The organism is Leisingera sp. JC11, from assembly GCF_040704725.1.
GTDB lineage: Bacteria > Pseudomonadota > Alphaproteobacteria > Rhodobacterales > Rhodobacteraceae > Leisingera.
This window is the reverse complement of sequence record NZ_JBFCVS010000018.1, coordinates 1-54,705: the sequence shown is the minus strand read 5'-3', so window position 1 is coordinate 54,705 and position 54,705 is coordinate 1. Positions and strand designations below refer to the sequence as shown.

Genomic DNA, 54,705 nt, shown 5'->3' with positions numbered 1-54,705 from the left:
ATGGGGCTGGCAGAGGTGCTGCCCAAGTACCGCCACCTGAAGCGCCGCATCCGGGAAACGGCGGACGCGGTGCTGGAAACCAGGCCGGACGTGCTGATCACTATCGACAGCCCCGACTTCTCCCTTCGCGTGGCGCGGCTGGTCAAGGCGCAAAGCAATATCCGCACCGTGCATTACGTGGCGCCTTCGGTCTGGGCGTGGCGGCCTAAGCGGGCGGGCAGGATGGCGGAGGTCATCGATCACGTGCTGGCGCTCTTGCCGTTCGAGCCCCCCTATATGGAAGCTGCGGGGATGGACTGCGACTTCGTCGGCCACCCGGTGGTAGCGGAGCCGCAGGCGTCGGAGGCGGAGGTCGCCGCTTTTCGCAGTGAGTTCGGCTTGGGTGATGCGCCATTTGTACTGGCGCTGCCCGGCTCGCGCCGGTCTGAAGTGTCGCGGCTGGCCCCGGATTTCGGCGGCGCGCTGCACCGATTCACGGCCGGGAACCCGGCCTACCGGATTGTCGTGCCTGCCGCCGCCCCGGTGGCCGGTCTGGTGCAAGACGCCTTGCTGAGCTGGCCCGAGGAGACGGTGCTGGTCGATCCGACCAAATTCGACGCCGCTACGGCCAAGGCGCACAAGCGCGCCGCCTTTGCCTCGGCCAGCCTGGCGCTGGCCGCCTCCGGTACCGTGTCTTTGGAACTGGCCGCAGCCCGCACCCCGATGGTGATAGCCTACAAGTTCCAGTGGCTGACCTGGCAGATTATGAAGCGCATGGCATTGATCGACACGGTGACGCTGGTCAATCTGGTCAGCGATACCCGCGTTGTGCCGGAGTGCTTGGGGCCGGACTGCACGGCGGAAAACATTGCCGCCCGCCTGGAGGCGCTGGCAGCGAATCCAAGTGCTCAGCTGGAAGCGATGGAACTGACCATGCAGCGCTTGGGGCAGGGCGGGGAAGCGCCCGGACTGAGGGCCGCTCGCGCGGTCCTGGACCGCTTGCATGCAGGCTGAGGAGGAAGCGCATCGGATGCAGAGCATCCGCCGCGCGGCTTCTGGTGGCGCGGGCGCTGCGCGCCCGCGCGGTGCGTGCCGCCCCGCAGTCGCAGAACGCGGGGGGCTGGCAATAGCACAAATGCCGTTTTTTTTGCTGAGAAGCGCCTAAGGGCTGGTCTGCCCTCTGGCGCGCAGTCCATTTTGAAAGATATGCCGCGTCAAGGGCAAGCCGCGCGTGCCGCGCGGAGGCTGCGCCTCCCTTGACCCGGCGGGAGGGGATCAGTAGCCGCGCCAGATCCAGCCGCCGCCGAAGATGCGGCTGCCTTCGTTGGCGTAGAACACGCAGGCCTGGCCGGGGGAGACGCCCTCTTCCGGGGTCAGCAGTTCCACTTCCGCGGTGGTGTCGCTGAGCGGCCGGATGATCGCCTCGCGCGGGGGGCGGGTGGAGCGGACCTTGACCTTCAAATGCCATTCGTCCCGGCTGGTGAAAGGCTCATCGCCCAGCCAGTTGATCTCGCGCACCGGGATTGTGCGGGTCGCCAGCAGTTCCTTGGGGCCGACGACGACCTGCTTCTTGTCGACGTCGAGTTTCACCACGTAAAGCGGCTCCGAGAGACCGCCGATGCCCAGGCCGCGGCGCTGTCCGATGGTGTAGTGAATCACCCCTTCGTGGCTGCCCAGCACCCGGCCGTCGGAATGCACGATCTCGCCCGGCTCAGCGGCGCCGGGGCGCAGTTTCTCGATCACGCTGGCATAGTTGCCGTCCGGAACAAAGCAGATGTCCTGGCTGTCGGGCTTGTCCGCCACCGCGAGCCCGTACTGGGCCGCCATCTCTCGCGTTGCGTCCTTGGACGGCAGATGCCCCAGCGGGAAACGCAGGTAATCCAGCTGCTCCGGCGTGGTGGAAAACAGGAAATAGCTCTGATCGCGGTTTGCATCCTCGGCGGAGTGCAGCTCCGGACCGTGCTCACCAATCTTGCGCTGGATGTAGTGGCCGGTGGCCATGCAGTCGGCCTCCAGGTCCTTGGCGGTTTCCAGGAGGTCCTTGAACTTCACCCGCTCGTTGCAGCGGATGCAGGGCACCGGGGTTGCGCCCGCCAGATAGCTGTCGGCGAACTCGTCAATCACCGCATCCTTAAAAATGTTCTCATAATCCAGAACGTAATGCGGGAAGCCGCGCTCCTCTGCAACGCGGCGCGCATCGTGAATATCGATGCCCGCACAGCAGGCGCCTTTTTTCGCCAGCGCCGCGCCGTGATCGTAAAGCTGCAGGGTGACGCCGACCACGTCATAGCCCTGATCGGCCAAATATGCAGCAACTACAGAGCTGTCGACGCCGCCGGACATGGCCACAACCACCCGGGTTTCCGAGGGCGGTTTGGCAAAGCCGAGCGAGTTCAGTTCCAGATCTTGGTCCAGCGCCATGGGGCAGCTCCTAAAGGCAAGGGGGGCAGGCGCCGCAGAATATATGAAAATCCTAAGGACTCTCAAGGGGCGTGGTTCATGCGGCGTTAAGCCTGTTCGGAAATTCTGGTGCCAGACCCAACGAACAAGATCTTCAGAGGGAAGAAAGATGTTTCTAAAGAAAGTCGACGGGCCGCGGGCAGTCACCCTGCCGGACGGGACAATTATGACACGGGCGGATTTGCCGCCGGAAACCACCAAGCGCTGGGTGGCCTCGCGCAAGGCTGCGGTTGTGCGCGGCGTGCTCTACGGGCTGCTGCCGCAGAAGGAGGCGATGCGCCGCTACGGCCTCAGCGAGGAGGAGTTCCGCAGCTGGGTTGCGGCAGTTGCCGACCATGGCGAAGAGGCCCTGAAAACCACACGCCTTAAGAAATACCGTGATCAGGACGCAAAATAGATCAGACCGCCCTTGAGTTGAAATTGCAAATTAACCATCATGGTAACGAGGCATTAACTTTTTTCCACCAAGGTTAACGCGACCTGAGGGAAACAGTGTACAGGCGGAGAAAATAATATGCGCATTCTGCTGGTTGAGGATGATCCGACCACGGCAAAAAGCATCGAGCTGATGCTGACCCATGCCAACCTGAACGTTTACACGACGGATTTGGGGGAAGAAGGGATCGATCTGGCCAAACTTTACGACTATGATCTGATCCTGCTGGATCTGGGGCTGCCGGACATGAACGGCCATGAGGTGCTGCGCCAGCTGCGTATGTCCCGCATTGAAACCCCCATTCTGATCCTGTCCGGTGCCGACGATACCGACAACAAGATCAAGGGCTTCGGCTTTGGCGCGGACGACTACCTGACCAAGCCTTTCCACCGTGAGGAACTGGTGGCGCGGATCCATGCGATCATCCGCCGTTCCAAGGGGCACTCGCAGTCGATCATCAAGACCGGCAAGATCGCGGTCAATCTGGATGCCAAGACGGTGGAGGCCGGCGGCAAGGCCGTGCATCTGACCGGCAAGGAATACCAGATGCTGGAGCTTCTGTCCCTGCGCAAGGGCACCACGCTGACCAAGGAGATGTTCCTGAACCATCTCTATGGCGGCATGGATGAGCCGGAACTCAAAATCATCGATGTTTTCATCTGTAAGTTGCGTAAGAAACTCAGCAACGCGACGGACGGCGAAAACTATATCGAAACCGTCTGGGGCCGAGGCTATGTGCTGCGCGACCCGCAGGAGGATCACATGTCAGGTGGTCACCGTATGGCTGTCGGCGCCTGAAAGGAAGACCACCCGGGCGGCGCATGAATATGTGCCGCCGGTTGCAAGGACCTGCCTTTCGGCGGGTCTTTTTGTTTTTGTCACCCGGCACACGCGGGCTGTCAGATGCGCTGGACGCGGCGCGCAGGGCGCCTTATCACCGAAGGTGAGAACGAAGAGGGACCGCGCGTGGCAGGAATGACAGAAAAAGACGTGGCCAGCCTGACGGCAGAAGAGGCAAGAGCAGAGTTTCTGAGGCTGGAAGAACTGCTGCGGGCTGCGGACCTGGCTTATCACCAGGACGATGCGCCGGAAATCAGCGATGCGGATTATGATTCGCTGAAACGCCGCTACCGGGCGTTGGCGGAGGCATTTCCGGAACTTGCTGAAGCGGCCACGCAGCTGGACGCAGTCGGCGCGCCTGCGGTCTCCGGTTTTGGAAAGATCGCTCATTCTGTGCGGATGCTGTCGCTGGGCAATGCTTTCGAGGATGAAGACGTCGCTGATTTCGACCGCAGCATCCGCAAATACCTGGGCCTTGGTCCAACGGAGGCGCTGCCGTATACCGCGGAACCCAAGATCGACGGGCTGTCGCTGTCCCTGCGCTATGAAAACGGCACGCTGATCCAGGCGGCCACCCGCGGCGACGGAAGTGTCGGGGAAAACGTGACCGCCAACGCGCGGACCATTGCTGATATCCCGCAGCAGCTGAAGGGCGCTCCGGAAGTGCTGGAAGTGCGCGGCGAGGTCTATATGAGCCATGCGGACTTCAAGGCGCTGAATGCCCGGCACGAAGAACGCGGCGGCAAGACCTTCGCCAACCCCCGCAATGCGGCCGCGGGTTCCTTGCGGCAGCTGGATGCGGAAATCACCCGTGCGCGGCCATTGCGTTTCTTTGCTTACAGCTGGGGGGAACTGAGCGCGCCGCTGGCGGAAACGCAGATGGACGCAATTGCGCGGCTGGAAGCCCTGGGCTTTCAGACCAACCCGCTAACCCGGCTGTGCGCCGCGACCGAAGACATGATCGCCCATTATCGCAGCATCGAAGAACAGCGCGCGACGCTGGGCTATGACATCGACGGCGTGGTCTACAAGGTTAACGATCTGGCGCTGCAGGCGCGGCTGGGCTTCCGTTCCACGACCCCTCGCTGGGCAATTGCGCATAAGTTCCCGGCGGAGCTCGCCTGGACCCGGCTGGAGGCGATCGACATTCAGGTCGGCCGTACTGGCGCACTGAGCCCGGTGGCGCGGCTCACCCCGGTGACCGTTGGCGGGGTGGTGGTGTCGAACGCCACGCTGCACAACGAGGATTACATCCAGGGGCGCGACTCCAAGGGCGAGGAAATCCGCGGCGGCAAGGACATCCGTATCGGCGACTGGGTGCAGATCTACCGTGCAGGCGATGTGATCCCCAAGGTGGCCGATGTGGACCTGTCCAAACGTCCCGTTGAGGCCGAGCCATTTCAGTTTCCGCACATCTGCCCGGAGTGCGGCAGTCCGGCGGAACGGGAGGAAGGCGACGCGGTGCGCCGCTGTTCCGGCGGCATGATCTGTCCGGCCCAGGCGGTGGAGAAGCTAAAGCATTTAGTCTCCCGCGCGGCCTTCGACATCGAGGGGCTGGGCGCCAAGCAGGTCGAGCAGTTCCACAGCGATGGATGGATCAGGGAGCCCGCAGATATCTTTGATCTGCAAGCGAATTACGGCTCCGGCTTGCAGCAGCTGAAGAACCGGGAAGGGTGGGGTGAAAAATCTGCTGACAACTTGTTCGCGGCGATTGAGGAAAAGCGCACCATCCCTCTGGCCAAGCTGATCTTTGCCCTGGGTATCCGCCACGCGGGCGAGGTTGCAGGCCGCGATCTGGCACTGCATTACCGGGACTGGCAGGCGATGGCGGATGCGATCGACGCAGCCCGCCCGGCCGCCTTAGCGCACCGGGCCGCGGATGAAGCCGAAGAGGCGGAGCGCCATGCGGCAGCTGACGAGGGTCGGCGCGCGAAGATTTCCGAAACCCGTGCGGCAGCCGTGGCGTCTTGCGATGTCCCGGCGGAAGCTGCTGCCGCTTGGTCAGACCTCATCGGTGTGGATGGGATCGGCGCCGTTCTGGGCCTGTCCCTGTCCGACGCCTTTGCCAACCCGGAGGAGCGCGCGGCGTTTGACCGGCTGGTTGGCAAGCTGACCATTGTGCCGCCCGATGCCCCCGCCGCGGACAGCCCGGTGGCCGGCAAGACTGTGGTCTTTACCGGCACGCTGGAGAAGATGACCCGGGCCGAAGCCAAGGCGCGGGCAGAGGCACTGGGGGCCAAGGTCTCCGGTTCGGTATCCAAGAAAACCGACATTCTGGTGGCGGGACCAGGTGCAGGCTCCAAGGCAAAAAAGGCTGCAGAGCTGGGCATCCGGACTCTGGACGAAGACGGCTGGCTGGAGCTGATCGCAGAGGCATGAGCGGGCGTCCTGAGATCCTGTTTCCGTTGTTCGCCGGCGCTGAGACCCTGCAGGGTGTCGGCCCCAAGACCGCGCAGAACCTCAGCCAGATCGATATAGAAACACCGCGCGACCTGCTGTTTTCGCTGCCTTATTCTGTGGTGGACCGGCGGCGGCGCAATACCATCCGCGGGGTGGAGCTGCCCGCCACTGTGACCGTGGAGGTGACCATTGGCCGCCACCGCCCAGCGCGCAACCGCGGCGGCGCCTACCGCATTCATGTGGAGGATGCGGAGACCGAATTTCAGCTGGTCTTCTTCCACGGCCGCAGCCGCTATCTGGAGGCGCAGCTGCCCGAGGGGGCCCGGCGGGTGGTCTCAGGCAAGCTGGAACTGTTCGATGGCCTGGCGCAGATGGTGCATCCCGATCACATGCTGCCGGTGGAAGAGGCGCATGAGATCCCGGAGTATGAGCCGGTCTACAGCCTGACCCACGGGGTCACGCAAAAGACTATGTACAAGGCAGCGCAAAGCGCCCTGTCGCTGATGCCGGAATTGGCAGAGTGGATCGACCCGGCGCAGATGCTGCGGGAGAACTGGCCTGCCTGGCACGAGGCATTGCAGTCTGCCCATGCGCCGCAAGGCCCCGACGACCTCAGCCCGCAGACGCCGGTACGGGCGCGGCTGGCCTATGATGAGCTGTTTGCCCACCAGTTGACCCTGGCGCTGGCCCGGCAGCGGGAGCGCAAGGCCCGCGGCATTCAAAGCGCTGCTACAGGCCGCCTGCAATCCCGTGTCCTGAAGGCGCTGCCTTACCGTCCGACCAACGCGCAGGCCCGCGCGATTGAGGAAATCTCTGCCGATATGGCTGCAGACAAGCGCATGAACCGCCTGCTGCAAGGCGATGTGGGCGCGGGAAAAACGTTGGTTGCTTTTATGGCCTTGCTGGTTGCTGTTGAAGCAGGCGGGCAGGGGGTGATGATGGCCCCGACCGGCATTCTGGCGCAGCAGCATATGGAAGGCCTCGCACCGCTGGCCGAAGACGCAGGCGTGGTGATCGAGATCCTCACAGGCCGTGACAAAGGTTCTGAGCGCAAGGCCAAGCTGGAGGCGCTGCAGCGCGGCGATATACACATCCTGGTCGGCACCCATGCGGTGTTCCAGCAGGATGTGGTGTTCCGCGACCTGCGGCTCGCGATTGTCGATGAACAGCACCGCTTCGGCGTGCGCCAGCGGATGGAGCTGGCGGAAAAGGGCAAGGGCGCGGATGTGCTGGTGATGACTGCGACACCGATCCCGCGGTCGCTTGCACTGGCGCAGTATGGCGATATGGATGTTTCGGTGCTGGATGAGAAACCGCCGGGGCGCAAGCCGGTCAAAACCGCCGTCATCAGCACAGAGCGGATGCAGGAGGTGGTGGACCACTTGCGCAAAGCGATTGCCGAGGGGCGGCAGTGCTACTGGGTCTGCCCGCTGGTGGACGAATCCGAACTGAGCGATCTGACAGCGGCGGAAGAACGCTTCAAGCACCTGCGCGCCATCCTTGGCGAAGGCACGGTAGGGCTGGTGCATGGCCAGATGCCGCCGGCCGAAAAGGACGCGGCGATGGCGGCGTTTGTTGAAGGAAAAACCAAGGTTCTGGTGGCCACCACGGTGATCGAAGTGGGGGTCAACGTGCCCAATGCTTCGATCATGGTGATCGAACGGGCGGAGATCTTCGGCCTGGCGCAGCTGCACCAGCTGCGCGGAAGGGTCGGGCGCGGCAGTGCCGATTCGACCTGCCTGCTGATGTATCAGCCGCCGCTGACCGAAGGCGGCCGCAAGCGGCTGGAGGTGCTGCGGGAAACTGAGGACGGCTTCCGGATCTCGGAAACCGACCTGCAGATGCGCGGGGCGGGAGATATGATCGGCACCGCGCAATCCGGCCTCCCGCGATTCCGGATTGCGGACCTGGAACGACAGGCCGGGCTGATGGCGGTGGTGCAAAGCGATGCGCGGGCACTTCTGGCCGCCGACCCCAAGCTGGAAGGCGACCGCGGCAAGGCGGCGCGCGTTCTCCTGTGGCTGATGAAACAGGATCAGGCGATCCGTTTGATTTCAGTGGGTTAGGCTATATCTCCGCGGCTGTTCCGCCTGGGTGTTCTCCTGTGTTCGCAAATGTTCTCAAAAAGTTCTTTACAGGTGTTCCGAAAAATGAGAACAAAGAGGCAACAAAGATTGCCCGAGAGCAGCGACACAGACTGGAGGAGGCCCGAGCCATGATTGCACAGATCAAGACCACCATTCAAAACGCCCATTCAACCTTGCTGCAGGACGCCATCGGCGCGGCCTCGCTGATGGTGATGCTGGTGGCGGCGCTGCATCTGCCGGGCCTGTTCTGATCCCCGCACCGTTTTCCTGAATGCCTCTGCTGTGCCGGGTCGGCCCTTTCCTGTCCCGGACTGATCAAGGGATCAACCGCCTGTCCCGATCCCCCGCGGCCCGATCTTCGACTGAATTGCCTCAAGATCCTGCCTGGCCCGCCCGGGTCCCGCACCGCAGAGCATGACTGCCGCCGCCATCTGCCCGGATGTGCGGCGGTTTTTTTCATTTGAGATGGGGGAGGCAAGCGTGTGTTTCCCGTTCCGGCACGGAACAGCGCATTGCAACTTTTGCAGCGGCGACGGGGGCAGGCCTTAGGCGCACTGCTCCTTGGCGGCAGTCTGCATGGCTTCCAGCGTCGCCTCCAGCGCCAGCATGATCGAGGCATGGCGGTTCTTGAACTCACGCGCGGGCTGCAGCACTTCCAGACCGTCAAACGGCGCATCCGGCACCGGGCCGTCCTGGGTCAGCATGGCCTTCAGCTGGTTGCGGGCAGTTTCCACTTCCTGCAGCGATCGTCCGATCACATTGCCGCCCACCACCGCGGCAGAGGCCTGCCCCAGCGCGCAGGCCTTAACGTCCTGTCCGAAATCCGCGATCCGGCCGTCTTCAACCTTGATGTCGACAGTCACGGCGGAGCCGCACAGCGGCGAGCGTTTCTTGACTGTGGCGTCCGGTGCCTGCAGCCGGTCCAGATGCGGGATGTCGGCTGCCAGCGCCAGAATGCGCGAGGAATACAGCTTGATCAGATCACTATCGCCAGACATTGCTTTCCCGGTCTTTCCCATTTTGCAGGTTCCCCATACATAGGGAGCCGAACAGCAGATGCAAAAGGTTTTTAGCCATGTCCTTTGATCCCGCCAGCCTGACCTACAATGACGCCGGGCTGATCCCCTGTATTGCGCAGGACGAAGCCTCGGGCGAGGTGCTGATGATGGCCTGGATGAATGCCGATGCGGTGGCGCGCACCCTGGAAACCGGCCGGGTCACCTATTGGTCGCGCTCGCGGCAGTCGTTCTGGATCAAGGGCGAGACCTCCGGCCATGTGCAGGAACTGGTGGACCTGCGGATCGACTGCGACCGCGACTGCCTGCTGGCGCTGGTGCGCCAGACAGGTGCGGCCTGCCACACCAACCGGCGGACCTGTTTCTATACCGCGGTGCGGGATGGCGCAGAAACCGAGCTGATGAAGCCGATGGAATAATCGGCGCCTCGGGCAACCGCCCTTGCGGGCCGAGCTTCCGGCAGAGGATACTTCAGCTGGACAGAAGCGGCAGCCTCACCATTTTGCGGATGTCCTGAGCGGTTGCGCCTTCGGCCCGGTACTTGGCAATGGCGCGGGCGTCGTCGCGTTTGGCAAGGCGCTTGCCGTTCTCGTCTCGGATCAGGTGATGGTGGAGGTAGATGGGCGTGGGCAGGTCCAGCAGGCTTTGCAGCAGCACATGAATCTGGGTGGCCTCGAAAAGATCGGCACCGCGCACTGCGTGGGTGATGCCCTGGTCCGCATCATCCGCGACCACAGACAGGTGGTAGGAGCTGCCCATGTTGCGGCGCACCAGAATGATGTCGCCAACGGCTGAGATCAGCGCATCTGGGTCCAAGGCGTGCGTGCCCTGGGATTCCGGGCCTGTCTCCGTGAAACTGCGCAGATCCGCGGCGCGGACGGCTTTCTCCATGTTCAGCCGGATCACGTCCTGGCCCGTGGCCTCGGATGGCAAGCGGCTGCGGCAAGTGCCGGGATAGATGCGCCCGTCCGGGCCGAATTGCGGAACGCCTTCCTGAGGGGCGCCGGCAGCAGCCTCGATATCTGCGCGGTTGCAGCGGCAGGGATAGGTGAGGCCCATTGCGGTCAGCCGGTCCAATGCAGCCCTGTAGCGGGGCAGCCGGTCTGACTGGCGCATCACCGGCGTGGGCCAGCTGAGTCCCAGCCAGGACAGATCCTCATAAATCTGCGCTTCCCATTCGGGGCGAGCGCGGGACTGGTCGATGTCTTCGATGCGCAGCAGAAAGGTGCCGCCCTTTGCGGCAGCCATATCATGCGCCAGCATGGCGGAGTAGGCATGGCCCAAGTGCAGCGGTCCAGTTGGCGACGGCGCGAAACGTGTGGTGAATGTCACGCTTTCTCAATTACATAAACGGTGGACTTCAGGTTGATGCCGGGGAGGTGATCCCCATGCTCCCGGAATAGCAGCCGCGCTGCTGAACAGTCCAGCCATTCATTGAGCTTGCCGGTATAGGCATGGTCGGCCAGTGCATGATCATTATAGGAAAAGGCGAACAATCCGCCACGCGGCAGGGCATGCATGATCGTGTCGAAGATTGCTGGCGGGGCTGCGCCTGTGCCCAGAACGCCGCAGCCGGTGATCAGGCGGTAGGCGCCGTGCGGGATCGGCTGTTTCTCTGCCGCATCAATCCGCGTCAGCCTGCGGTAAACGTCCTTGCTGCGCGCTTGGGTGAGCATTTCCTCCGACGGTTCCATGCCGTCCACCGTTTCAAACCCTTGCAGCCGCAGCGCGAGGCCCGCCAAACCGGTTCCGCAGCCGAAATCCAGAACAGGCTCGCTCATGTCGGTTTGGTATTTTGCCAAAGCCTGGGCAATCCGCCCCGGTGTCGCGTAGCCGTTTTCGGCAATCTCAGCGTCGTAGGAAGCGGCCCACTGGTTGTAGTGCTCCAGGGTCGCTTCCGGTGTTTCAAGGTCGTATGCCTTGTCCAGAAACTTTTCGCACATGCCATAAGCTTAGGCGCTATGGCCGCATTCCGTCTAGGAAAAGTTGCTGAGCCACTCCTGCCAGACCTCTTTGGCGCGGTCGGTATAAGCCTTGTAACGGTCCTTGCGGCCGCGGCGGCCGCCCTTGAGGCCGTCCACCGGGCGGAACAGGCCGAAGTTCACGTTCATCGGCTGGAACGTCTTGGCCTCGGCGCCGCCGGTGATGTGGTGGATCAGCGCGCCCATGGCGCTGTCCTGCGGTACTTCCGGCAGGTCCTGGCCCAGGATCTCTGCTGCCGCCAGGCGGCCCGCCAGAAGGCCCATTGCGGCGCTTTCCACATAGCCCTCGACCCCGGTGATCTGGCCGGCAAAGCGGATGTTGGGTTTCGACTTCAGCCGCATCTGCGCATCCAGCAGGGTGGGCGAGTTAATGAAGGTGTTGCGGTGGATGCCGCCAAGCCGGGCAAAGCTGGCGTTCTCCAGCCCGGGGATCATTTTGAAGACCTCGGTCTGGGCGCCGTATTTCATCTTGGTCTGGAAACCGACGATGTTGAACAGCGTTCCCAGGGCGTTGTCGCGGCGCAGTTGCACAACAGCATGGGCTTTGACCTCCGGCTGGTGCGGGTTGGTCAGGCCCACCGGCTTCATCGGACCGTGGCGCAGGGTTTCGCGGCCGCGTTCGGCCATCACCTCGATCGGCAGGCAGCCGTCGAAGTAGCCCGCGGTTTCGCCTTCGTGGAATTCGGTCTTGTCGGCGGCCAGCAGCGCGTCGATGAAGGCCTCGTACTGGTCCTTGTCCATCGGACAGTTCAGGTAGGCGGTGCGCTCTTCTTCAGTCTCGCCCTTGTCATAGCGCGACTGCATCCAGGCCTTCGACATGTCGATGCTTTCCGCATAGACAATCGGCGCGATGGCATCGAAGAATGCCAGCGCTTCCGCTCCGGTTTCTGCCTGGATTGCCTTGCCCAGTCCCGGCGAGGTCAGCGGGCCGGTGGCAAAGATCCAGTGGCCTTCGGTGGGCAGTTCAGTGATTTCTTCATAAGAAACAGTAACATTCGGGTGTGCTTTCAGCTTGGAGGTCACCGTTTCGGCAAAAGGGTCGCGGTCCACGGCCAGGGCGCCGCCGGCTGGCAGGCGGTGCTCATCCGCAGTGGTCATGATCAGTCCGTTTGCGGCACGCATTTCCCAGTGCAAGAGGCCCACTGCGTTCTGCTCGTCATCATCCGAGCGGAAGGAATTGGAGCAGACCATTTCGCCCAGGTTTCCGGTCTGGTGGGCAAAGGTTTCCACCTTGGGGCGCATTTCGTGGATCACCACTTGTACGCCCATGTTTGCCGCCTGCCAGGCCGCTTCCGAGCCGGCCATGCCGCCGCCCACGATATGCAGTGTTTGTGCCGAATGATCTGTCATGCCCGCCACATAGGGCAGGGGGCGGGCGCGTGCAACAGGCTTGGGTGTTGCGCAGGCGGATGGCCTGCTGCGGCCTGTCTGTACCGGTTGGGGAAATTTGGGGCCGCCGCTGCGGGTATGGATCACCGGGGTGAGAGAACCGGTTGGAGGGACCCTTCCGCAGCAGCAGCCCAAATTGTGCGGGCCGGTGATTGCTCAGCGGCCGTGCCCAATCTTTGCCATCTTTCCGCCAGAATTGAAAGGCGGTCATTTGGCCTATTACGGAAACATTACGTTCCCAATGGTAAACAAAGACTAAAGCTTTCCGTAAATTTTCGGAAAATTTCACTCCTGCCAATCGGGCGGGCGTTTCTCGATAAATGCGGCCATGCCTTCGATTGTGTCGCGGTACATCAGGTTCTCGACGATCACCCCGCTGGTATAGGCATAGGCCTGGTCCAGCGGCATCTGCAGCTGCTCGTAAAAAGCCTGCTTGCCGATCTTCACCGCCGCGCCGAGCTTGGCGGCAATGGTTTCGGCCAGCCTGGTGGTTTCCGTCTCCAGCTCCTCCAGCGGCACAGCGCGGTTGGCCAGGCCCAGTTCGACGGCGCGGGCGGCGTCGATGAATTCGCCGGTGGTCAGCAGCTCAAACGCTTGCTTGCGCGGGATATTGCGCGACAGGGCCACCATCGGGGTGGAGCAGAACAGGCCGATGTTCACGCCGTTGACGCCGAATTTGGTGGCCTCTGCCGCAACGGCCAGATCGCAGGAGGCAACCAGCTGGCAGCCCGCCGCGGTGGCTATGCCGTGGACCTGGGCGATCACTGGCTGCGGCAGGGACTGCAGCCCCGTCATCACGCTGGTGCAGCGTGCGAACAGGTCCTGGAAATACGCCTTGCCGCCGTCCTCTGACGCGCGGCCAGCGGTCATCTGCTTGATGTCATGGCCGGCGCAGAACCCTTTGCCGGTGCCGGACAGAATCACTACCTTGATGCGGCTGTCTTCGCGCAGGGCGTCGATCTGATCCTGAAGTGCTGCCAGCATCTCGTCCGACAGCGCGTTCAGCTTTTCCGGCGTGTTCATGGTGAGCCGGGCAATTGCGCCCGTGTCGTGACGTTCCAGAATTGCCATCTTGCCCTCCTCGCAAATCCGGGGGCAACTCTAGGCGGGGCGAACGGAAAGGGAAAGCATGGCACTGGCATTTGATGTCGCAGGTCTGACGGAATACCTGCATGAAATTTTCCCGCAGGTGCGGGATGACTTTGCCATCGAAACGATGGAGGAAAACCATCTCAGGATGCGGCTGCTGACGGCCGAGAAGCACCTGCGGCCCGGCGGCACGGTGTCCGGCCCGTCGATGTTCGCGCTGGCGGATTGCGCGGTCTATGCGCTGATTCTGGCGCATCTGGGACAGGAGGCACTGGCGGTCACAACCAATTGCTCGCTCGATTTCATGCGCAAGCCCGCGGCCGGCGCGGACCTGATCGGCGAGGCACGGCTTCTGAAGCTGGGCCGGGTTCTGGCGGTGGCGGATGTGTTGATCTATTCCGAGGGCGTGGCGGAGCCGGTGGCCCGCGCCTCGATGACCTATTCAATCCCGCCCAAGCGCTAGGGAACAGGTTTCACAGGGCGGTGGCGAGCGGCTGGCCGACCTTGACCAGCGTTTCCCGCCCCTTAGCGCTGTTGGCAACCAGATCGTCCGAGAAGCGGATCTTGCCCGGCTCGAACACCACCACCACGGTGGAGCCGCCGAACTTGAAATAGCCTTTCTCGTCCATCTTCTGCACCGCACCCGACGTGCGGGTGTTGACGATGGAACCGACACCAAAGGCGCCAACCTCGACAAAGCAGTAGCTGCCCAGCGTCGCGGTTTCGATTAGCGTCCAGGTCCGCTTGTTCTCGCCGAAAACATCGGGACCGGCCCCCAGTGCAATCGGATTCACCGAATGCAGCGCGCCGGGGATGTCCTGCGCCGCAGTGATGCGCCCTGCGGCGGGGAAATGGTAGCGGTGGTAGTCCGCCGGGCACAGCCGCACGATCGCCAGTGCGCCGCCGATGAAGCGCTCCGCGATTCCGGGCAGCATGGTGCGCACCGACATCGGGTAGCCTTTGACCGGGACAAACACGTCCTCAGCCAGTTCCGGGAACACCAGCACCCGGCCGTCTGCGGGGGAGACGACGTCCTGAGGGTCCGCGCTGTATGGGCGGGCCTCGGGCCTCAGGTTGCGGACGAAGAAGTCGTTGAAGCAGCCATAGCTGTCTGCCGGGGCGGTGGCCTCGCTCATGTCAATCGACAGCTCATCGATCACTGCTGTGATCTTGCTCTTGGAAAACCGCGAGTCGAACCATGCACCCATCAGCCGGCTGACCAGGGAAGAGCGGAACAGCAGCTTTTCCACCGGCCTGGCGCTGGCGTTCTGATAGGCCCAGCGGATCCATTTTTCGCCCAGCACCGCTTCTTCAAAGGTCTCACCGGTCTCGCGGTCAACAACAAGAATGGGGTCGCGCTGCATCAAATCTGCCAAATCTGGTTTCGTCCCGCTGCGCCTAGCAAGAAGCAGGGGGCGGGCCAAGAGCGGATTTCCCGCACCGCGGTTGCGCGGCTTCAGATCCTTCAGGCGGCGGCGAAACAAAAAAGGCCGGGGCATGCCCCGGCCGTCAGGTTGTTCTATTGCCCAGGGGATCACGGGCGCCAGAACGGAAGAGTGGCTTCATAATGGGCGTCCTCACGGGTCAGCCCGATGTCCTTCAGCTGCGTCTCGCTCAGGTGTTTCAAATGGGTTCGGGTGCGATGGCGCAGGCTCCACTTGGTCACCAGCACGGCAAAGGAGACGGCCCATTGCGCCAGCACCGGCAGGGCCGGGCGGCTGTTCAGAAAGGACATGTTCGATTGTGCCATTTGCGTGTGCTGTGCCATGGGAGGCTTCCTTCGTATTGTGTTGATACAATCCTGTTGATTTGTCGTGGCGTTTTGATACAAAGGGGGTGCATCATTGTCCAAGGATGGATTGTAATGGGTACAATTTGGCCGCAGACCCTGGGTGAGACAAAAGGTCCCAAGTATAAAAAGGTCGCAGATACAATCCGCTCAGCTGTTGAGGCGGGAAGCCTGAAAATTGGTACAAAGCTGCCGCCGGTCCGCGATCTTGCGTATCAGCTGAGCATAACCCCCGGCACCGTGGCCCGGGCCTACAGCATTCTGACCGATGAGGGGGTGCTGGAGGCCGAGGTCGGGCGCGGTACCTTTGTAGCCGAAAAGAAAAAGCCGGTGCCCGATGACGTATGGTCGCGGGAGCTGCATCTGCTGGAGGCGCGCGATCCCGGCCATGTCAGCCTGTTCAGCCCGCGGATTGCCGACATGGGGCAGGTGGCCGCGGTGCGCGAGGCGCTGCACAAGGTGGCAGAAGGCGAAGCGCGGAACTTCCTGAACTACCCGACCCGCGATGCCTATCGTCCGGTCCGCCAGGCAGCGGCTGAGTGGATTGCGCAGGCACCGGTCGGCCCGGTCAGCGAAAGGGATGTGGTGCTGACCCACGGCGGCCAGAACGGCCTGCTGGTGGTGCTGCAGGCGATCCTGACGGGTTCGCAGCCGGTGATACTGGTCGAGGATCTGACCTATGCCGGCTTCCGTCGCGCGGCGGAACTGCTGCGGGCGCAGGTGGTTGAGGTGGCCATGGACGAGCACGGTATCCGTCCGGACGCAATGGAGCTGGCGATCCGCAAATCCGGTGCCTCGGTTATCTGCACCAGCCCCGAAGTGCACAATCCCACCGGGCTTTTCACACCGCTGGAGCGCCGCAAGGAGATTGTCCGCATCGCCCGCCGCCATGGCGTGCAAATCGTCGAGGATGACTGCTACCGCCTGGGGGAATCGCGGGCGCCCAGCTACCGTGCGCTCGCACCGGAACTGGCCTGGCATGTCTCTTCGATCTCCAAGATCCTGACCCCGGCCCTGCGCGTCGGCTTCGCCCTGGCGCCGGAGGGGCGGGCGGCGGACCTGCGGCGGGTGGCGGAATACGGCTATTTCGGCCTGGCGCAGCCGCTGGCGGAACTGGTGCGGATTCTGCTCACCGATCCGCGGCTGCCGGGGCTGGTTCAGAGCGTGCGAAACGAAATGGCCCGATACGTGCGGGTGGCGGTCAATGCGCTTGGCGGCTTCGACCTGACCTGGAACCCGGAGGTTCCGTTCCTCTGGCTGAAGCTGCCGTCCGGCTGGCGTGCCGCCGCCTTTACCCGCGCGGCAGAGGCCAACGGGGTGCAGATCCGATCAGCGGATGAGTTTGCGCTGCGCGACGGCCGCGCGCCCCACGCGGTGCGCATTGCCATCAACGCGCATGTGCCGCTCAAGCAGTTCGAGGAGGCGATGCTGCGCTTGCGTTCCCTCCTGGACAACCCGCCGGAGCAGATCAGCGTGTGATTTTTTGGGGTATTATTGTACCTATTTTTTAACCTATTGATTTTAATGAGTTTAATCTTGTTTGACGGTGTTGACTGGGGCTGGGGATGCCCGTAAACCCCGTCCATCGAATTCAGGCTGATGACCTATGGGATTCTGCCTTCACGACAAACAGGATTGACCTGCCATGAAAACCTTCTCTGCTACTCCGGCAGACATCGAGAAGAAGTGGATCCTGATCGACGCCGAGGGCGTTGTTCTGGGCCGTCTTGCCTCGATCGTTGCCATGCGCCTGCGTGGCAAGCACAAAGCCTCGTTCACTCCGCATATGGACATGGGCGACAACGTCATCATCATCAACGCCGACAAGGTGCAGATGACCGGCAAGAAGCGCGACGAGCACTTCTACTGGCACACTGGCCACCCGGGCGGCATCAAGTCGCGCACCAAGCAGGAAATCCTGGAAGGTGCACACCCGGAGCGCGTCGTGTTCCAGGCTGTCAAGCGCATGCTGCCGGGCAACCGCCTGTCGCGCCAGCAGATGACCAACCTGCGTATCTATGCCGGTGCCGAGCACCCGCATGAAGCCCAGGCACCTGAAGTTCTGGACGTCAAATCCATGAACAAGAAAAACACCCGGAGCTGATACCGATGGCTGATCAGATCAACACTCTTGAAGAGCTCGCAGCTGCAACCGGTGTGGAAGCAGTGGCTGAAGAAACCATCGTGCGTGAGCCGGTTCGTGACGAACTGGGCCGCTCCTACGCCACCGGCAAGCGTAAAGACGCTGTGGCCCGCGTCTGGATCAAGCCGGGCTCCGGCAAGGTCGAGGTGAACGGCAAAGAGCTGAACAAGTACTTCGCCCGTCCGGTGCTGCAGATGATCCTGCGCCAGCCGTTCCAGGTTGCCGGCGTTGAAGACCAGTTCGACGTTTACGCCACCGTCAAGGGCGGCGGCCTGTCCGGTCAGGCCGGTGCGGTCAAGCACGGCATTTCCAAAGCCCTGCAGCTGTACGATCCGTCGCTGCGCGGCGCGCTGAAAGCTGCCGGCTTCCTGACCCGCGACAGCCGCGTTGTGGAACGTAAGAAATACGGTAAGGCCAAAGCCCGCCGTTCGTTCCAGTTCTCCAAGCGTTAAGCTGGGACCATATGGTTTTGGAAGGGCCCGCCGCTGGCGGGCCCTTTTCTGTTTTTTGCCTTCGCGGCTTTCGGGAAATTTTTCAGGCTTCTTTTAGAAAGTTTTTTTAGGCTGGCCCGGAATTTCTGGAATGGGCAACGGAAGGCAGAAAAAACAATGGCATCACCGGAACTCTTCAAGACTGCCCCGATCGGCAACGGCAAGCTGGACATCGGCCGGTTTACCCATGGCTATGAAGACATGGAAATTGAGGGGCAGGGCGGCGGTGCCAATGTGGCGATTGGCTCCTTCTGCTCAATCAGCCGGGGCGTGCGGGTGATGCTGGATCAGTCCCCGGCGCTGGACCGGATCACGGCCTTCCCCTTTGGCGAAGCTTTCACGGAGCATCTGGGCGGTGCCGAAACACATGCGCCGCGGCAAGGCGGGCAGGATGTGGTGATCGGCAACGATGTCTGGATCGGCGCCAACACAACACTGCTCGGCGGGGTGACAATCGGTGACGGCGCCATCATCAGCCCCAACGCCACCGTGACCGGTGATGTGGGCGCCTATGAAATCTGGGCGGGCAACCCGGCGCAGCTAGTGCGCAAACGCTTTGATGATGAGGTTTGCAAGAAACTGCTGGAATTGCGCTGGTGGGATCTGCCGCTGCCGCTGATCCAGGAAATGGCGCCGCTGCTGTCAACGCAGCCCACCGTGGACCTGATCGAGGGGTTGCAGTGCATTGTCAGCGATCTGGTGACCTTTTCTAATGAAAGCGCAGCCTGACCGCGGAAGGCCGTGAAGCACCCAGGTTTGCAGGCTGATTTCCGACCCGGGCTGCCCTGTCGCCCCCCGGGCGTTAACTTTTTTAAAAAATTGGCGTAACATGGGCAGACCGCTTCCTGTTGGGGGACAGCTGTCATGCCGCAAACCATCTACGAGAAATACGGCGGGTTCAGCGCCATCAGCCGGGTCGTGATGACCTTTTACGAGATGGCACTGGATTCCGATCAGATCGGCGATTACTTCGCCGATGTGGACATGGCGCGGCTCATTGACCACCAGACCAAGTTCATTTCCTCGCTTCTGGGCGGGCCGGCCTCCTTCAGCGACGAGCGCCTGGAAGCGGTGCACAAGGCCTTGGGCATCACCCATGAAGATTTCGACGAAATGGGTGCGCTGCTGAAAGAAGCGCTGGAACAGCATGGTCTGTCAGAGCCGGACATCCGCACCACCCTTAACGCCATCGAGAGCAAACGCAGTATTATCGTCACCCGGGAAGCGGCATGAGCATCGCTGCCATCAATGAACAGCTGTTGCGTGCCATCGGCGTCGGGGTGGCTGTCGTGCGGGCCTCAGACCTCGGGTTTGTCTTTCACAATCAGCCGTTTGCGGAATGGTTCGGAACCCCGGGCGACGGCGCGGCGCTGACCGACGCCATCGACGGGCTAAGCTCGGAGGACCTGGGCACGCTGTGCGACGAGGGGCTGCGCTATTCCGCGGAGCTGAAGATCAAGCGCAAACGCCGCACCTTGGTTTTTGCCATCAACATCTCCCAGGCCAGCCACCGGAATGAGGCGCTGCTGGTGGTGGAATGCCAGAACATCACCCGCATCCGCGAACTGGAGAGCATGATCGACAGCTATTCCACCATGGTGGAGCGCAACACCCGCGAGCTGGAGCGCGAGAAGGAGCGGGTGGAGCGGCTGCTGCTCAACCTGATGCCGCGTTCGGTCTACGAGGAGTTCAAGACCTTCGGCGTGGTCACCCCGCAGCTCTATCCAAAGGTGTCGGTGGTGATGCTGGACTTCGTGAACTTCACCGATTTCGCCTCCCGAACCGACCCGACCGTCACCCTGGGGGAGTTGAACGACATCTTCACCGCCTTCGACCGCATCGTCGAGCAATACGGCTGCGAGCGGATCAAGACCATTGGCGACGCCTACCTCGCTGTTTCCGGGATGCCGGAACCGGCGCCGGATCACGCCACTGCGGTGGCCCATTGCGCCACCCGATTCCTGCGCTATCTGGACCGGCGCAACCAGAGCCACCAGCACAAATGGGAGGCGCGGATCGGCCTTGGCACCGGCTCTGCCGTCGGGTCCGTGGTTGGCATCCAGAAATACGTCTACGACGTCTTCGGTCCGGCGGTGAATCTCGCGTCCCGCCTGCAAGTCTTTGCCAATCCGATGAAAATCGTGGCGCCGGAGGAAATGAAAGACGCCCTGTCAGAGGAATTCCATGTCACCGACATCGGTCCGGAGGACATCAAGGGCATCGGCGAGGTGAACCTGGTCAACGTCGGTGATGAGCTGAGCGCACCGCAGCCCAGCAGCCGGTTCTAGCTGTCCGGCGCAATCAGACCCAAACCGCGCAGGTAGATACCGATACCGCTTTCCAGCAGATCCTCCGGCGGAAAGGGCGAGGCCGCACCGGGGGAATTGCGCGCATACAGTTCCACCACCCCGTGGCTCATCGCCAGCACATGCGCCGAGAACATCGAGGCCGGCGGGCGCTTCTCTGCCGGAATATGCTGGCTGAGATCCGCAGCGGCGCGTTCCAGGATACCCCGGGCGCGGGCAGCGGCATCCGCCAGTTCCGGCGTGCGGTTCACCGAAATCCCGCTTTCGAACATGGCGATGTAATGGCCGGGATGCTTGCGGGCAAAGGCCAGATAGGCCCGTCCCGTCGCCTCAAACGCCGCCAGCGCCGACGGCTGGTACTTGTCATAGGCGTGCTGCATCAGGTCGGCAAACATCACATAGCCCTGGCGCGAGGCCTCCGCGATCAGATCCTCGCGGCCTTCGAAATGGCGGTAGACCGCTGCCGGGGTGACACCCGCCTGCTTGGCGGCTTCCGACAGGGTAAAGCCGGTCGGCCCCTTCGCCTCGATCAGCTGCAGGGCGGCCTCGACCAGGGCCTGGCGCAGATTGCCGTGATGATAACCGCGTTTAGGCATCCCAGATATCCGGGCCTCCGCAAATCGAATTGTCTATCTTGCCCAAGTCCATAGCGTTTTTTTCAGCGTATTCAATGCCCTGCAGAACAGAGCGCACTGCCTGCAGCCGTGCGCGCTTCTTGTCATCAGAGCGCACCACAGTCCAGGGGGCGTCCTCGCTGTGGCTGCGTTCGAAAGTCTCCGAAATTGCCGCGGTGTACTCATGCCATTTCGCCAGGCCCTGCACATCAATCGAGCTCAGCTTCCAGTGTTTCAGCGGATCGGATTCCCGCGCAATGAAGCGGCGCAGCTGCTCTGCCCGGCCAACGTTGAGCCAGAGCTTGAACAGCCTGATGCCGTCATCCACCAGCGCCTGTTCAAACCCGTTGACCTGCTGAAAGAACCGCTCCCGCTGTTCGTCCGTGCAAAAGCCGAAAACCTTTTCGACAACCCCGCGGTTGTACCAGCTGCGGTCAAAGAAAACGATTTCCCCGCCCGCAGGCAGGTGTTCGATGTAGCGCTGGAAATACCATTGGCTCTGCTCGGCAGCGGTGGGTTTGGACAGCGCAACCACCCGGGCGCCGCGCGGGTTCAGGTTCTCGCGGAACCGCTTGATGGTGCCGCCCTTGCCGGCTGCATCGCGGCCTTCGAACACAATGGCGATCCGCTGCCCCGAGGCCTTGACCCAGGCTTGCAGCTTGACCAGTTCGATCTGTAGCGCCTTGATCTCTTTCTCATAGTCTTTGCGGCCCATCCGCTCGGCATGCGGGTAAGAGGGGTTCAGAATGTCATCCTTGCCGGCCTTTTCGATGGCTGTCCGGATGTCCTTGGGGGCGCCGCTTTCAAAATAGGCGCTGATTGCGCCGTCAAATGGCAGCTGCATGTAAAACCCTCCTGTCCTCAAACCCTTATATGGGAAGGCAGTATGGAATGTGAATCGCTTTAACGCAAATGTGCGCGGCGCGCTGCGCGGCGGACGGCATCGGCAACGTCTTCAGTCGCCACATGCTGCGGCATATGGCCGATCCCTTCCAGCAGGGTCAGCCGTGCCGCATCCACATCCCGCGCCAATCCCTCGGCATGCAGCGCCGGGCTGACCAGATCGTCGGCGCTGCCGTGGATGACCTCCAGCGGCACCGTGATGCTGCCATAGTGCCGGGAAAGTTCGGTCACCTCCTCCAGCAGGTTCGCGCGCTGCCGGGCGTTGGCCCGCAGGGAGCCGCGCCGCAGCGACAGGCGGGTGCCGAAGTGCTCTGCATACCCCTCGGGCACCGCCTGCGGGGCAAAGATTTCCTGCAAGGAGCGGCTCACCACGAAATCCGGGACGTAGGCCGCCAGCAGGGGCACCGCCACCATGCTGCCAAAGCGCGAGGAGGTGACGCGGTACAGCGGATCCAGCGGCGTCGTCCAGGGGTAGGCGACCCCGGACACCGAGACCAGCGCCGAGACGCATTCGGGATGATCCACCGCCCAGGCCAGCGCCACCGCGCCGCCATAGCTTTGCCCCAGCACAATGGGTTTTTCCGCCCCCATCTGCGCCGCGGCCTGGCGCAGCAGGTCTGCCTGCTGGCGGATGGTGGCGCCGCTGCCGTTCAGCGGGCTGGAATAGCCCAGGCCGGGGCGGTCGAAGATCAGGATGCGGAACTCCTCCGCCAGCGTCGGCGCCAGGCGGAAGGTCATGTCGCGCGAATTGCCGCTGGAGCCGTGCAGCAGCACCAGATCCGGGCGCTGCCCCTGGGCCGGCCCATCTCCACCACATGCACGCGGTGGGACCCCACCACCAGAACCTGCCCTTGCGGCGGGTGGCGGGCCTCAGCCGCGGCCTCGCGCCGGCCCGCCTGCCAGAGGGTGAGGGCAGCCCCTGCCGCCGCTGCAAGGCCCGCCCAGACCAGCATTCTAGCAGCCGATCTCATCCAGGTCATATGGCGTCGTCTGATAGATCTCATTGATCCAGTTGCCGTACAGAAGATGCGCGTGGCTGCGCCAGCGGTTCTGCGGCTGGCGGCTGGGGTCGTTGTCCGGATAGTAGTTGCCCGGCACGTTGATCGGGGTGCCGTTGGCCACGTCGCGGTCGTATTCCTGCTTCAGCGTATCGCTGTCGTATTCGAAGTGGTTGAAGATATAGAGCGCCCGGTGCGCCTTGTCCTCGATCAGGCAAGGGCCGACCTCGTCGCTGCCCAGCAGCGTCTTCAATCCTTCGGCGGCGTCGACCTCCGCCTGCTTCATCTCGGTCCAGCGGCTGACCGGAATCACGAAATCATCCGAGAACCCGCGCAGGTACGGCGAGGCCGGCGCCAGGTTCTGATGCCGGAAGCAGCCGAACGCCTTGTGGTCCAGCATGTGCTTCTTCACGCCGTGGAAGTGGTTGATCATCGCCATCCCGCCCCAGCAGACGCCAAAGGTCGAATGCACGTTGGTCTGGGTCCATTCGAAGACCTCGCGCATTTCGTCCCAATAGGTCACCTCGGGAAAGTCCAGATGCTCGATCGGCGCGCCGGTGATGATCAGCCCGTCGAACTTCTCGTGCTTCACTTCCTGGAAGGAGTGATAGAACTCCTCCATGTGTTCAGCCGCGGTGTTCTTGGTCTGATGCTCGGTCATCCGGATCAGGCTCAGCTCGATCTGCAAGGGCGTCGCCCCGATCAGCCGGGCAAACTGGTTCTCGGTCTGGATCTTCTTAGGCATCAGATTGAGCAGCCCGATGCGCAAGGCCCGGATGTCCTGACGCGCCGCCTGATCCGGCGACATGACCATCACGCCTTCGTTCGTCAGAACGTCATAGGCGGGCAGGTCTGCGGGGATCTTGATGGGCATGTCAGTATCCTGATTTGCGGAAAGTTGTGCGATATAGCGGAGGTTGTCAGATAAGCCGGTTAGCCGCGGGCCTCAAGGGCCGAGGCGATCAAATCCACGAAACCGGCCTCATCCTTGACGGCCGAGATCTGGTCGGCGGTTACGGTCACGCCCCAGTTGTCCGCCATCGCCTGATAGCGCGGCTGGCGGTGCGCCAGCGCCTGGGCATAGGTCCAGCGGATAAAGGCATCGGGGTCAACATCCGCTTCGGATACCCCGTTTTTGTCAAGATACTCTTGCCAGACCCGGTTCAAGAACTCCGGCTGGTAGGACATCGGCTTGGGCGCCCGGTCAAAGCGGCGGACCAGCTCTGCGGTGTGCTCCTCGCTGCCCTTGATCCAGACCATCAGCGTGTGCTTGCTGAGCTCCGACAGGAGCTGATCGTTCGGGTCGTTGGCATCAACCCATTCACAGATCGACCCGCCGGTGTCGCAGATGAAATTCGGGTAGCCATAGAGCTGCTGCGCCCGGTCCGCGAAATACTCGGTGTCCAGCAGCGCGCGGATCTCGGCAACCCGGAACTGTTCCTGCCGCCGCTTGTATTCGGTAATCGGCAGTCCGCCCTTGGCGGTATCGCCGGGCTTGCCCAGATAGGCAGAGACCGGGCGCAGGTTCTCAAACGTGATGTTGGAGCCGATGAAGATCGAATCCGTCAGCAGCAGCTCGCGCAGGAACGGCACTTTCATCGCTTCGGCCTTGGCATTGTCGGCGATGTATTCGCCCATGTAGCGGGTGCCGATGCGGTAATCGATGGAATAGTGAAACCAGCTGCCGGCCCCGCGCAGGACGTTGCTGACATAGGTTTTGCCAAGCCCGGACATGCCAAAGAACAGCACCCGTTTGCTGGGGGCGTCGCGCCAGTCCTGTGCGGAAGAGTAAAGCATGGAAGTTCCAAGTCCCTGAAGGTTTCAGGCCTTGCTAATCGTCTGCGCGGGCTGGGTCAATTCCGTGCGCGCTTGCGCCGCAAGCTGGGTTTGCCGTTCAGGACCGCCAGCCCAGCCGCCAGCAGGGCAAAGCCTGCATAGGCTTGTGGCTTCAGCGCTTCGCCCAGCACCCATGCGCCCAGCACGATGGCGACCGGCGGGATGATCAGCGTGACCAGCATCAGATTGCCGCTGCCCGCCAGCCCCAGCACCCGGTAATACAGCAGATAGGCCCCGGCCGTGGCGATCAGCGAGAAATAGGCGATGGAGATCCAGGTGCCCGTCTCCAGCGCCAGCGCAGGCGCGCCGTCAATCAGCAGCGCGGCCGGCACCAGGCACAAAGTGGAGCCGGTCAGCATCCCCGCCGCCGCCACCTGCGGCGCCAGGCCGGACAGTTTCAGCCGTGCCCAGGCGCTGGCAAAGGCATAGGAAACCGTGCCCGCCAGCACCGCCAGCTGCGCGGTGCTGCGGATGTCGAAATTGGCAAATTGCTCCAGCCCGATGGCCGTGGCCACGCCCAGGAACCCAAGCCCTACTCCCAGCGCCTTGCGCGCCGTCAGCCGCTCGTCAGCGAACACCAGGGCAGCCACGATCACCCCGAAAATCGCCGTCGCCGCATTCAGGATCGAGGTCAGCCCGGTTTCGATATGCAGCTGCCCCCAGGCCATCAGCCCGAAGGGAATCACGTTGTTCAAAAGCCCCATCACCAGGAAGGCGCCCCAGATCCGCGGCTCCTTGGGCACCGGCAGCCGCATCAGCAGCACAACGGCCCACAGGAACAGCGCCGCCCAGCCGCAGCGGTGCAGCACCAGGGTGACAACGGGGATTTCATCCAGGGCGATGCGGATCGACAGGAACGATCCGCCCCAGATCACGCCGAGCAGGATCAGCTCGGCCCAGGCGCGGGGGGATATGGTCTTTTGCGGGCTCATGACGCTCAGCTAGCGCGCAGGCGGGCGTCAAGCGACCCGTTTCTTGCGGCAAAAGAAAACCCCGCCCGGAAAGGGGCGGGGCAATCTGTCCGGCTGGCGCCTGGATCAGAAGTGGAAGCCGACCTTGAGGCCGAAGCTGACCGCGTCGTTGTCCTCGAAGTTGGTCACCGGATTGCCGCTGGGGGAGGCCACCGCATCGCCCAGCTGGGTGTAGCGGACACCGGCGGAGACCGTCATGTTGTCCTGCTTGTACTGAACGCCCACGCGGATCGCCTCATAGCCGTGGGTCGGCGCCAGCGGAGACACCAGGTTGTCCCCGTCTGCATCGGCATAGATCAGCGCCACCGAGCCGGACCAGTTCTCGTTGAAGGCGCGGCCGACACCCAGCGTGTAGGTAACCGAGTCATCGAGGTCGATCAGGTCGATGGAGCGGCCTGCAAGGGTGCTCAGGCCGGGCACCACCAGATCAGTGACGCTGTGCTCCGCCCAGCGGATGCCGCCGAACAGCAGGGTGTCCTTGGCGACGCCGGTCTGGAAATCCAGGTTCACTGACTGCGGCGTCTTGGTTTTGGTTGCGGTGGCGGCCGTTGCAGTTGTGGCGAAGGTTTCGTTCAGATCGAAATCATGCTCGATTTCGGAGCTGTAAGTCAGCGAGGCGCGCAGCGCGATCTCGGGGATCTCGTAGGCCACGCCGGCCACCCAGCCAAAGGCGCCGTCCTTGTTCACTTTCACATTGTAGGAACCGCCGATGGAGGTGTAGGCGCCCCCCTGCAGATGGATCTCGCCGTCAATCTCCTGGTAGCGGATGCCGCCATGAACGCTGAAGCGATCGTTGAACTTGTATCGCAGCAGGGCGGTGAGAGCGTTCGAGTCCGCCTGTGCGGTGGTGCCGCCAAGCAGCAGGGAGCCGCTGGTCGGGTAAGCCACGTCCACACCCCACGGCTGATCGAAGATCAGGGCGAACGACAGCTGGTCGTTGATGTCGCGCTTGTAGCCCGCGCCGAACATGTTGAAGCGGTCGCCGACATCGCCGGTCGCGGAACCCAGCGGATTCAGCGATGTGCGGTCGTTGCCCGACAGGTCCACCGACGTCGTCGCGAACGAAAACTCGGCATAGTTGCCTTCTTCGAAGATCAGGCCGATCGGCTGCCCGGTGCGGTCCAGACCGCTCGCCATGGCAGATCCTGATGCCAGCGCCAAAGCCGCCGAGGTTGCAAGATAGCGTTTCATTGTTCCTCCCTGTATTGCGGCCGTGGTGAGCCGCTTTACGCGAACGTAATCGGGCGGATTTCAGCAAATCAATATTAACCGCGCGGCAACTAGCCGCTTTCAGTCAGCCTTGAGGGGTTCTGCGGGGCTGTCTTGCAACTATGTTTAGGTAATTTGCAATGCAGATGATGGCGGCACCGCCCAGCACCCAGGCATCCAGCGCCTCGCCATAGATCACCATGCCCAGGATGGCGATGGCGGGCAGGCGGGCAAAGTCCACCGGCACCACCACACTGGCCGGCGCCAGCGACAGCGCAGTGGTCAGGCAGAAATGGGCGGTGAGGCCGGCAATGCCGATCAGCACCAGCCAGGGCAGGGTGGTGGCATCGGGCAGCGCCATGTCGCCGTCCCAGCCTGCCGCCAGCAGCCCCATCACCAGCTGCATGGAGGTGAGCCAGAACAGGATCGAGGCGGTGTGCTCAAACCGGGTCAGCCGCTTGGTCAGAATTGCGGTAAGAGCAAAGAAAATGGCGCAGCTTGCCGCCGCGGCCAGGCCGAGGTTCAACGTCTCCGGGCTGGGCCGCGCCACGATCAGGATGCCTGCAAAGCCAAGCGCCGCCGCCATCATCCGCCGCCGGGTCAGCGTCTCGCCCAGCAGCAGCGGCGACAGGATGATCACCCACAGGGGCGAGGTGAACTCCAGCGCGAAAACCTGTGCCAGCGGTATGAGGGTCACCGCCAGGAACCACAGGTTCTGGCCGGTGAAGTGGAAGATGTTGCGCAGGAGATGCAGCGCCAGCCGCTGCCGCCGGACCTGATGCCAGCGGCCCGCGGCGGTCAAAACGGCAACCACGATCAGCACCCCCACCAGGCTGCGGTAGGCCATGATTTCAAAAGTATCGAGCGTCAGCCCTGCCTCGCGCCCGGCAATGGCCATGGCCGAGAAGGAGACAATCGCCCCTATCATCCACAGTGCCGCCAGCCCCGCGCGCGCCTCGCCATTTGCCATGCCTGCCCCCTTGATCAGCTGGGGAGAGCAGAGGCGCAATATTCATCCGGGGTCAAGCACAACCCGGCGCGGCACCCGCAGGTACGGGCTTGGGTTGCCGCGCAGCAATGCCCGCTTGTCAGGCGGCCGCGTTCAAATTTCAGGCGGCGCTGCTCTGACAGCGCCGCGCCGCCGCGTGGGGGCAGGCGTCAGAGGATCTCGCGCAGCAGCTGCGCTTGGGGGTAGCGCGCGATGGTCTCTTTCGCCTGTGCGCCGATCCGCACAAGCTCATCTTCATTCTGCAGCACCCCGGCGATGCCCTCTGCCAGCCCGTCGTAAGGCAGGCAGAACAAGCCGTCCCGGTAGCAGTCGTCGATGCGGGTGGTTGGGTTCACCTCCGCTGCTGTAGGGATGCCATTGGTCATCAGGTAGAAGGCGCGCACGATCTCGAAAATCTGCGTTTCATAAAAGTGAAGGTTCAGCACGACGCGCGAGCGGGAAATCCAGGCATCGCGCTCCGGGCCGTAAACGCCATACAGCGCCTTGACCCGCAGACCGCGGGTTTCGAGGTCTGCAAGAACCGCCTGCCGGCGCGGGTTGATGCAGCCGTAAAACAGCACGTCCACGTCCTGCTGCTGCTGCCGCGGGATGCGGCAAAGCTCTTTCTGGAACCCGAACTGGAACTTCTCCACGCGCTTGACGCCGAACTCCTTCAGGTAGGCGACATTAGCATCGCTGTAATCCCACAGCGTGAAGTCGTGCGAAAACCACTGCAGAATATTCTGGTTCCAGCTGCCGGGCGTTCCGCCCAGCTGCTCGGTGTTGAGGATGATAGTGTCAGGCGGCAACTGGGCTGCCATAGAAGGGTTCAGAAGGTGAACACCGATCAAGATGTTCCGCGCAGCGGGGTCGATGCCGTTCTTCTTCAGGGCTGCCTCATGGCCAAGCTCGCGCAGCGCATAGAGCAGCAAATCGGCGATTTCGTAGAACGCGCCCGAATGGACGTAGTTCTGGGGCTCGACCAGGCAGATATTGTATCTTTGCGTCATGTGGGGTCCGATCACGCCTCAGCCGGCGGCCGCTTCAGGCAGCGGCTGTGCGGCGGACTGCCGTTCGTAACCGAAGTTGTCGAAGTCCATGCCGTAGAGCTTCTCGACAATGGCCAGGCCCTCGCTGCTCAGCGCCAGATCGCCGGGATCAAAACCTTCAGGCACGCGCAGATGGTTGCTGTGCGTCATCTGGTGGCTGGCCGGGTTGCCGAACAGGGCCGCATCGATGAAGGCCTTAGCCTTCTCCGCGCCGTTTTCCTCAAGCTTGAACACCTGGTAGTTGGCACTTGGGTAGAAGAAGCCTGACTGCGGATAGAAATGGCCGTCCATCCACCCCTTGGTCAGGCAGTTCTCCAGCAGGCGGGTCTTGACGAACTGGTCCAGCGTCTCGTCGCCGCCGATCCGGCGTTCAACCAGCCGCTGGAACTTGTAGGCGCTTTCCAGCCGCGCCACCGGGTGGCGCACGATGGTGAAGAAGGCGGTGAAGAAATCCTTGGGGAACAGCCGCGACAGGGATTCGCCGTCAATGTGCTGGGGGGACGAAATGTTCCAGTGCTGACGGGGCGGACTTGCCACATACTGCTCGTCCAGGAACGCCAGGCTGACACCGTTCAGGCCCTGAACGTAGCGCTCGATGGATGTGCCGCCGCATTTGGGAATATGCGCGAAGTGAAGCAGCACGTCTTTGTATTTGATCAAGGGCATTTTGCGCCTCCATTAGCCTCCAAGCAGTTGGCCGCCGTGGTCAATCCGGCGGCCAAGCGTTTGGCTCAAGATGGCGCAAATTGTTTAAACGTTCTTTAAAACAGGCGTGGAATTCCCCCCTGTTTCAAGGGGTGAACCTTGCCGTTTTCATTCCCACTCGATGGTTCCCGGAGGCTTCGAGGTGATGTCGTAGGTGCAGCGGTTGATGCCCTTCACCTCGTTGATGATCCTTGTGGCGGTCTCGCCCAGGAACTCGTGGCTGAACGGGTAGTAATCCGCGGTCATGCCATCGACAGAGGTCACCGCGCGCAGAGCGCAGGCGTAGTCATAGGTGCGGCCGTCGCCCATCACGCCGACGGTGCGGACCGGCAGAATCGCCACGAAGGCCTGCCAGATGTCATCGTACAGGCCGTGCTTGCGGATCTGGTCGATGTAGATCGCATCCGCCTCGCGCAGGATCTCCAGCTTCTCGCGGGTGATCTCGCCGGGGCAGCGGATCGCCAGACCCGGCCCAGGGAAGGGATGGCGGCCGATGAAGCTCTGCGGCAGGCCCAGTTCGCGGCCGAGCGCGCGGACCTCGTCCTTGAACAGCTCGCGCAGCGGCTCGACCAGCTTGAGGCCCATCTTCTCCGGCAGGCCGCCGACGTTGTGGTGCGACTTGATGGTGACGGAAGGGCCGCCCGAGAAGGAGACCGATTCAATCACATCCGGGTACAGGGTGCCCTGCGCCAGGAACTCGGCGCCGTCGATGGTGTCGGCGTGTTTCTGGAACACGTCGATGAACAGCTTGCCGATGATCTTGCGCTTGGTTTCCGGGTCCGACTGGCCGTCCAGCTCGCCCAGGAAAAGATCGCTCTCATCCGCGTGGATCAGCTGGATGTTGTAGTTGTCGCGGAACATCGAGACGACTTCTTCCGCCTCGTTCTTGCGCAACAGGCCGTGGTCCACGAACACACAGGTCAGCTGGTCGCCGATCGCCTCGTGGATCAGGATCGCCGCAACCGAGGAGTCGACGCCGCCGGACAGGCCGCAAATCACCTTTTTGTCGCCGACCTGCTCGCGGATCTTCTCGATCATCTGCTCGCGGTAGGCACCCATGGTCCAGTCGCCGCTGAAGCCCGCCAGCTTGACGAAGTTCTCATAGAGCTTGGCGCCGTTCGGGGTGTGGTGCACCTCAGGGTGGAACTGCACCGCATAGAAATTGCGGGAGACATCGGCGGTGATGGCAAAAGGCGCGTTGGGGGAGGTGCCGTAAACCTCGAACCCCGGGGCGATCTTGCTTACGTGGTCGCCGTGCGACATCCAGACCTGCTCGCGGTCGTTGTCATTGGCAAACCAGCCTTCCAGCAGCGGCGGTGTTTCCACTGTGGGGGTCACAAAGGCGCGGCCGAATTCGGCGGTGCCATGGCCGCTTTCTACCTTGCCGCCCAGCTGATGCATCATCACCTGCTGGCCGTAGCAAATGCCCAGGATCGGCACGCCATAGTCGAAAATCTCCTGCGGCGCCCGCGGGCTGCCCTCGCGGGTCACGCTGTCGGGCCCGCCCGAGAAGATCACCGCCTTGGGCGCCAGCTCGCGCACAAAGTCCATGGTGACATTCTGATAGGGGTGGATTTCGCAATAGACGTTCAGCTCGCGCAGGCGGCGCGCAATCAGCTGCGTGACCTGGCTGCCAAAGTCGATGATGAGAAGGCGGTCATGGGATGTCTCTGTCATGCACGCGCCATAGGGCAGGAACGCGTTTTCCGCAAGGGGGTTTGGCCGCCATCCCGGGTGCCGGGCGTTATTTAACGGCAGACCGGCGTCCCGTCCGCACCGGGTATGCCAAAGTCCACCGGCGCGGTGGAAATTGCAGCGGCAATGTCGCTTTTCAACTTGAATGGCCGCAATCCTGCGGCGGCGGGCCGCACGGGGGCTATAATACCCATCGCAATGAAATGCCTGTGGTGAGGATAAACCATGTCAGAAGCATCCCCGCGCCGTCGTGCCCGCGGTTCCGGCGGCGGCGCCGCCCGCCGCGCCGAGCGCACCAGCGTCAAGATCGAGACCGCCAAGTACATCGAGCGCAACATTCCGAACTTCGAGATCCTGAACGAGGAAGCGCTGGAGATCATCGAGTACAACGCAGACACGATCCTGGAAGAGGTCGGCGTCAATTTCGTTGACAACCCGGCGGCGCTGCAGCGCTGGCGCGATGCCGGTGCCGATGTCCAGGGCGAGCGCGTGCGCATCCCCCGCGGCCTGGCCCGCAAGCTGTGCGAAACCGCACCTGCGGAATTCACCCAGCACGCCCGCAACCCTGAGAAATCTGTGGTCATCGGCGGCCGCAACCTGGTTCTGGCACCGGTCTACGGCCCGCCCTTCGTGCGCGACCGCAACGGCGGCCGCCGCTACGCGACCATGGACGACTTCAACAAGTTCGTGAAGCTGGCGTACATGTCCAAGTGGCTGCACCACTCCGGCGGCACTGTCTGCGAACCCACCGACATCCCGGTGAACAAGCGCCACCTGGACATGCTGATGGCGCATATGACCCTCAGCGACAAGCCGTTCATGGGCTCCGTCACCGAACCCAGCCGCGCCCAGGACTCCGTCGATATGGCCGGCATCCTGTTCGGCAAGGAGTTCGTGCAGAACAACACCGTGATGACCTCGCTGACCAACATCAACTCGCCGATGACCTTCGACGACGTGATGATGGGCTCGCTGGAAGTCTACGCCCAGAACAACCAGGCCTGCATCATCTCGCCGTTCATCGTCGGCGGCGCCATGGCGCCGGTGTCGGTGGCAGGCACCCTGACCCAGGTGCTGGCAGAGGTTCTGGCCGGCATCGCCTACAACCAGCTGTGCCGCCCCGGCGCGCCCGCGATCTTCGGCGCCTTCGTGTCCTCGATCGACATGAACTCCGGCGCGCCGACCTTCGGCACCCCCGAAGCGTCGCTGGTCACCTATGGCGCAGGCCAGCTGGCCCGCCGCCTGGGCGTGCCGTTCCGCTCGGCCGGCTCGTTCTGCGGCTCCAAGCTGCCGGATGCGCAGGCAGCCTACGAAACCGCCAACTCGCTCAACATGGGCCTGATGTCCGGCGTGAACTTCATGCTGCACTCCTGCGGCTGGCTCGAAGGCGGCCTGGTTGCCGACTTCGAGAAGTTCGTGATGGACGCCGACCAGCTGGGCACCCTGCATGGCCTCGCCAAGGGCGTCCCGGTGGACGAGAACGGCCAGGCGATGGACGCTATCCGCGAGGTCGGACCCGGTGGCCACTACCTCGGCTGCGCCCACACCCAGGCCAACTTCAAATCGGCCTTCTGGAAGTCCGAAGTGCTCGACTACAAACCGTTCGAGCAGTGGGAAGAGGAAGGCGCGCGCGACACCTATGCGCTGGCCTCCAACCGGGTCGAGAAGCTGCTGGCAACTTACGAGCAGCCGGCTCTGGATCCGTCGATCAAGATGGCGCTGGACGAATATGTGGCCGAGAAGAAAGCCTCCATGCCCGACGCCTTCATGTAAGGGCAAAGGCGGAAATCAGGGGCAGGGGTGTGCACCCTCTGCCGCAGCAAAACGGCGGTCCCGCGGGGCCGCCGTTTTTGCGTTGGGGCGCGTGCGCAGATAGGCCGCCTCACCGGCCAGCGCGATCAGCACATCCACATGGCGGATCATCGAATAACCTGCTTCGCCGACCTTGCGCGCGGCGTTCAAGCCCTCCTCCAGCTCCAACAGCCGCATCACCGCCGCCGCAGGCCGCGGCACGCCGCCATAGCCCAGGATCCGCCGCAGATCGCGTTTGCGGCAGTAGTTCCGGGCGCCAAGCCGGGCCGCCCGCGCCAGGATCCGCGGGCGCCGGAGCAACGAAACACGGCTGAATACATCCTGCATGATCGTCTCCTTTCCTATCTCTGATCTGGCTCTGCTATAACACAACCCAGGGTGGTGTTGCGGAAAGGGGGTGACCGGCGAACGGTCCGTTTTGTGATGATTATGGTTTTTCTGGAAACAATGACGTTCGATCCGCGCTTTTGTTCAAATTCGGCCGGGCGAAACGGGACATGCCGCAGGCACCTTTGAGTGCGGCTGGCCCCGGCAGCCTGGCGTAAAACCGGGGGTTAAGAATGCAAAACATGACACAGGCACCCTTTCCGGGCTGGGTGCCGCTGGAAACATGCCGCTACCTTCAGCACACCGAGGCAGGCCGCCCGATCCGGCAGCTGGCCCGCAAGGCGGGCTGCCATCCCTCCACCATACTGCGGCAGGTCCGGCGGGTGGAGGTCCTGCGGGACGACCCGCTGATTGACGAGGTGCTGACCTATTTGGCCGGGCGCTATAAAACCGCCCCGGCGAAACCCTGGCAGGAGGAAAAGCCCTCCGCCGCAAACCGCAGCCTGAGGTCGGGCTTCGAGCGGGAGGCAGCCAGCGTGCTGACCCTGCTCAGCCGGGGCGGCGCGGTTCTGGCCGCTGCCGAGGGCATGGAAATGGCCGTGGTGGTGCGCGAAGGCCACGAGGCCGACGGCCAGAAGGTGGCGGTGTCGCGGCCCTTGGCGGGGGCGCTGGCGCTGACCGGCTGGATCGCCTGCTCGCGCAAGGGGCGGATCAGCCGCTACTCGATCACCGCCGCCGGGCGCAGCGCGCTGAACCGGATCATTGCTGACCAGGAAAACCGCGCCCGCGCACGGCTGGAGGGCGGTTTTGCCGAGGCGCAGGCGCCGTTCGAGGCACCAGAGGCGGGTGAGACCGGGGGCTTGGGCCGCAAGTCCCGCTATGGCGGCGCTGAAACCCCGCTGGAGATGCTGGCCAGGCTGTCCGACAAGGATGGCAAATCCTTCCTTTCCCAGCCGATGGTGCGGGCAGGCAGGCGCCTGCGTGAGGATTTCGAGCTGGCGCAGATCAGCAGTCATCTGATGCAGGAGGAACTGTATTTTGCCCAGGGCAGCCACCCCATGCGCAGCACCAGCCACCAGGCCGCCGCCGCGGCGCACCAGCGGATGACCGGGGCGCTGCAGAAACTGGGCGCGGGCCTCAGCGATATCGCCCTGCGCTGCTGCTGCCATCTGGAAGGGCTGGAAACCGCAGAGCGCAAACTGGGCTGGCCGGCCCGGTCGGGCAAGGTTGTGCTGCGCATCGCCCTGCAGCATCTGGCCGACTACTACGGCGAGGCCAGCCCGCAAGAGGAAGAGATGATCGGCTGAAGCGGGCTGCGCCGCAAAGGAAAACGGGCCCGCAGCGCGGACCCGTTCGAATGCCAGATCTGGCAGCGCGCCTTAGGCGGGAACTTCTGCCTTGGCTTCTTTCAGGTGCGCCAGCACGGTTTCCGGGGAGGACACGCCATAGGGGTCTTCGCCGTGGTTGTCCGACAGGCCCGGCTCTTCGAACCATGCCTCAACAACACCGTTGTTGACGATGGCCGCATAGCGCCAGGAGCGGTTGCCGAAGCCCAGGTTGTCCTTGGCGACCAGCATGCCCATCTTGCGGGTGAACTCGCCGGAGCCGTCCGGGATCACTTCCACGTTTTCCAGCTCCTGGGCGCGCGCCCAGGCGTTCATCACGAAGCTGTCGTTCACCGACATGCAGTAGATCGCGTCGATGCCCTCGGCCTGGAAGTCACCAAAGCCTTTTTCAAAGCCCGGCAGCTGGTAGGTGGAGCAGGTGGGGGTGAAGGCGCCCGGCAGCGAGAACAGCACAACGCGCTTGCCTGCAAAGTAGTCAGCGGTGGTCTTGTCTTCCCAGCGGAACGGGTTCGGGCCCTCGATCGACTCGTCACGGACACGGGTGTGGAAGGTCACGTCGGGCAGCTTAACGCCAGCTTTCATCTCTGAATCTCCTGAAGGTGTATGCTCGTTCGGCGCGCAGACTTAAAATGATTCTAAGCCGGTATCAACATGTCCATGAGTCCAGGATGCAGGTTACCTTGCTGCGCTGCGGCAGGCGGCGCAGATGCGCCTTTCAAGGCGCGGATCGCGGCATTCCGCTGCCGCCGATTGTCCCCTTCAGCCGCCGGGCGCGGCGCTAGGCCGCAGCCTTCTTGATGGTGACAGTGGTGCCGCGGACCTTCCGTTCGGCGGCGGCGGTCAGGTCGTTGAACTTCTTCAGCGTCGCCAGCAGCTTCTTCTTGTCCTTGGAATCCTCGATGGCGCCGGGGAACTTCTTCTTGGCGGTCTGATACTGGTCGTTGATCTTCTTCAGATCCTTGAATTTCGCTGCCGCCGCCTTCAGCTCCGGCGCCGCCGCTTTCAGGTCCTGGCCCGCCTTGTCGATGGCGGCGACGCAATGGGCGTTGATCGCCTTCACCAGCGCGCCGACCTGGTTGGTGTATTTCTTCAGGTTGCGGTCCACCAGAAGCTGCGGCAGCTCTGTCGCATCCTTCTTCTTGTCGTGGCTGTCCGGCTTTTCCTTGAGGATGGCATTGACCTTCTTCTGGAAATTCGCCGCATACAGCTTTTGCGCCGCATTCAGCTTGCCCTCGTATTCAGAGGCCTTCTTGACCGCGGCAGCCTCCTTGGCCAGCTCGCCCTGCAGCGCCTCGATATCCTTCTTCGAAGCAGACGTCTTGGACCGCTTCTTCAGGTCCTTCTCGATGTCGGCGGCCAGCTTGTTCATCTTGGCCAAATGCGCCTTGGCATCGGCGCAAAAGCTCTTCATCGCGTCGACGTCGCCCTGAAGAATGTCCACCGCCTTGTTCCAGGTGGTCAGCCCGTCCTTGAAGTGCTTGTTCTTCTGGAAGTCCGCCAGCTTCTCTGACTTCACCCCGTCGGCCCGCGCCTTGGCCAGGCTCTCGCGGAAGTAATCCTCGCCCTCCCAGGCGTTGCCCAGCGAAATCCCGATCCGCTTCTTCAGCTTGTCGCCCTCGGCGGTGGTGAATTTCTTGGTTCCGGCGGCCAGATTCTTGTGCTCTGCCTTGAATTTCTCCAGCTCCTTGGCCATGCGTCCCCTCCCTGAATGATCTGCGGTGAAATCTCCTTGCTTGCGGGAATTATGTGTCCCGCTGCGCCGCTTTGGCAAAGGAAAACGGCACATTTGCGCAGTTTGAGCCATGACAAAGCCGCAGGGCAGGGTTGACGATATGACCGTGCCAAGCCAGATCAGCTGTGTTAAACCCGCTCAGAACGCCAAAGGCCGGAAGGGAAATTCCACGTGAGAGACCTTAAGATCCCGGAACAGCGCCACCCAGAGAAGGCGCACCGTCCCGACAACGCTCAGCCCAAGAAGCCAAGCTGGATCCGGGTCAAGGCGCCGGGCGGCAAAGGTTATGCCGAAACCCACAAGATCATGCGCGACAACAAGCTGACCACGGTCTGCGAGGAAGCGGGCTGCCCCAACGTCGGCGAATGCTGGAGCCAGGGCCACGCCACCATGATGATCATGGGCGAGATCTGCACCCGCGGCTGCACCTTCTGCAACATCGCCACCGGCCGCCCCGACGCGCTGGACGCGTTTGAGCCGGGCCGCGTTGCCCATGCGGTCGAAAAACTCGGCCTCAACCATGTGGTGATCACCTCCGTTGACCGCGACGACCTTGAGGATGGCGGCGCCGAGCATTTTGCTCAGACCATCCGCGCCGTGCGCCACCGCAGCCCCAAGACCACAATTGAGATCCTGACCCCGGATTTCCTGAAATGCGCGCCGGAGGTGCTGGAAACCGTTGTGGAAGCCAAGCCCGACGTGTTCAACCACAATCTGGAAACCGTGCCGGGCCTGTATCCTGAGGTCCGCCCGGGCGCCCGCTACTTCCACTCCCTGCGCCTGCTGCAGCGGGTCAAGGAGATGGACGCCTCCATCTTCACCAAGTCCGGCATCATGGTCGGCCTGGGCGAGGACGAGCAGGCGGTGAAACAGGTGATGGACGACATGCGCGCCGCCGACATCGATTTCCTGACCATCGGCCAGTACCTGCAGCCGACGCCCAAGCACCACGCGGTGGACCGCTTTGTCACCCCGGATGAGTTCAAGACCTACGAGAAAGCCGCCTATGGCAAGGGCTTCCTGATGGTCTCGGCAACGCCGCTGACGCGTTCTTCCTACCACGCAGGCGACGATTTCGCCCAACTGCGCGAGGCCCGCAACAAGAAGCTGGGCCTGGCATGACGCCTGAGCGTCTGGCGCAGCTCACCCGGCTGCGCCGCGCCCTTCATCAGATCCCCGAGGTCTCCGGCGCCGAGGAAAAGACCGCCGCGATGGTGGCGGGCTATCTGCGCCAGTATCAGCCCGACCGGCTGCTGACGGGTCTTGGCGGCCATGGTGTCGCTGCCGTTTATGAGGGCCGGGCGGATGGCCCGACGGTGCTGATCCGCTGTGAACTCGACGGTCTGCCGATTGAGGAGCTGTCGGAGCAGCCCTACCGCTCCACCCATGCAGGCCGCGGCCACCTCTGCGGCCATGACGGCCACATGACGATGGTTGCGGCCCTGGCCGAAGACCTCGCTGCCAGCCGTCCTGCCAAGGGCCGCGCCGTGTTGCTGTTCCAGCCCGCCGAGGAAACCGGCAAGGGCGCAGCTGCCGTGATTGCTGATCCCGCATTTATACAGATTGCACCGGACTACGCCTTCTCCTTGCACAATCTGCCCGGCCTGCCCGCGGGGCAGGTGGCCTTGTGCTCCGGCCCTGCAAACTGCGCGTCGCGGGGCATGCGGGTCAAGCTGACCGGCAAGACCTCCCACGCTGCCGCGCCGCAGGACGGGGTGTCGCCCGCGGGCGCCATTTCTCAACTGCTGCCGGGGCTGGCGGCCCTGGGCAGCGGCGGTGATCTGGGGCCGGAGTTCGCGCTGGTCACGCTGACGCATGCGCGGCTGGGCGAGGCCACATTCGGCATCGCGCCGGGTGAGGGCGAGGTCTGGGCCACCCTGCGCACTGTCACTGACGCCCGGATGGACCAGCTCATTGCCGATGCCACGGCGCTGGCGGAGCAAGTCTGCGTGGCGGAAGGGCTGGGGGTCTCGATCGAATTCGACGACGTCTTCGACGCCTGCACCAATCACCCGGAGGCGGTGGAAGTGCTGAACGCCGCCTGCGCCGCGGCCGGGTATCCGGCGCAGATGCGGGGCTATCCGCAGCGCTGGTCCGAGGATTTCGGCCAGTTCGGCAAACAGGCGAAGGCGGCGATGTTCTGGCTGGGCTCCGGCGAGACGCAGCCGCAGCTGCACAACCCGGATTTCGATTTCCCTGACGCAGCAATCCCGGCCGGAGCCGGGATCTTTCTGCAAACGCTCAGAAATCTTCTGGGCTGACCTTTACTGGGTCAGCGCATTGACAACGGCGACGGCGCCGACAATCGCCAGTGTGTCCTTTACCACCTCAAAGATCTTGTCGCCCTGGCGCACATAGCGGTGCCCGTCGCGCGGCGGGTTCAGGCCCCAGCGCCCGTAATCGTCCACATAGACCCAGTCACTGCCGTTGATGCGGCCGTCGTAACGGCCGTGATCATGATCGTGATGGTCGTGGCTGTGCTTGTGGTGATGGCGTTTCTTCACCTGGCCCGGCGCATAATGGGCAGCGCTCTTGCTGTGGCCCGGTGCCCATTTCGGCGGCCCCGCATGGGAGGCTGCGGGGGCAAGGGTGAGGGTCATCGCCGCGGCTGCGGCTGCCGTCAGAAATTTCTGCATTTGCGGATCTCCTGTGATCGCTGCCTTTGGGAATCACATGGGGCAGGCCGCCTGAAAAGGCAAACGGGCTGCGCCGGATAGTGCCGGCAAAGGGCGGGAAACCGGCAGAGACACGCCGGTTTCTTTCAGTGCGCAGGTTTTTGAATTCTGTGGCTTTTCTGCCCGGAAGCCCCGGTGGCCTCACAGTTGGTGCACAGGGGGTGTACGGGTGGTGCACAGGGGGTGCACGCATGTCACCCCCGGATTTTGGCCGTTTCAGCCCTCGTCGGTGAACCGCACTTTGCCGATATGCGGCAGGTTGCGGTTGCGCTGCGCATAGTCGATGCCATAGCCGACGACGAATTCGTCGGGGATCTCAAAACCCACCCAGTCGGAGCGGAAGTCCACCTCGCGCCGCGACGGCTTGTCCAGCAGCGCAATGGACTTCAGCCGCGCCGGGTTGCGGCTTTGCAGCAGGTTGGTGACGTGATTTAGCGTGTGGCCGGTGTCGACGATATCCTCCACCACCAGCACGTCTCGCCCTTCAATGGCGCCGCGCAAGTCCTTGAGGATACGCACTTCCCGGCTGCTCTCCATCGAGTCGCCGTAAGAGGACGCCTCCAGGAAATCGACCTCGATCGGCAGGTCCAGCTCGCGCACCAGATCGGCGATGAACACGAAGCTGCCGCGCAGCAGGCCGACCACGACCAGCTTGTCGGTGTCCTTGAACTCCGCTTGGATTTCGCCGCAAAGCTCCTCGATCCGCGCGGCGATTGCCTTGGCCGAGATCATCACATCAATGACATATGGACGCTGTGTCATGGCTGCCCCCTTGAATTTCCCGCGCGTACATAGGACATCACGCCCGGTAATTGTAGCAGAAAATCAGCGGACAGATGCCCACACACTCGGAAACCCGCCAGATGCCCTATTCGGCACAGCAGATGTACGATCTGGTGGCCGACGTCGCGCGATATCCCAAGTTCCTGCCCTGGTGCGCTGCCGCCCGCATCCGCAGCCGCGCGCCGCTGGGCGATTCAGAGGTGATGGAGGCGGATCTGGTGATCTCCTTCAAGGTCTTCCGCGAACGGTTCGGCAGCCGGGTAACCCTTTATCCGGGCGAGAGAAAAATCGATACCGAGTATCTGGACGGCCCGTTCCGCTACATGAAATCCCACTGGATCTTCACCCCGCGCGAGGATGGCACCTGCGACGTGTCTTTCTTCGTCGATTTCGAGTTCAAGAACGCGGTGCTGCAGGGCATCATCGGCGTGGTCTTCAACGAGGCGATGCAGCGCATCGTGCGTGCGTTCGAGCGCCGTGCGGCGGAGCTGTACGGCTGAGGCGCTGCGGGTCGGAAACCTGTTGACCTCAAGCGGGCTTCAAGTTGTATCACCTGCCGGAATTTGAATTTTCGACGGAAGGGGAAGCCGTTATGGAGCAGGAATTCTGGCAGGCGCGCTGGCGCGAGAACCGGATCGGGTTTCACGAAGCGGCGCCCAACACCTTGCTGACGCGGCATTTTCCCTTGCTTGATCTGGAGGCGGGCCAATCCGTGTTTGTTCCGCTCTGCGGCAAGGCGCTGGATCTGGACTGGCTGCTGTCACTGGGGCTGTGTGTGACCGGCGTGGAGTTCCATCAGGGCGCGGTGGAGGAAGTGTTTGCACGGCTAGGGCTGACCCCGGAAGTCACGCAAGCAGATGGGCTAACCCGCTTTCAGTCGGGCGATCTGACCCTGTACGCAGGCGATTTCTTTGCCCTTTCCCCAGCGCATCTCGATAAGGTTGATGCGGTTTATGACCGGGCGGCGCTGGTTGCGGTGAAGCCACAGGACCGGCAGGCCTATGCCGCGCATCTGAACCGGATCACCGGGACTGCCAGGCAGCTCCTGATCGGGTTTGATTACGACCAGTCCCTGATGGACGGTCCGCCGTTTTCGGTGCCGGGATCAGCTGTGCGGGCGCTGTATCAGGACAGCCACGGCATCACCCTGATCGAAGAGCGCGCGGCTGCGGGCCGGGTCGGCGCGCGCTGCAACGCGCTGGAACAGGCCTTGCTGCTTACCCCTTTGACCTGAAACGAAAACGGGTCCCCGAAGGGACCCGTCCGGTGCAAAATACGCACCGTCTGCCGTGAGTGGTGGCATTCGTCATAGCCGGTGTCAGCTGTTCATGTCGTATGCGCGCTCACCGTGAACTGAGAGATCGAGGCCGTTGGTCTCGCTTTCAAGATCCACGCGCAGCGACGTGATCGCGGCGGTGACTTTCACCAGCACGATGGTCACAACCACGGTGAAGATGCCGACGATGGCCAGCGCGCCCAGCTGTGCGGCCCAGGCGCCGGCGCCGAAGACGGCGATCATGATGGTGCCGAAGATGCCGCCGACGCCGTGCACGGCAAAGACGTCGAGGGTGTCGTCGATCTGCATCTTGTTGCGGATCAGGTTGACCGCCTCCTGGCACAGCACGCCGGCAACAGCACCGATGATCAGCGCTTCCACCGGGCCGACAAAGCCGGAGGCCGGGGTGATCGAGGCGAGGCCAGCAATGGTGCCGGTCACCAGGCCCACGAGCGAGGCCTTGCCGTATTTGATTTTTTCCCACAGCGCCCAGGAGAGGGAGGCGGTGGCGGCGGAGATATGGGTCACGGTCAGCGCCATCGCCGCGCCGCCGTCAGCCGCCAGCTGCGAACCGCCGTTGAAGCCGAACCAGCCGACCCACAGCATCGCGGCGCCGATCATCACATAGCCGGGGTTGTGCGGCGGGATGCTGCGGTTTTTGCGCGGGCCCAGGAAAAAGGCGATGATCAGCGCGGCCAGGCCTGCGGTTTCATGCACGACGATGCCGCCGGCAAAATCCTTCACACCTGTTTCACCGAAGATGCCGCCATCAGCCAGGAAGCCGCCGCCCCAGATCCAGTGCACCACTGGCGCGTAGCACAACAGCATCCAGAGGCCGGAGAACACCAGCACGAAGCCGAAGCCCACCCGCTCCACATAGGCGCCGACGATCAGCGCGGGCGTGATGATGGCAAAGGTCATCTGGAAGGCAAAGAACAGAACCTCGGGCAGGGTGCCCGACAGGCTGTCGGCGGTGACACCGCTCAGGAACATCTTGTCCAGCCCGCCCCAATAGCCGCTGGTGCCGCTGCCGAAGGCAATTGAGTAGCCGAACACCAGCCACAGAACGCTCATCAAACAGGCAATGGCGTAGCAATGCATGAAGACGCTGAGCACATTGCGGGCACGCACAAGCCCGCCGTAGAACAGGGCCAGCCCTGGCAGTGTCATGAAGAGGACCAGGGCCGTGGCCACAATGATCCATGCGGTATCCGCTCCGTTCATCCGATTGTTCCTTCCCCTCAAAAACCGGTTGGATCAGGAGAAAGCGGAAAGCCTGCGCAGTAAAAAGCGGCAGAGGTGCGGAAGGCGCACAAAAACGGGGCTTTTTTGCAAGTGCTGAAAAATTGAGCGCCGCAGCGGGTCAGCTGCCCGTTTCGCGTTCGATTTGGGAAATGGCCTGCGCCAGCAGTTCCAGCGCGTGATCGCGGGTGGCGGCGCGGACATTGGCGCGGCCGATGGCGCCGAATTCCACGGTTTCCGTCCTGGCGGGCAGGCCTGCGCGGGCCAGGCCAAAGCAGACGCGGCCTTCGGGCTTGAACTCGGATCCGCCGGGGCCGGCAATGCCGGTGACGGAGACGGCCAGGCTGACGCCAGCGTTCCGCACCGCGCCTTCGGCCATTTCCGCGGCGACTTCCTCGCTGACCGCGCCGACGGCGTCCAGTGTTTCCGCCTTGACGCCCAGCATTTGCATCTTGGCGGCGTTGGAATAGGTGACAAAGCCCCGGTCGACCACGGCGGAGGAGCCTGGAATGTCCGTCAGCGCCGCGGCGATCATGCCGCCGGTGCAGCTTTCGGCGGTGGCGATGGTGATGCCTGCGTCCGTTGCGCGTCTGATCAGATTACCCGTGTTCATGCTCACATTCCCAATACGCTGTGGGACAGGAAGGCCAGCGCGGCAACACCGATGGCGGCCATGATTCCGGCGATCACGTCGTCCATCATCACCCCGGTTGCGCCCTTCTGGCGGTCGGCCCAGCCGACGGGGCCGGGTTTCCAGACGTCGAACAGGCGGAACAGCACAAAGGCGGCAATCCAGCCCGGCCACAGCGCGGTGATCTCGATATCATGGGCCCAGGCCGGATAGGACACGGCCCAGAGCGCGGTGAACTGGCCCGCGACCTCGTCCAGGACAAATTCCGACGGGTCCATGTTCTCGCGGTTGCGGGTCATCGCTTCCGCCGCCCAGACGCCCACGATCATGCAGATCACGGTCGCCAGCGCCAGAAGCAGGAACCCGCCCAGCTGGTGAAGCACATAGGCCATGGGCAGGGCCGCAAGCGAGCCCCAGGTGCCGGGGGCAGGGCGCAGGTAGCCGATGCCGCCCACGGTGCCGATCAGGAAGGCCAGACGCGATCTCTTCATGGTTTCACCAGCGCTGCGGTGGCGATGGCGGCGATGCCCTCGCCGCGGCCGGTGAAGCCGAGGCGTTCGGAGGTGGTGGCCTTGATCGAGACGCGGTCTGCGCTGATACCGAGGATCTCAGCCATCACTTCGCGCATCTTGGCAGCGTGCGGGCCGACCTTGGGGTATTCGCAGACCAGGGTGCAGTCGACATTGGAGAGAGTGAAGCCCATCTCGCGCGCCAGATTGGCGGCGTGGCGCAGGAAGATCTCGCTGGCGGCGCCTTTCCATTGCGGATCGGACGGCGGGAAATGCTGGCCGATGTCGCCCTGCGCCAGGGCGCCATAGATAGCGTCAGTGACGGCATGCATTCCGACATCGGCATCGGAATGGCCTTGCAGGGTCTTTTCATGCGGAATCTCTACCCCGCATAGGATCACGCTGTCGCCGGGGCCGAACCGGTGCACGTCGTAGCCGTTGCCAAGCCTGATATCCATGTCTGCTCCCAGAATGCGTTCCGCCCGGGTGAAATCCTCGGGGCGGGTGATTTTGATGTTGTCCGGCTCGCCCGGAATAATGCGGACGTCAAGCCCTGCAGCGCGCGCAACCTCCACATCATCCGCCGCTCCGCCCGGATGGGCGAAGTGTGCCGTCAGAATGTCCTGATAGCGGAACCCCTGCGGCGTTTGCGCGGCGAACAGTCCGCTGCGGTCCTGGGTGCCGGTGACGGAGCCCTCCGCGCCGGTCCATAGCGCGTCGGTCACCGCGAGCGCTGGGGCCGCGGCAGGTCCGTTGTCCAAGCCATTGAGAATGCGGCGGATCAGCTCCGCGCTGACACAGGGGCGGGCAGCGTCGTGGATCAGAACCTTGTCCACGCCCTGCGGCTCCAGCGCCCTCAGCCCGTTCAGGACCGAGGCTGCCCGTTCAGCGCCGCCTTCGGCGAGGATCAGTCCAGGGCGGCCCGAGAATTCCTCCCAGGCGGCGGTGTCATCCGGAGACAGTACCAGCACCGTGAGGTCCACACCCGCATTCGCAAAGGCTTCCAGCGTCCAGTCGATCACCCGGCGGCCCTTCAGCGGGCGCCATTGCTTGGGCGTGCCGCCGCCTGCGCGGGTGCCGCGGCCGGCGGCGACGATCAGGGCAGCTGTGGTCATGCAGTCCTCGTCCGGAAGTTCCCGCATTGTTTATGAGGTGGCGCGGGAAGTGGCAATCACCCGGCGGAATGTGATTAAAAAATAGGCAAATGAAGTGCGGGAGCGGCTTGCAGAGGCGCAATTCATTGCTGCATAGCAGAAGCTTCGGGTAAAAACCTCTCAGTTGCACAAGGATTAGGCAGTTGTCCTTCACGCTTGGAACCACTTCCATGTCCCCGCCCATCGCCCTGGCGCCGATGGCGGGAATCACCGACCGGCCGTTCCGGGATCTGGTCCGCTCCTTTGGCGTGGGGCTGATGGTGAGCGAGATGGTGGCAAGCCAGGAGATGGTGCAGGCCAAGCCCGGCGTGCGCGAACGCGCCGAGCTGAGCGCCGATGTGGAGAACACCGCAGTGCAGCTGGCTGGCCGCGACGAGTACTGGATTTCGGAGGCTGCGAAACAGGTTGCCGGGCAGGGCGCGCGGATCATCGACATCAACATGGGCTGCCCCGCCAAGAAGGTGACCAATGGCTACTCCGGCTCTGCCCTGCTGAAAACGCCGGATCACGCGCTGAAGCTGATAGAGGCGGTGGTGGGGGCCGTGGATGTGCCGGTGACGCTGAAGACCCGGTTGGGCTGGGACGACAATTGCCTGAACGCGCCGGACGTGGCGCGCCGCGCCTGCGAGGCCGGGGTGCAGATGGTGACGATCCACGGCCGTACCCGCTGCCAGTTCTACAAGGGTTCCGCCGATTGGGCGGCGATCCGGGCCGTCAAGAACGCGGTGAATGTGCCGCTGCTGGCCAATGGCGACATCGTTGATACGGCGACGGCGCGGCAGGCGCTGGAGCTGTCCGGTGCCGATGGCGTGATGATCGGGCGCGGGGCCGAAGGAAAGCCCTGGCTGCTGGCAGAAGTGGCGCATCACCTGTGGGGCACACCGGCGCCGGAGATTCCGCAAGGAGATGCGTTTATTCAAATGGTTTCAGAGCATTACCGGGCAATGCTGGATTTCTACGGGCAGGATCTTGGCGTCCGTGTCGCGCGCAAGCATCTGGGCTGGTACATGGATGAGGCCGGAACCGGCCCCGCCATGCGGCGTGCAGTGCTGACAGAGAAGAACCCGGCGGAAGTGCTGGCCCTGCTGCCGGAGGCGTTGAGCGCGCAAAGACCGGAGGCAGCCGCATGATGGACAGCGCCGCCCTCTGGGCCTCTTTGCCGGTGCCTGCGTTTCTGATCGACGCCTGGGACAACATTGCCGATGTGAACGCGGCCGGCGAGGGGTTCCTGAATACCTCGCGCAAGGCGCTGACGGGGCAGCCGGTGTGGGACACGCTGGCCATCGACGCGCCGATCGAGGAGGCCTTTGCCCGCGCCAGGGTGCAGGGCACGCCGCTGTTTGTGAACGACATCGACGTCGGCTCCGGCAGCCGGGCGCCGCTGCAGTGCGGGGTGCAGATCGCGCCCTTGCAGGGGCAGGACGGTGTGATGCTGCTGATGGTCACCCCGCGGGAGCTGGCGGGGCGGATGACCCAGACCCATTCCGCGAAATCCGCCGCGGCTTCTGCCATCGGCATGGCGGAGATGCTGGCGCATGAAATCAAGAACCCGCTGGCGGGCATCACCGGCGCGGCGCAACTGTTGAGCATGGGGCTGGGACCGGAAGATCTGGAGCTGACCGACCTGATCGTCAGCGAAAGCCGCCGCATCGTGAAGCTCTTGGAGCAGGTGGAGCAGTTCGGCAACCTGACCGAGCCGGACTTCAAGCCGGTGAACCTGCACGATGTGCTGGACCGCGCGCGCCGGTCCGCGCTGCTGGGGTTCGGCGCCCATATGAACATCACCGAGGAATACGACCCCTCCCTGCCGATGGCCTGGGGCGATGCAGACCAGCTGTTGCAGGTGGTTCTGAACCTGTTGAGGAACGCCTCGGAAGCGGCTGATCCGAAAGGCGGAAATATACATATCCGCACTTTCTATGAACATTCCTTCCGGCTGCGCCGCAGCGATGGAACCGGCAAGCTGCTGCCCCTTCAGATCGAGATCATCGACGACGGACCTGGTTTGCCGGACAAGATCAAGGATGACATTTTCGACCCGTTTGTGTCGGGCCGGGAAAACGGCACCGGGCTTGGCCTTGCTTTGGTGAGCAAGATCGTCTCGGAGCACAATGGCTGGATATCGGTGAGCTCGGTTCCCGGGCGCACGGTGTTCCGGCTGTCGCTGTCGCGCGTGCCGCGCGATGCAATACCGCAGGAGAGCTGATCCATGGACGGCACCGTTCTGGTCGCTGATGACGACCGCACCATCCGCACTGTTCTGACCCAGGCGCTGACCCGCGCGGGCTGCAAGGTGCATGCGACCTCTTCACTCACGACGCTGATGCGTTGGGTTGGTGAGGGCAAGGGCGATGTTGTCATCTCGGATGTGATGATGCCGGACGGGAACGGGCTGGAAATGCTGCCCAAGATCCAGGCCGACCGCCCCGGGCTGCCGGTGATCGTGATCTCGGCGCAGAACACCATCATGACGGCGATCAAGGCGGAGGAGGCGGAGGCCTATGACTATCTGCCCAAACCCTTTGACCTGCCGGAGCTGATGAAGCGCACCGCCAAGGCGCTGGCGGCCAAGCGGGTGGCGCCGGCGTCGCGTCCGGACACCAAGGAGCGGCCGGAGGAGTTGCCGCTGATTGGCCGCAGCGAAGTGATGCAGGCGCTGTACCGGCTGATCGCGCGGGTGATGAATACCGATCTGCCGCTTTTGATCACTGGGGAAAGCGGAACCGGCAAGTCGCTGATTGCGCAGGCTATTCATGACTTTTCGGACCGCCGAACCTTGCCCTTTGTGCACGCGGATGCGGCCGTGCTGATTGAGCTGGAAGGCCCGTCCCGGCTGCTGGCGCAGGTGAAGGGCGGCACCCTGGTGATCGACGAGCTGGCGGACCTGCCGGAGGAGGCGCAGGCGCGGCTGGTGCGGATGATGGATGTGCCGGGCGATCACGCGCCGCGGTTCATTGCCTCCAGCCAGAAGGATCTGGCGGCGGCGATGGAAGGCGGCGGTCTGCGCCAGGACCTGTATTACCGGATCTGCGGATCGGAGCTGCATGTGCCGGCCCTGCGGGAGCGGGTTGAGGATATACCGCTGCTGGCGGAGCATTTCCTGATCAAGGCCGAGAACGAGGGCGCGCCGCACCGGGAGCTGAGCGAAGAAGCGCGCGAGGTGCTGCGCCGTTTTGCCTGGCCCGGCAACGTGCGGCAGCTTGAAAACACTGTCCGCCGCCTGGCGCTGACCTCGCGCAGCGAGGAGATCACCAAGGCGGATGCCGAGGCTGTTCTGGGGCCGCAAGCCGGGCCGCAGCCTGCGGCGGCAGGGTTTGCCAACGAGAAGCTGTCGGAGGCTGTGGGCCGCCATCTGCAGCGGTATTTCGACCTGCATGGCGACATGCTGCCGCCGCCGGGCCTGTACATGCGGCTGCTGCGCGAGGTGGAAACGCCGCTGATCGAAATCGCCCTGGCCGCAACCGGCGGCAACCAGGCAAAATGCGCCGATTTGCTGGGGATCAACCGGAATACCCTGCGTAAGAAGATCACCGATCTGGATATTGAGGTGACACGCCGCCGCAAACTGATGTAATATCGCCACAGAAATGTGGCCTTGCTGCGAATTTCCTAGGCAGGGCCACGAGATATGGCGGTGACTCGCAAAGAGTCGCACATCAGGATGAGGGCAGTACGTGGCGCATAAGTCACATCTGAGGGCGGCATACGGTCCGTTTGCGGCCTTGGACCGGTGGCGGAGAACCCGCCGGGCGCGCAATATCGGCACCATCGGCCTGGTCCTGCTGGGTCCGGTTCTGGCTTTGGCAACTTTCCTGATCATCGGCCCGCTGGGGCAGGGCGCCTCGTCCAGATCGCTGCGGCTGATCCTGCTGGCCGACCTGGTTTATATCCTGACCATTGCAGCCCTGGTGATGAACCAGATCGTTCGGCTGTTTGCGGCGCGGCGCTCGAAATCAGCGGGCTCCCGGCTGCACCTGCGGCTGATCGGGGCCTTCGGGTTTCTGGCGCTGATCCCAACTGTCATTGTTGCGGTCTTTGCGGTGCTGACGGTGAATGTCGGGCTTGAAGGCTGGTTTTCGCAACGGGTGCGTCAGGTGATCGGCAGCTCGCTGGACGCGGCGGAGGCCTATCAGTCGCAGCAAAAGGGCGACCTGACCGAGGATGCCCGCGCGCTGGCGCGTTACCTCGACAGCAGCCGGTCGCGCAGTTTTTTCATCAACGACGCCGAACTGCGGCTGGTGCTGGCACAGGGGCAGCTGCAGATCCAGCGGGGCTTGCGCGAGGCCTATATCGTCGACAGCGCGGGTTTGATCCGCGCCCGCGGCGAGCGGTCCTATGAATTCGACTTCGAAAAGCCCGATGACCGCCAGATCGGGGCGGCCCGGGAAGATGGGCTGCTGCTGATCGAGGATTGGGACAACAGCGAGTTCCGCGCGCTGGTGCGGCTGGACGCCTTTGTCGACCGCTTCCTGTATATCAGCCGCGATGTTGACGGCGAGCTTCTGAACCTGCTGGATGACACCCAGGAAACCGCGCATCTGTACCAGCAGCTTGAGAGCGAGCGGGGGCGGGTGCTGTTTGAATTTGCGCTTCTGTACATCGGCTTTGCGGTGATCCTGATCCTGGCGGCGATGTGGCTGGGGATGTGGTTTGCCGAGCGTTTGTCACGCCCGGTCGGGCGGCTGACAGTGGCGGCGCAGCGGGTGGGCGCCGGCAATCTGGACGTTCAGGTGCCGGTTGACGACGGTGGCGACGAGATTTCCCAGCTGGGCCAGTACTTCAACCAGATGACACGGGAGCTGAAGGCGCAGCACGGGCGGCTCTTGGACAACACCCGCCAGATTGAACGCCGCCGGCGGCTGTTCGACTCGGTGCTGTCCTCGGTGACCTCCGGCGTGGTTGGCCTGGATGCGGACGGGCGGGTGACTTTTGTCAACCGCTCCGCGGAACGGCTGCTGGACTGGCAGGAGGACCAGCAATCGCTGGCGCTGGCCGTTGCGGTGCCGGAATTCGGGCCGCTGTTTGCCGAGCTGATCGAGACCGGCGCCGAGGTGGTGCAGGAAGAGATCAAGGTGACCCGCCAGGGACAGCTTGAGAACCTGCTGGTCAGGATGTCGCCGCGCCGCTCCGGCGAGGGCGGGCTGGAGGGCTATGTGGTGGCCTTTGACGATGTGACCGACCTGGTCAGCGCTCAGCGGATGGCGGCCTGGGGCGATGTGGCGCGCCGCATCGCGCATGAGATCAAGAACCCGCTGACCCCGATTCAGCTGAGCGCCGAGCGCATCAAGCGCAAGTTCGCGCCCAAGCTGGGCGAGGAGAACAGCGACCAGCTGCAATCCATGACCGATGTCATCGTGCGCCAGACCAATGATCTGCGCAGGATCGTCGACGAGTTTTCGAAATTCGCCCGCATGCCGGAACCGGAGCGGCGCGAGGAGGATCTGGTGAAACTGGTGCGGGACGCGGTGATCCTGCAGCAGCAGGGCCAGCCGGATGTCCGGATCAACGCGGATCTGCCAGAGGCGGAGATGCCCTCGGATCTGGATGCCACCATGATTGGCCAGGCTTTGACCAATCTGATCAAGAATGCGGGCGAAGCGATTGAAAGCCTGCAGCAAAAGGGCGCGCCGGACGGGCTGGTGCCGGAAATCCGGGTGTCGGCACAAAAGGCAGGCAATGCCTATGAGGTCCGGATCGCCGATAATGGTATCGGTCTGCCGGAGGACCGGGCGCGGCTGTTTGAGCCTTATGTGACCACGCGGGACGCGGGCACAGGGCTGGGGCTGCCGATCGTCAAGAAAATCATCGAGGAGCACGGGGGCACGCTGACGCTGGAAGATGCCCCGGTGTTTGAGGGACACGCGCATAACGGCGCAATGGCGGTAATCCGCCTGCCCGCCGCGGCAAAGAAAGCGGCGGCGCCTAACAAGAGCACAGTGAAAGCAGGTCTGACATGAGTGACATTCTGATTGTAGATGACGAGCGCGACATCCGCGAACTGGTCTCGGACATTCTGGAGGACGAGGGCTATGCCACCCGCAAGGCGGGCAGTTCCGACGAATGCATGGCCCGGCTGGAAGAGGCCCAGCCGGCACTGATGATCCTGGATATCTGGCTGAAGGACAGTCAGATGGACGGGATCGACATCCTGAAGGCCGTGAAGCGGGACACGCCGGATATTCCGGTGGTGATCATCTCCGGCCACGGCAACATCGAAATCGCGGTCGCGGCGATCAAGCAGGGCGCCTACGACTTCATCGAGAAGCCCTTCAACATCGACCAGCTGATGGTGGTGATCCGCCGCGCGATGGAAACCTCGCGCCTGCGCAGGGAGAACACGGACCTCAAGCGCAAGGACACCGGGCCTGCGGAAATGATCGGCACTTCGGCGGCGTTCCGGACTCTGATCGGCCAGCTGGACAAGGTGACCAAGTCCAACGGCCGGGTGATGCTGACCGGCCCGGCCGGCAGCGGCAAGGAGATCGCCGCCCGCTACATCCACGCCAATTCGAACCGGGCGTCGGCGCCGTTCATCACAGTGAACTGCGCGAGCATCGAGCCTGACCGGATGGAAGAGGTGCTGTTCGGCCGAGAATCTTCGGAACGCGGGGTCGAGCCGGGGCTTTTGGAACAGGCGCATGGCGGCGTGGTGTTTTTTGACGAGGTGGCAGACATGCCGCTCGGCACCCAGTCCAAAATCCTGCGGGTGCTGGTGGACCAGCAGTTCCAGCGGGTCGGCGGCTCGGACAAGATCCGGGTCGACCTGCGGGTGGTGTCCTCCACCAACAAGGACCTGGATGCGGAGATCGAGGCCGGCACTTTCCGGCAGGAGCTGTATCACCGGCTGAACGTGGTGCCGGTGGCTGTACCGTCGCTGGCGGACCGGCGCGAGGATATTCCGCTGCTGGCGGGCCATTTCATCGCCCAGTTCAACGAGGCCCAGGGCCTGCCGCTTCGGGAGCTGACCGAGGAAGCCGTGGCGCTGATGCAGACCATGCTGTGGCCGGGCAACGTGCGCCAGCTGAAGAACCTGGTGGAGCGGGTGCTGATCCTGGGCGATGGCAGCGGCCCGATCGAGGCCAAGGATCTGCCGCGCGAGGAGGAGAAGCCGCAGGAAGAGGGGCGGGTGGTGCTGTCCGGCGCGCTGGCCACCCTGCCGCTTCGCGAAGCGCGGGAGGCGTTCGAACGCGAGTACCTGCTGACCCAGATAAACCGCTTTGGCGGCAATATCAGCCGCACAGCGTCTTTTGTCGGCATGGAGCGCTCGGCGCTGCACCGCAAGCTGAAGTCGCTTGGGGTGGTCACATCCAACAAGGCAGGCGCCCGGGTGGCGCATGTGGAGAGCGAAGAAGAAGAGGCCTGATCAGGCCCGCGCGCCCGGATCTCTCCGGGCGCTTTGGCATCAGAACAGGTCCTGGCGGATCGGGTTCAGCGCGAAATGAACCTGTGCAGCCAGCTGCAACTGGCTGATTGCGTCCTCTGGAACGATTGCCGGCAGGCCTGCCTGGCGGGCCCAATCGGCCAGCTCCCGGCGGGAGGCCGGCCCGAACTGGCCGTCAACGGCAATGCCGGATCCCAGCCCGCGCAGGACAGACTGGGTGGCGGCGGCGATGTCCATTTGGTTCATGCCGGCCAGCAGCTCCCGCGCGGCGGCACGGGCATCCGGGTCATTCAGCGCCATCGCCTTGCCGGCCCGGACCGCGGCGGCATGGGCCGGCATGCGGTCTGGCAGCCGGTTCAGCGCGACCCAGGCGCCGTTGGCACCGCCCCAGGCATCGCCGCGGGCGAGGCCCATGTCATACCATTCCAGCGCCTCGGCGGCATCGCTGCCGGGCAGATCGCCGTTCATGATCATCCGGCCGATCTCACCCGGGGCATGCGGGTGGCCCAGCTGCGCGGCCTCGGCAAACAGCGCGCGGGCTTTCTCCTTATCCACCGCCTTCCCGGCGCCGCCGTCGCGGTAGACATAGCCAAGGTTGGCCGTGCCGTAGATGTCGCCGCGCCCGGCGGAGGCTTCCAGATACGTTAGCCCGCGCTCCGGCTGGGCCAGTTCATCGCCGCTCCACAGGAAGAACACGCCCAGTTCATTCAGCGCATAGGTGTGGCCCAGCTCCACCGCGCGGCTGAGGAGATCGAAGCCGCGCTGCTTTTCTTCCGCTGTTCCGTTCTTGCGCAGCAGGCGCTTGCCTCGGGCATGCATTGAGAACGGGTCGCCGGCGTCGATCCCTTTGTCCCACAAGGAAAAGGCCTTGTCCGGGTTATAGGGGATCGGCACGGTTTCGCGGTCCACGTTCGGCGTGACGTGCAGGTAGGCCACTGCGTTGTAGGCGCGGATGTGGCCAAGATCTGCTGCCTTTTCAAAGGCTTCGTAGGCCTCCATCAGACGGCCCTGACCCTGCAGCGCCCGGCCCAGCTGATAGTGCAGACGGCCGATGTCCGGCGCGGCCTCCACTGCCTCGCGGCAGGCGGTTTCGGCCGCCTTGAGGTCGATCTCATTGGGATAGCGGAACAAACCGACCCCCTGCGGGTCCAGCAGGTCGCCTGCCTCCAGATCGCATTGCCGTGCAATCATCTCCAGGTTCACGGTGACATCACGCACCGTGTCCGCCTGGGTAAGCCGCAGCACCATCCGGTCCTTGCGGACCTGGCCGCCGTCCTTGCGGGCGGGCAGCTCGGAGAGTTTCGGCGCATAGCTGAGGCTGAGGGTGCTGCCCTCGCCGGACCGCAGCGAGGTCACCCCGGCAGACGGGGTTTCCACAATCGACACCTTGGTGCCGGCCTGGACATAGGGGCTGATTTCCGGCGCCAACTCCAGTGCCCGGCCAAGCGGAACCTTGAGAGAGAGTTCCGCCGGGATCTGGTCGAGGCTGGCAGGAGCGGCTTCCGGAGCGGTGTCCGGTTCCGCCGCGGCAATGTTCAGCGATCGTTCGGCGGGGCGCAGATAGATCTTCTGCATCAGGGTCGAGCTTTCCCAAGGCACCTGGGTGTTGCCGGTGGCGCTGTAGACATCGCTGCGGATGGCGGCGAGGACGGTCATCGCGTCCTCGTCAGGGCTGGCCGGGAAATGCCGCACGACAGAGGCGGTATAGGGGCTGTTGCTGCCCGGCTCGCCGTCCAGCGCGGTGGCGCCGGGAGAGGTGGAAAACGCCACCAGTGTGTTCAGCGGCGGGCGGAACACGTCAAAGCCTTCGCGCGCCTCATAGAGCTGGGCGCCGACTTCGGCGTTGAGCTTGGCTTGCGGCACCGGGTTGTCGCGGCAGGAATCCAGCATCAGGATCTGGCTGCCGGCCTTGCCGCCCAGAATGGCGGACACCCGGTCTAGGGTGACTGACTGGAATGGCAGGTCGTGTATGCCGGTGAGTTCAGCATCGCTGGTCAGAAGGTAGTTACGCCGTCCCAGCTGGATGCCATGGCCTGCGTAGTAGAAAAACACCTGGCTGCCATCACGGATGTTGAGCGCAGCCTGGCGCAGCAGCGCCTCGAACCCCCGTTTGTCCAGGTCGTAGCCTTCATAGACCGTATAGCCGAAGGACCTGAGCATATCTGCCATCGCCTCCGCGTCCTTGCGGGTATTGGTCAGGTCGCTGACATGGTCATAGTCCTGAATGCCGATGACGATGGCGGTTTCCGGGGCGGCACCCCGTTCGCTGGTTTCAAAGGCAGCCTGTGCTGCCGCGGGCGGCAGCAGGGTAACAGCCAGCAGTGCGGCTGCAAGAGCGGAACATTTCGGGGGGAGAGCTGTCATGGCGCGGTCCGGGTATCAGCCCCAGCCCCCGCCGCCGCCGGAGCCGCCACCGCCGCCGCCAGCACCGCCGCCGCCGCCGCCGGAACCGGCCCCGCCGC

Annotated in this window: 55 protein-coding genes (1 of these 55 only partly in view); 25 read left to right on the top strand and 30 right to left on the bottom strand. The window is 63.5% G+C overall.

Annotation, left to right across the window (positions count from 1 at the left end):
- On the top strand, positions 1-993 hold the 3' portion of the coding sequence (lpxB, locus tag AB1A62_RS17690; RefSeq protein WP_366662794.1) for a lipid-A-disaccharide synthase. The gene continues 174 nt to the left of window position 1, outside the view; only the last 993 of its 1,167 coding nucleotides appear in the window; its start codon lies beyond the left edge, outside the window; the stop codon is at positions 991-993.
- A gap of 261 nt (positions 994-1,254) precedes the next feature.
- On the opposite strand, the gene mnmA is transcribed toward lpxB, so the two are convergent.
- The gene (mnmA, locus tag AB1A62_RS17685) at positions 1,255-2,400 is read right to left on the bottom strand and encodes a tRNA 2-thiouridine(34) synthase MnmA (RefSeq protein ID WP_366662793.1); all 1,146 of its coding nucleotides are present in this window, start codon (positions 2,398-2,400) and stop codon (positions 1,255-1,257) included.
- Positions 2,401-2,548: 148 nt separating this feature from the next.
- Between mnmA and AB1A62_RS17680 the strand changes: the two genes are divergently transcribed.
- The 5 genes from AB1A62_RS17680 (at position 2,549) to AB1A62_RS17660 (ending at position 8,453) form a co-directional block, all read left to right on the top strand.
- The gene (locus tag AB1A62_RS17680; RefSeq protein ID WP_366662792.1) at positions 2,549-2,836 is read left to right on the top strand and encodes a DUF1153 domain-containing protein; all 288 of its coding nucleotides are present in this window, start codon (positions 2,549-2,551) and stop codon (positions 2,834-2,836) included.
- Positions 2,837-2,953: 117 nt separating this feature from the next.
- Positions 2,954-3,673, top strand: coding sequence for a response regulator transcription factor CtrA (gene ctrA, locus AB1A62_RS17675; RefSeq protein WP_366662791.1), 720 nt, complete (start codon positions 2,954-2,956; stop codon positions 3,671-3,673).
- A gap of 177 nt (positions 3,674-3,850) precedes the next feature.
- Positions 3,851-6,094: an NAD-dependent DNA ligase LigA gene (gene ligA, locus AB1A62_RS17670; RefSeq protein WP_366662790.1), complete on the top strand. Its 2,244-nt coding sequence runs from the start codon at positions 3,851-3,853 to the stop codon at positions 6,092-6,094.
- Positions 6,091-8,181: an ATP-dependent DNA helicase RecG gene (recG, locus tag AB1A62_RS17665; protein WP_366662789.1), complete on the top strand. Its 2,091-nt coding sequence runs from the start codon at positions 6,091-6,093 to the stop codon at positions 8,179-8,181. The genes ligA and recG overlap by 4 nt, the downstream gene beginning before the upstream one ends.
- A gap of 149 nt (positions 8,182-8,330) precedes the next feature.
- On the top strand, positions 8,331-8,453 hold the full coding sequence (locus AB1A62_RS17660; RefSeq protein WP_019296173.1) for a hypothetical protein: 123 nt from the start codon (positions 8,331-8,333) through the stop codon (positions 8,451-8,453).
- Between the two features lie 294 nt (positions 8,454-8,747).
- On the opposite strand, the gene AB1A62_RS17655 is transcribed toward AB1A62_RS17660, so the two are convergent.
- The gene (locus tag AB1A62_RS17655; protein ID WP_366662788.1) at positions 8,748-9,200 is read right to left on the bottom strand and encodes an iron-sulfur cluster assembly scaffold protein; all 453 of its coding nucleotides are present in this window, start codon (positions 9,198-9,200) and stop codon (positions 8,748-8,750) included.
- Positions 9,201-9,277: 77 nt separating this feature from the next.
- Between AB1A62_RS17655 and hisI the strand changes: the two genes are divergently transcribed.
- A complete protein-coding gene (gene hisI / locus AB1A62_RS17650) occupies positions 9,278-9,637 on the top strand; it encodes a phosphoribosyl-AMP cyclohydrolase (RefSeq protein ID WP_366662787.1) in 360 nt (119 codons plus the stop codon).
- A 52-nt stretch (positions 9,638-9,689) separates the two neighbouring features.
- Here the strand turns inward: hisI and gluQRS are convergent, their stop codons facing one another.
- The 4 genes from gluQRS to AB1A62_RS17630 form a co-directional block, all read right to left on the bottom strand.
- A complete protein-coding gene (gene gluQRS / locus AB1A62_RS17645; protein ID WP_366662785.1) occupies positions 9,690-10,550 on the bottom strand; it encodes a tRNA glutamyl-Q(34) synthetase GluQRS in 861 nt (286 codons plus the stop codon).
- Complete coding sequence (locus tag AB1A62_RS17640; RefSeq protein WP_366662784.1) at positions 10,547-11,161, bottom strand: methyltransferase domain-containing protein; 615 nt, start codon at positions 11,159-11,161, stop codon at positions 10,547-10,549. Before AB1A62_RS17640 ends, gluQRS begins: the two co-directional genes overlap by 4 nt.
- Positions 11,162-11,194: 33 nt before the next feature.
- On the bottom strand, positions 11,195-12,550 hold the full coding sequence (gene trmFO, locus AB1A62_RS17635) for a methylenetetrahydrofolate--tRNA-(uracil(54)-C(5))-methyltransferase (FADH(2)-oxidizing) TrmFO (protein WP_366662783.1): 1,356 nt from the start codon (positions 12,548-12,550) through the stop codon (positions 11,195-11,197).
- Between the two features lie 324 nt (positions 12,551-12,874).
- Positions 12,875-13,660, bottom strand: a complete 786-nt coding sequence (locus AB1A62_RS17630) for an enoyl-CoA hydratase (protein WP_366662782.1) — start codon at positions 13,658-13,660, stop codon at positions 12,875-12,877.
- A gap of 58 nt (positions 13,661-13,718) precedes the next feature.
- On the opposite strand from AB1A62_RS17630, the gene AB1A62_RS17625 reads away from it, so the two are divergent.
- Positions 13,719-14,141 carry a PaaI family thioesterase gene (locus tag AB1A62_RS17625; protein ID WP_366662781.1) on the top strand — a complete coding sequence of 141 codons (423 nt, stop codon included), beginning with the start codon at positions 13,719-13,721 and terminating at the stop codon, positions 14,139-14,141.
- A 10-nt stretch (positions 14,142-14,151) separates the two neighbouring features.
- Here AB1A62_RS17625 and asd read toward each other — a convergent pair whose 3' ends face one another.
- Complete coding sequence (asd, locus tag AB1A62_RS17620) at positions 14,152-15,042, bottom strand: archaetidylserine decarboxylase (protein WP_366662780.1); 891 nt, start codon at positions 15,040-15,042, stop codon at positions 14,152-14,154.
- 170 nt (positions 15,043-15,212) lie between these two features.
- Positions 15,213-15,446: a DUF1127 domain-containing protein gene (locus tag AB1A62_RS17615; RefSeq protein WP_366662779.1), complete on the bottom strand. Its 234-nt coding sequence runs from the start codon at positions 15,444-15,446 to the stop codon at positions 15,213-15,215.
- 96 nt (positions 15,447-15,542) lie between these two features.
- On the opposite strand from AB1A62_RS17615, the gene AB1A62_RS17610 reads away from it, so the two are divergent.
- The 6 genes from AB1A62_RS17610 (at position 15,543) to AB1A62_RS17585 (ending at position 20,389) form a co-directional block, all read left to right on the top strand.
- A complete protein-coding gene (locus AB1A62_RS17610) occupies positions 15,543-16,946 on the top strand; it encodes a PLP-dependent aminotransferase family protein (RefSeq protein WP_366662777.1) in 1,404 nt (467 codons plus the stop codon).
- A 166-nt stretch (positions 16,947-17,112) separates the two neighbouring features.
- A complete protein-coding gene (rplM, locus tag AB1A62_RS17605; RefSeq protein ID WP_174146423.1) occupies positions 17,113-17,571 on the top strand; it encodes a 50S ribosomal protein L13 in 459 nt (152 codons plus the stop codon).
- 5 nt (positions 17,572-17,576) lie between these two features.
- Positions 17,577-18,062: a 30S ribosomal protein S9 gene (gene rpsI / locus AB1A62_RS17600; protein ID WP_366662776.1), complete on the top strand. Its 486-nt coding sequence runs from the start codon at positions 17,577-17,579 to the stop codon at positions 18,060-18,062.
- A gap of 156 nt (positions 18,063-18,218) precedes the next feature.
- Positions 18,219-18,830, top strand: coding sequence for a CatB-related O-acetyltransferase (locus AB1A62_RS17595; protein ID WP_366662775.1), 612 nt, complete (start codon positions 18,219-18,221; stop codon positions 18,828-18,830).
- 135 nt (positions 18,831-18,965) lie between these two features.
- Positions 18,966-19,334 carry a group 1 truncated hemoglobin gene (locus AB1A62_RS17590; RefSeq protein WP_366662774.1) on the top strand — a complete coding sequence of 123 codons (369 nt, stop codon included), beginning with the start codon at positions 18,966-18,968 and terminating at the stop codon, positions 19,332-19,334.
- Complete coding sequence (locus AB1A62_RS17585) at positions 19,331-20,389, top strand: adenylate/guanylate cyclase domain-containing protein (RefSeq protein WP_366662773.1); 1,059 nt, start codon at positions 19,331-19,333, stop codon at positions 20,387-20,389. The genes AB1A62_RS17590 and AB1A62_RS17585 overlap by 4 nt, the downstream gene beginning before the upstream one ends.
- On the opposite strand, the gene AB1A62_RS17580 is transcribed toward AB1A62_RS17585, so the two are convergent.
- The 12 genes from AB1A62_RS17580 to guaA form a co-directional block, all read right to left on the bottom strand.
- On the bottom strand, positions 20,386-21,003 hold the full coding sequence (locus tag AB1A62_RS17580) for a TetR/AcrR family transcriptional regulator (protein ID WP_366662772.1): 618 nt from the start codon (positions 21,001-21,003) through the stop codon (positions 20,386-20,388). The two genes, AB1A62_RS17585 and AB1A62_RS17580, sit on opposite strands and share 4 nt — an antisense overlap.
- Complete coding sequence (gene ppk2, locus AB1A62_RS17575) at positions 20,996-21,865, bottom strand: polyphosphate kinase 2 (protein ID WP_366662771.1); 870 nt, start codon at positions 21,863-21,865, stop codon at positions 20,996-20,998. Before ppk2 ends, AB1A62_RS17580 begins: the two co-directional genes overlap by 8 nt.
- Before the next feature lie 59 nt (positions 21,866-21,924).
- Positions 21,925-22,662, bottom strand: a complete 738-nt coding sequence (locus AB1A62_RS17570; RefSeq protein WP_366662770.1) for an alpha/beta hydrolase — start codon at positions 22,660-22,662, stop codon at positions 21,925-21,927.
- Positions 22,659-22,904 carry a hypothetical protein gene (locus tag AB1A62_RS17565; protein ID WP_366662769.1) on the bottom strand — a complete coding sequence of 82 codons (246 nt, stop codon included), beginning with the start codon at positions 22,902-22,904 and terminating at the stop codon, positions 22,659-22,661. The genes AB1A62_RS17570 and AB1A62_RS17565 overlap by 4 nt, the downstream gene beginning before the upstream one ends.
- Positions 22,879-23,796, bottom strand: coding sequence for a homoserine O-succinyltransferase (gene metA / locus AB1A62_RS17560; protein ID WP_366662768.1), 918 nt, complete (start codon positions 23,794-23,796; stop codon positions 22,879-22,881). The genes AB1A62_RS17565 and metA overlap by 26 nt, the downstream gene beginning before the upstream one ends.
- 59 nt (positions 23,797-23,855) lie before the next feature.
- On the bottom strand, positions 23,856-24,719 hold the full coding sequence (locus AB1A62_RS17555; RefSeq protein WP_366662767.1) for an ATPase: 864 nt from the start codon (positions 24,717-24,719) through the stop codon (positions 23,856-23,858).
- Between the two features lie 56 nt (positions 24,720-24,775).
- Positions 24,776-25,690 carry a DMT family transporter gene (locus AB1A62_RS17550; RefSeq protein WP_366662766.1) on the bottom strand — a complete coding sequence of 305 codons (915 nt, stop codon included), beginning with the start codon at positions 25,688-25,690 and terminating at the stop codon, positions 24,776-24,778.
- A 105-nt stretch (positions 25,691-25,795) separates the two neighbouring features.
- A complete protein-coding gene (locus tag AB1A62_RS17545; protein ID WP_366662765.1) occupies positions 25,796-26,920 on the bottom strand; it encodes an outer membrane protein transport protein in 1,125 nt (374 codons plus the stop codon).
- Positions 26,921-27,023: 103 nt separating this feature from the next.
- The gene (locus AB1A62_RS17540; protein ID WP_366662764.1) at positions 27,024-27,908 is read right to left on the bottom strand and encodes a DMT family transporter; all 885 of its coding nucleotides are present in this window, start codon (positions 27,906-27,908) and stop codon (positions 27,024-27,026) included.
- Positions 27,909-28,096: 188 nt separating this feature from the next.
- Positions 28,097-28,936 (bottom strand): glycosyltransferase family 1 protein, encoded by an 840-nt coding sequence (locus tag AB1A62_RS17535; RefSeq protein ID WP_366662763.1) that lies wholly within the window; start codon positions 28,934-28,936, stop codon positions 28,097-28,099.
- Positions 28,937-28,954: 18 nt separating this feature from the next.
- A complete protein-coding gene (locus tag AB1A62_RS17530) occupies positions 28,955-29,641 on the bottom strand; it encodes a sulfotransferase family 2 domain-containing protein (protein WP_366662762.1) in 687 nt (228 codons plus the stop codon).
- Positions 29,642-29,788: 147 nt separating this feature from the next.
- Positions 29,789-31,357 (bottom strand): glutamine-hydrolyzing GMP synthase, encoded by a 1,569-nt coding sequence (gene guaA, locus AB1A62_RS17525; RefSeq protein ID WP_065267336.1) that lies wholly within the window; start codon positions 31,355-31,357, stop codon positions 29,789-29,791.
- A 243-nt stretch (positions 31,358-31,600) separates the two neighbouring features.
- Here guaA and AB1A62_RS17520 point away from each other — a divergent pair, with 243 nt between their 5' ends.
- Complete coding sequence (locus AB1A62_RS17520) at positions 31,601-33,148, top strand: trimethylamine methyltransferase family protein (RefSeq protein WP_366662761.1); 1,548 nt, start codon at positions 31,601-31,603, stop codon at positions 33,146-33,148.
- Positions 33,149-33,163: 15 nt separating this feature from the next.
- Here AB1A62_RS17520 and AB1A62_RS17515 read toward each other — a convergent pair whose 3' ends face one another.
- Positions 33,164-33,514 (bottom strand): DUF6477 family protein, encoded by a 351-nt coding sequence (locus tag AB1A62_RS17515; protein WP_366662760.1) that lies wholly within the window; start codon positions 33,512-33,514, stop codon positions 33,164-33,166.
- Between the two features lie 233 nt (positions 33,515-33,747).
- On the opposite strand from AB1A62_RS17515, the gene AB1A62_RS17510 reads away from it, so the two are divergent.
- Complete coding sequence (locus AB1A62_RS17510; protein WP_366662759.1) at positions 33,748-34,821, top strand: DUF6456 domain-containing protein; 1,074 nt, start codon at positions 33,748-33,750, stop codon at positions 34,819-34,821.
- Between the two features lie 72 nt (positions 34,822-34,893).
- Here the strand turns inward: AB1A62_RS17510 and AB1A62_RS17505 are convergent, their stop codons facing one another.
- On the bottom strand, positions 34,894-35,442 hold the full coding sequence (locus AB1A62_RS17505) for a peroxiredoxin (protein WP_366662758.1): 549 nt from the start codon (positions 35,440-35,442) through the stop codon (positions 34,894-34,896).
- 196 nt (positions 35,443-35,638) lie between these two features.
- On the bottom strand, positions 35,639-36,553 hold the full coding sequence (locus tag AB1A62_RS17500) for a hypothetical protein (RefSeq protein WP_366662757.1): 915 nt from the start codon (positions 36,551-36,553) through the stop codon (positions 35,639-35,641).
- Between the two features lie 210 nt (positions 36,554-36,763).
- Between AB1A62_RS17500 and lipA the strand changes: the two genes are divergently transcribed.
- Positions 36,764-37,714 (top strand): lipoyl synthase, encoded by a 951-nt coding sequence (gene lipA, locus AB1A62_RS17495; protein ID WP_366662756.1) that lies wholly within the window; start codon positions 36,764-36,766, stop codon positions 37,712-37,714.
- The gene (locus tag AB1A62_RS17490) at positions 37,711-38,853 is read left to right on the top strand and encodes an amidohydrolase (protein ID WP_366662755.1); all 1,143 of its coding nucleotides are present in this window, start codon (positions 37,711-37,713) and stop codon (positions 38,851-38,853) included. The genes lipA and AB1A62_RS17490 overlap by 4 nt, the downstream gene beginning before the upstream one ends.
- Positions 38,854-38,856: 3 nt before the next feature.
- Here the strand turns inward: AB1A62_RS17490 and AB1A62_RS17485 are convergent, their stop codons facing one another.
- Positions 38,857-39,228, bottom strand: a complete 372-nt coding sequence (locus AB1A62_RS17485; RefSeq protein WP_366662754.1) for a hypothetical protein — start codon at positions 39,226-39,228, stop codon at positions 38,857-38,859.
- 255 nt (positions 39,229-39,483) lie between these two features.
- Positions 39,484-40,029, bottom strand: a complete 546-nt coding sequence (hpt, locus tag AB1A62_RS17480; protein WP_366662753.1) for a hypoxanthine phosphoribosyltransferase — start codon at positions 40,027-40,029, stop codon at positions 39,484-39,486.
- Between the two features lie 74 nt (positions 40,030-40,103).
- Here hpt and AB1A62_RS17475 point away from each other — a divergent pair, with 74 nt between their 5' ends.
- Together AB1A62_RS17475 and AB1A62_RS17470 are read left to right on the top strand one after the other, a co-directional pair.
- Positions 40,104-40,550, top strand: coding sequence for a type II toxin-antitoxin system RatA family toxin (locus AB1A62_RS17475; protein ID WP_366662752.1), 447 nt, complete (start codon positions 40,104-40,106; stop codon positions 40,548-40,550).
- Between the two features lie 92 nt (positions 40,551-40,642).
- Entirely contained in the window at positions 40,643-41,284 is a 642-nt protein-coding gene (locus tag AB1A62_RS17470; protein ID WP_366662751.1) for a thiopurine S-methyltransferase, read from the top strand.
- 84 nt (positions 41,285-41,368) lie between these two features.
- On the opposite strand, the gene AB1A62_RS17465 is transcribed toward AB1A62_RS17470, so the two are convergent.
- The 4 genes from AB1A62_RS17465 to AB1A62_RS17450 all read right to left on the bottom strand — a co-directional run bounded on the left by AB1A62_RS17465 (position 41,369) and on the right by AB1A62_RS17450 (position 44,823).
- Positions 41,369-42,550 (bottom strand): ammonium transporter, encoded by a 1,182-nt coding sequence (locus AB1A62_RS17465; protein ID WP_366662750.1) that lies wholly within the window; start codon positions 42,548-42,550, stop codon positions 41,369-41,371.
- Between the two features lie 139 nt (positions 42,551-42,689).
- On the bottom strand, positions 42,690-43,181 hold the full coding sequence (locus AB1A62_RS17460; protein WP_366662749.1) for a CinA family protein: 492 nt from the start codon (positions 43,179-43,181) through the stop codon (positions 42,690-42,692).
- Positions 43,182-43,183: 2 nt separating this feature from the next.
- Positions 43,184-43,690: a phosphatidylglycerophosphatase A gene (locus AB1A62_RS17455; protein ID WP_366662748.1), complete on the bottom strand. Its 507-nt coding sequence runs from the start codon at positions 43,688-43,690 to the stop codon at positions 43,184-43,186.
- Complete coding sequence (locus AB1A62_RS17450; RefSeq protein ID WP_366662747.1) at positions 43,687-44,823, bottom strand: bifunctional 2-C-methyl-D-erythritol 4-phosphate cytidylyltransferase/2-C-methyl-D-erythritol 2,4-cyclodiphosphate synthase; 1,137 nt, start codon at positions 44,821-44,823, stop codon at positions 43,687-43,689. The genes AB1A62_RS17455 and AB1A62_RS17450 overlap by 4 nt, the downstream gene beginning before the upstream one ends.
- A gap of 182 nt (positions 44,824-45,005) precedes the next feature.
- Here AB1A62_RS17450 and dusB point away from each other — a divergent pair, with 182 nt between their 5' ends.
- The 5 genes from dusB to AB1A62_RS17425 all read left to right on the top strand — a co-directional run bounded on the left by dusB (position 45,006) and on the right by AB1A62_RS17425 (position 52,225).
- Positions 45,006-45,992, top strand: a complete 987-nt coding sequence (gene dusB, locus AB1A62_RS17445; protein ID WP_366662746.1) for a tRNA dihydrouridine synthase DusB — start codon at positions 45,006-45,008, stop codon at positions 45,990-45,992.
- Entirely contained in the window at positions 45,989-47,068 is a 1,080-nt protein-coding gene (locus tag AB1A62_RS17440; protein ID WP_366662745.1) for an ATP-binding protein, read from the top strand. Before dusB ends, AB1A62_RS17440 begins: the two co-directional genes overlap by 4 nt.
- A 3-nt stretch (positions 47,069-47,071) precedes the next feature.
- Complete coding sequence (locus AB1A62_RS17435) at positions 47,072-48,436, top strand: response regulator (protein WP_366662744.1); 1,365 nt, start codon at positions 47,072-47,074, stop codon at positions 48,434-48,436.
- Positions 48,437-48,536: 100 nt separating this feature from the next.
- Positions 48,537-50,819: a PAS domain-containing sensor histidine kinase gene (locus tag AB1A62_RS17430; protein WP_366662743.1), complete on the top strand. Its 2,283-nt coding sequence runs from the start codon at positions 48,537-48,539 to the stop codon at positions 50,817-50,819.
- On the top strand, positions 50,816-52,225 hold the full coding sequence (locus AB1A62_RS17425) for a sigma-54 dependent transcriptional regulator (protein WP_366662742.1): 1,410 nt from the start codon (positions 50,816-50,818) through the stop codon (positions 52,223-52,225). The genes AB1A62_RS17430 and AB1A62_RS17425 overlap by 4 nt, the downstream gene beginning before the upstream one ends.
- 39 nt (positions 52,226-52,264) lie before the next feature.
- On the opposite strand, the gene AB1A62_RS17420 is transcribed toward AB1A62_RS17425, so the two are convergent.
- Positions 52,265-54,607 (bottom strand): caspase family protein, encoded by a 2,343-nt coding sequence (locus AB1A62_RS17420; protein ID WP_366662741.1) that lies wholly within the window; start codon positions 54,605-54,607, stop codon positions 52,265-52,267.
- Positions 54,608-54,705: the final 98 nt, after the last annotated feature.

Excerpts from the sequence above, each read along its gene's own strand:
- AB1A62_RS17470 (WP_366662751.1), top strand. The coding sequence starts at position 40,643 with ATGGAGCAGGAATTCTGGCAGGCGCGCTGGCGCGAGAACCGGATCGGG.
- rplM (WP_174146423.1), top strand. The coding sequence starts at position 17,113 with ATGAAAACCTTCTCTGCTACTCCGGCAGACATCGAGAAGAAGTGGATC.
- AB1A62_RS17640 (WP_366662784.1), bottom strand. The coding sequence starts at position 11,161 with ATGTGCGAAAAGTTTCTGGACAAGGCATACGACCTTGAAACACCGGAA.
- hisI (WP_366662787.1), top strand. The coding sequence starts at position 9,278 with ATGTCCTTTGATCCCGCCAGCCTGACCTACAATGACGCCGGGCTGATC.
- trmFO (WP_366662783.1), bottom strand. The coding sequence starts at position 12,550 with ATGACAGATCATTCGGCACAAACACTGCATATCGTGGGCGGCGGCATG.
- AB1A62_RS17535 (WP_366662763.1), bottom strand. The coding sequence starts at position 28,936 with ATGACGCAAAGATACAATATCTGCCTGGTCGAGCCCCAGAACTACGTC.
- mnmA (WP_366662793.1), bottom strand. The coding sequence starts at position 2,400 with ATGGCGCTGGACCAAGATCTGGAACTGAACTCGCTCGGCTTTGCCAAA.
- AB1A62_RS17485 (WP_366662754.1), bottom strand. The coding sequence starts at position 39,228 with ATGCAGAAATTTCTGACGGCAGCCGCAGCCGCGGCGATGACCCTCACC.
- recG (WP_366662789.1), top strand. The coding sequence starts at position 6,091 with ATGAGCGGGCGTCCTGAGATCCTGTTTCCGTTGTTCGCCGGCGCTGAG.
- AB1A62_RS17465 (WP_366662750.1), bottom strand. The coding sequence starts at position 42,550 with ATGAACGGAGCGGATACCGCATGGATCATTGTGGCCACGGCCCTGGTC.
- hpt (WP_366662753.1), bottom strand. The coding sequence starts at position 40,029 with ATGACACAGCGTCCATATGTCATTGATGTGATGATCTCGGCCAAGGCA.
- AB1A62_RS17565 (WP_366662769.1), bottom strand. The coding sequence starts at position 22,904 with ATGACCTGGATGAGATCGGCTGCTAGAATGCTGGTCTGGGCGGGCCTT.
- AB1A62_RS17490 (WP_366662755.1), top strand. The coding sequence starts at position 37,711 with ATGACGCCTGAGCGTCTGGCGCAGCTCACCCGGCTGCGCCGCGCCCTT.
- AB1A62_RS17500 (WP_366662757.1), bottom strand. The coding sequence starts at position 36,553 with ATGGCCAAGGAGCTGGAGAAATTCAAGGCAGAGCACAAGAATCTGGCC.
- AB1A62_RS17680 (WP_366662792.1), top strand. The coding sequence starts at position 2,549 with ATGTTTCTAAAGAAAGTCGACGGGCCGCGGGCAGTCACCCTGCCGGAC.
- AB1A62_RS17460 (WP_366662749.1), bottom strand. The coding sequence starts at position 43,181 with ATGAACACGGGTAATCTGATCAGACGCGCAACGGACGCAGGCATCACC.
- AB1A62_RS17660 (WP_019296173.1), top strand. The coding sequence starts at position 8,331 with ATGATTGCACAGATCAAGACCACCATTCAAAACGCCCATTCAACCTTG.
- metA (WP_366662768.1), bottom strand. The coding sequence starts at position 23,796 with ATGCCCATCAAGATCCCCGCAGACCTGCCCGCCTATGACGTTCTGACG.
- AB1A62_RS17550 (WP_366662766.1), bottom strand. The coding sequence starts at position 25,690 with ATGAGCCCGCAAAAGACCATATCCCCCCGCGCCTGGGCCGAGCTGATC.
- AB1A62_RS17610 (WP_366662777.1), top strand. The coding sequence starts at position 15,543 with ATGGGTACAATTTGGCCGCAGACCCTGGGTGAGACAAAAGGTCCCAAG.
- AB1A62_RS17425 (WP_366662742.1), top strand. The coding sequence starts at position 50,816 with ATGAGTGACATTCTGATTGTAGATGACGAGCGCGACATCCGCGAACTG.
- AB1A62_RS17630 (WP_366662782.1), bottom strand. The coding sequence starts at position 13,660 with ATGGCAATTCTGGAACGTCACGACACGGGCGCAATTGCCCGGCTCACC.
- AB1A62_RS17545 (WP_366662765.1), bottom strand. The coding sequence starts at position 26,920 with ATGAAACGCTATCTTGCAACCTCGGCGGCTTTGGCGCTGGCATCAGGA.
- AB1A62_RS17520 (WP_366662761.1), top strand. The coding sequence starts at position 31,601 with ATGTCAGAAGCATCCCCGCGCCGTCGTGCCCGCGGTTCCGGCGGCGGC.
- asd (WP_366662780.1), bottom strand. The coding sequence starts at position 15,042 with ATGCAGCGCGACCCCATTCTTGTTGTTGACCGCGAGACCGGTGAGACC.
- AB1A62_RS17590 (WP_366662774.1), top strand. The coding sequence starts at position 18,966 with ATGCCGCAAACCATCTACGAGAAATACGGCGGGTTCAGCGCCATCAGC.
- ctrA (WP_366662791.1), top strand. The coding sequence starts at position 2,954 with ATGCGCATTCTGCTGGTTGAGGATGATCCGACCACGGCAAAAAGCATC.
- AB1A62_RS17615 (WP_366662779.1), bottom strand. The coding sequence starts at position 15,446 with ATGGCACAGCACACGCAAATGGCACAATCGAACATGTCCTTTCTGAAC.
- guaA (WP_065267336.1), bottom strand. The coding sequence starts at position 31,357 with ATGACAGAGACATCCCATGACCGCCTTCTCATCATCGACTTTGGCAGC.
- AB1A62_RS17540 (WP_366662764.1), bottom strand. The coding sequence starts at position 27,908 with ATGGCAAATGGCGAGGCGCGCGCGGGGCTGGCGGCACTGTGGATGATA.
- ligA (WP_366662790.1), top strand. The coding sequence starts at position 3,851 with ATGACAGAAAAAGACGTGGCCAGCCTGACGGCAGAAGAGGCAAGAGCA.
- AB1A62_RS17455 (WP_366662748.1), bottom strand. The coding sequence starts at position 43,690 with ATGAAGAGATCGCGTCTGGCCTTCCTGATCGGCACCGTGGGCGGCATC.
- AB1A62_RS17655 (WP_366662788.1), bottom strand. The coding sequence starts at position 9,200 with ATGTCTGGCGATAGTGATCTGATCAAGCTGTATTCCTCGCGCATTCTG.
- AB1A62_RS17595 (WP_366662775.1), top strand. The coding sequence starts at position 18,219 with ATGGCATCACCGGAACTCTTCAAGACTGCCCCGATCGGCAACGGCAAG.
- AB1A62_RS17440 (WP_366662745.1), top strand. The coding sequence starts at position 45,989 with ATGATGGACAGCGCCGCCCTCTGGGCCTCTTTGCCGGTGCCTGCGTTT.
- ppk2 (WP_366662771.1), bottom strand. The coding sequence starts at position 21,865 with ATGCAGCTGCCATTTGACGGCGCAATCAGCGCCTATTTTGAAAGCGGC.
- AB1A62_RS17555 (WP_366662767.1), bottom strand. The coding sequence starts at position 24,719 with ATGCTTTACTCTTCCGCACAGGACTGGCGCGACGCCCCCAGCAAACGG.
- AB1A62_RS17435 (WP_366662744.1), top strand. The coding sequence starts at position 47,072 with ATGGACGGCACCGTTCTGGTCGCTGATGACGACCGCACCATCCGCACT.
- AB1A62_RS17505 (WP_366662758.1), bottom strand. The coding sequence starts at position 35,442 with ATGAAAGCTGGCGTTAAGCTGCCCGACGTGACCTTCCACACCCGTGTC.
- AB1A62_RS17585 (WP_366662773.1), top strand. The coding sequence starts at position 19,331 with ATGAGCATCGCTGCCATCAATGAACAGCTGTTGCGTGCCATCGGCGTC.
- AB1A62_RS17625 (WP_366662781.1), top strand. The coding sequence starts at position 13,719 with ATGGCACTGGCATTTGATGTCGCAGGTCTGACGGAATACCTGCATGAA.
- AB1A62_RS17475 (WP_366662752.1), top strand. The coding sequence starts at position 40,104 with ATGCCCACACACTCGGAAACCCGCCAGATGCCCTATTCGGCACAGCAG.
- AB1A62_RS17510 (WP_366662759.1), top strand. The coding sequence starts at position 33,748 with ATGCAAAACATGACACAGGCACCCTTTCCGGGCTGGGTGCCGCTGGAA.
- AB1A62_RS17530 (WP_366662762.1), bottom strand. The coding sequence starts at position 29,641 with ATGCCCTTGATCAAATACAAAGACGTGCTGCTTCACTTCGCGCATATT.
- AB1A62_RS17515 (WP_366662760.1), bottom strand. The coding sequence starts at position 33,514 with ATGCAGGATGTATTCAGCCGTGTTTCGTTGCTCCGGCGCCCGCGGATC.
- AB1A62_RS17420 (WP_366662741.1), bottom strand. The coding sequence starts at position 54,607 with ATGACAGCTCTCCCCCCGAAATGTTCCGCTCTTGCAGCCGCACTGCTG.
- AB1A62_RS17450 (WP_366662747.1), bottom strand. The coding sequence starts at position 44,823 with ATGACCACAGCTGCCCTGATCGTCGCCGCCGGCCGCGGCACCCGCGCA.
- AB1A62_RS17570 (WP_366662770.1), bottom strand. The coding sequence starts at position 22,662 with ATGACCTTCCGCCTGGCGCCGACGCTGGCGGAGGAGTTCCGCATCCTG.
- rpsI (WP_366662776.1), top strand. The coding sequence starts at position 17,577 with ATGGCTGATCAGATCAACACTCTTGAAGAGCTCGCAGCTGCAACCGGT.
- AB1A62_RS17580 (WP_366662772.1), bottom strand. The coding sequence starts at position 21,003 with ATGCCTAAACGCGGTTATCATCACGGCAATCTGCGCCAGGCCCTGGTC.